This window comes from Solidesulfovibrio sp., from assembly GCF_029978005.1.
Classification (GTDB): Bacteria; Desulfobacterota; Desulfovibrionia; order Desulfovibrionales; family Desulfovibrionaceae; genus Solidesulfovibrio.
This window is the reverse complement of sequence record NZ_JARKOZ010000155.1, coordinates 1-57671: the sequence shown is the minus strand read 5'-3', so window position 1 is coordinate 57671 and position 57671 is coordinate 1. Positions and strand designations below refer to the sequence as shown.

The following is a 57671-nucleotide window of genomic DNA, read 5'->3' as shown; positions in this document are numbered from 1 at the left end:
TCCTCGACGAGGGCGATGAGCACGCAGTATTCGTCCGTGCCCCGGATGAACTCCTTGGTGCCGTCCAGGGGATCGACCAGGAAAAAGCGCCGCCAGGCGCGGCGCACGGCGTAGGGAACCTCTTCCGTCTCCTCGCAAACGACCGGCAGGCCCGGGAAGGTCTGTCCGAGGCCGGCCAGGATGACGTCGCTGGCCGCCTTGTCGGCGGCGGTCACGGGCGTGCGGTCGTCCTTTTCGGCCACGGCCAGGTCGCCGCGGGCCACGTCCAGGATGGCCCGGCCGGCCAGCCGGGCGATGCCGCACAGGGCGGCGATGTCGAGATCGCGCATGGGCACTCCCGGGGAGCGGATTGGCCGGCACTATGGAGCCGACCGGAAGCGGCGTCAACACGGGCGCGGTTGCTTTTCACGCGTCGCACGGCTATGAAACGGCAACGTCGGCATGTCCAAGCGGAGGGATTTTCGTGAGCGAGGCAGCAGCGGTGCGAGTGCTTCTGGTCGATGACGAGGAAAGCTACGTGGACACGCTGCGCAAGCGCCTGTCCCGCCGGGGGCTTTCGGTGCTGACGGCCAACAGCGGCGAACAGGCCCTGGAGACCCTGGCGGCCAACCCCATCGACGTAGTCCTGCTCGACGTCAAGATGCCGGGCATGGACGGCATGGAAACCCTCTCGCGCATCAAGCAGGCCCATCCCCGGGTGGAGGTCATCATGCTCACCGGCCACGCCAACGTGGACGTGGCCATTCGCGGCATGGAGCAGGGAGCCTTCGACTACCTCATGAAGCCGGCGGAAATGGACGACCTGTACTACAAAATCCAGGACGCCCACAAAAAAATCCAGCTCTCCGGCCAGGGCTGAGCCGGCCTTTCCCGGACGCCGCCATGGAGGACGCTCTCCGCCGCAAGGTGCTCATCGTCGAGGACGACCCGCTCTCGGCCCGGGTGGCGGTCAAGATCCTGGAACGCCTGGGCTACGGCGTATGCGGCGTGATCGAGACCGGCGAGGAGGCCGTGCCCGGCGCTGCGACGCACGCCCCGGACGTGGTGCTCATGGACATCAACCTGGCCGGGACCATGGACGGCGTGACGGCGGCCCGGGCCATCATCGAGTCGGTCGGCGCGCCGGTGATCTTCCTCACGGCGGCCGTGGACCGCGACATCATGGACCGCGTGGCCGCCACGGGCGCGGCGGGCTACATCCAAAAGCCGGTCAAGCTCCTGGACCTCAAGGCCAACCTGGAGATGGCCATCACCCGCAAGCGGCGCGAGCGGCCCTGCCCCACGGACGCGGCGGCCCAGCTCTACCGCGGCCTGCTCTTCGGCCTGGCCCGGGCCTGCGACAAGGCCCTGGTCGCGGTCGACCCCGAGGGCCGGGTGCTTTTTTCCCATCCCGACCACGACCTGGCCGGCGAACTCGCAAGCGAAGCCTTTCCCGGCCAGCCCCCCTTTCCCCAGCCGGGCGATACGCCCTGCGAGAACGCCGCCGGCCACCCTCTCGGCTGGGTCCGACTTTTGTCCTGATTTCTCCCCCCATCGGGGTCCAGGGGCACAGGCCCCTGGCGGGTCCAGGGCAGCGCCCTGGCCGCCGGAGGCGTCGCCCCCGCCGTTATTGCGGCGCGCTCCCCTCCGTCCCGTTCACCATGGCCAGCCGCCGGGCGGCCGGGGCGTCGGGCTGCCTGGGCGCGGGCCGGCCGGCCAGCTTCATGGCCGTGGCGGCGTGGCGGTCGATGTTGGCGGCGAAATAGGCCGTGACCGCCAATGCGCCGCCGGCCCGGGCCATGGTCACGAGGCCCCCGTCCCTGGCCCAGGCCGCGCCGCCCTGCCCCATGGGCTCGGGCGGCCCGAAACGCTCGCTCAAATGTTTCGTGAGCGCCACCTGGTAGCCTTCGATGTTGCCGGAAAAGCGCAGGCTGACGGTGAGCAGGCCGGCCCCGACCTCGGAAAAGACGGCCGCGCCGGCAATGGGCCCGGCCCTGTCCTTGCCGCCGGCCTCGGCCGGGCGGGAGAAGGCGTAGGTGACGAGCTGGCCGGGCAGGTTTCCGGCCAGGGCGCAGCAGTCGCGGCTGCGGGCGCGGATGAAGTCGGCCACGGCGGCCCGGCCGCCGGCCGGCACGGCCAGGGGCTGGGCGAAATCGCAGGCCTCGCCACGGCCCCGGGACACGGCGAAGCGCTTGCGGGAGAGCTTCTCGGCCAGGGAGGCCGGCGTCTCGCCGGTGGCGATGTCGTAGAAGGAGAAGCCGGCCGGGGCCTCGGGCGCGGCGGCGAAGCGCACGACCCGGGAGACCGCGGCCCGCAGCGCGAAGGCCGGGGCGGGCTCGGGCTCGGCCAGAAGCGCCGCCGGGGGCGTGGGCCGGCGCGGCGGCCGGCGGGAGAGCTCCTCGAGATAATAGGCCCCGAAAATCAGGAAGCAGGCCAAGCCGGTGAACAGCGTGGCCAGAAGGTATTTGAGCAGTCCCAACCGCTCCAGGGCCGCGACCCAGCTTGTGCGTTCGCCCGTCATGGCGTCCTCCCGCGGTCTCTCACCCGGCCTATCGGACGCTTGCCGAACATGCATTAGGTCTTTCCCTTTCGGGAGGTCCAGGAGGGGCCGTCGCCCCTCCTGGCCGCCGGAGGCGTTCCCTTCCTCTTCTCCCATCCTCCCCCTATTCCCCTCTCCGGTCCCGCTCGTGGCGGGCGGCGAGGCAGGCGGCGACCATGGCGGCGGCGGCTTCGTTCAGTTCGGGCAGGCTGGTGCGGTTGTTGAAGGCTCCCAGGTGCGGACCGGTTTCGAGCTCCACATCGGCCTCGCCCCGGCGGCGGCGGGCGGCGTCTTCCGGGGGCAGGCCGCGCGAGACGAGAAAGGTCGTGAAGTCGGCGTCGGTCATGGCCTCCTGGTCGGCCAGGCGCAACAGTTCGGTCATGTGGCGGTCCACGCCCATCTCCGCGACCATGCGCCGGACGAGAGTATCGGGGCAAAGCGGCATGGCCCGGGGCGGCGCGCCGGCGAAGCCCTCGTGGTAGCGGGCGAAGACCTCGGCCACGACCCGGGCGAGGAGCGCCTCGTCGAAGAGGTGGCGGGCGTCGGCCGGGCGGCCGTCCGGGCCGCGCCCGACCAGGCGCGGCTCACGCATGCGAAAGGCGCTGCCGGCCACGAGCAGCAGGCTCACCACATGGTCGCCCATGCGGCGGTAGAGCCGGCCCCCACCCGTGCCGCCGGGGGGCACGGCGGCCAGGTGCTCGAAATCGCGCAGCCCCGACGGGCCGAAATTGGGGTGCAGGGAGGAGTGCAGCCAGCGGTCCAGGCGGCCGGGCAAGCGCCAGTCGTAGACGCCGCCATCGTCGCGGCGGTCGCGCTGGACCCGGTTGTGAAAAAGGGGGATGGCCGCTTCATGGACGATGCCCCGGCCGGCCAGCCAGCCGAGGAGCAGCGCGGCCCGGCCCATGACCGTAACGAGCGCCTCGCCGCCCAGCGGCCGGCCGGCCTCGTTGGGGTAGCGAAAATAGTCCGCCTCGGCCAGGTAGGCCAGACAGCGGCCCGAGGGATCGAGGCCGGCCGCACCCGGCGGCAGGTCGGACACGGCGAAGAGCCGGGCCGCGCCGTGGCGACAGGGAGACGGCACATGGCAGAGGACAGGAAAGGGCAGGCCGGCGCAGCGTTCCATCCAGGCCGCCTCCAGGGCCAGGCCGCGCGGGTCCTCGTCCCGGCGCAGGCGCTTGACCACGACCAGCCGGCCCGGATCGCGGGCGGGGACGAGGAGACTGCGGCCGGCGGCGCGCGGCACGGCGGCGGGATCGGCCCCGGCCCGGTCGAGAAGGGCGGCGAAGGTGGATGGCGCGGCCTCGCCGTCGACCTCCGGGGGAACGGGACCGCGCAGGCCCGGCAAGGGCAGCGCGCCCACGGCCTCGGCCGCGGCCAGCCGGGGCTTTCCCGGCACGGCCAGGGCCGCGCCCAGGGCCTGTCGCGAGGCCTTGGCCAAAGGGGCCGGAGCGCTGGCGAGCAGGGTCACCAGCACGCCGGCGGCGTCGCGGTAGAGGATGCGGGCCTGGGTCTGGCGGGCGTGGTCGTTGCGGGAGAGCAGCCCGGCCAGGGCATCCACGGCGGCCAGGGACACGGCGGCCGGATCGCGCTCGGCCAGGTCGGCCACGCGGCGCGCGGCGAGAAAGGCGGCGGTGAAGTCGCCGTCCAGGCCGAAGGCCTCGAAGCCCGTGCCGGTCAAGGCGCGGCGGCTCCGAGCACGCGGTTCATCAGCGCGTGCAATTCGTATTCGTCCAGGGGTTTGGGCATGAAGGCGAAGGGTTTGGTCTCGTCGGCGCGGCTGCGGGTCGTCTCGTCCACGTAGGCCGAGACGAAGACCACCGGCACCTCGCTGTCGCGGCGGATGGCCTCGGCCGTTTCGATGCCGTCCAGGTCGCCGTCCAGGCGGATGTCCATGAGCACGAGGTCGGGCGCCTGGCGACGGAAAGCCTCGAGCGCAGCCTCGCCGGACGCGACCGAAGCCGTGACCACGTGGCCCAGGCGCTTGAGCATGGCCCCCGTGGCCATGGCGGTTATGGCTTCGTCCTCGACGATCATCACCCGTGCCGACGTCATGGTGCGCCTCCCGAAGCAGCACATGATACCTCGTTACAAGAAAATGGTCCGGCCGGGGTTTTTTGTCAATGCGCCCGTCACAAAAAACCGCCGCCCGGTCCATGCCGGGCGGCGGCGTTTCTTACGCGGGCGGGCGGCGCTATTTCGCCTCGCCGGCGGCGTCCTCGTCGATGAGGGCGTCTTCGGGATCGTCGGCGTATTCGTCGTCGCTGCCGGCGAGCACCGCGGCGAGCTTGCGCTCGTCCAGGGCGTTTTCCCACTTGGCCACGACGATGGTGGCGATGCCGTTGCCGATGAGGTTGGTAATGGCCCGGGCCTCGGACATGAAGCGGTCGACGCCCAAAAGCAGGGTCAGCGAGGCGACCGGAATGGTGCCCACGGTCTGGAGCGTGGCGGCCAGCGTGATGAAGCCGCCGCCCGTGACCGCGGCCGCGCCCTTGGAGGTGAGGAGCAGGATGAAGAGCAGGTAGAGCTGGTGGGAGATGTCGAGCGGCGTGTTGGTGGCCTGGGCCAGGAACACGGCGGCCATGGTGAGGTAGATGCAGGTGCCGTCCAGGTTGAAGGAATAGCCCATGGGCAGGCACAGGCCGACCACGGACTTGTCGGCCCCGGCGATCTCCAGCTTGGCCATCATGCGCGGCAGGGCCGCCTCGGAGGAGGAGGTGCCGAGCACGAGCAGGATCTCCTCCTTGATGTAGACCAGGTAGCGCCACAGGGAGAACTTGGCCATGCGGCAGACCAGGGCCAGGACCACGAAGATGAAGATGATGCAGGTCGTGTACACGCCGAGCATGAGGTACAGGAGTTTGAAGAGCGCCTCGGTCCCCTGGGAAGCCACGACGTAGGCCATGGCGCCGAAAGCGCCGAACGGCGCGAAATACATGATGTAGTGAACGACCTTGAAGAGCCCTCGCGAAAACTCGTCGATGATCTTGACGAAATTTTTCGCCTTTTCGCCCAGGTTGGCCAGGCCGACGCCGAAGAGGATGGAGAAGAAGAGCACCTGCAGGATCTCGCCCTTGGCGAAGGCGTCGACCACGGAAGTCGGCACGATGTTCATGAGGAAGTCCACGGTGGACATCTTCTTGGCCTTGCCGGCGAAGTCCTCGACCTTGGCGATCTCTTTCTGGTTGGACTGCATCTTGGCGGCGTAGTCGTCCATGCCCGCGCCGGGCTTGTAGAGATTGACGACCACGAGCCCGATGGCCAGGGCGAAAAGGGTCATGGTCCAGAAGTAGACCATGCATTTGATGCCCACGCGGCCGACCTTGCCCATGTCGCCCATCTTGGCGATGCCCGTGACCACGGTGCAGAAGATGATGGGGGCGATGATCATCTTCACCATGCGGATAAACGCCGTGCCGAATGGCTGCATGCTTTCGGCGAAAGATTTCGTGGCCGGGATGAGACCCAGGACGATACCCGCGACAATCCCGAAGATGACCCAGAAATAGAGCGACTTATAGATAGGTTTGCTGCCAATGGACATGCAATAGCTCCTCGTGCTTCCGTTCGTTCGACGCATCACTGGACAATCATGGTGCGCGGGCGACAAACCGTGCCGGCGACGTGCGCGTCAGGACCCAAACCACCCTTCAACCCTGGCAACGCGTATACTCCGATAAACCTCCTTACGGTCGCATCCCGTTTTTCCCGCCCGTTACTGGCCATGCCGGGCAGTCCTCTTAGTCTTATCTTGCTAGCATATTTTCGCTCCTTGTACACCTGCCCCTTTCGTGCTCAGGTCATCTGATGTTTTTCTTCAAACCCTGCTCCCTCGTTGCTTGACGCGGATGTCGCCTGCTTCGGACCAGTGCCTGCTCTGTACAAAAAATATTTCATTTTTGAAATGTTGGTCGCAATCCGCGACCATCGAAAAAAAAAGCCCGCCGCTGGCGCGACGGGCCATGGAGACGATGCGTCGTCCGGTTCAGGAGCCCATGTCGATGAGGGAATTCCAGTCGGCCGAGAACTTGGCCATGCCGGCGTCGGTCAAGGGATGACCGATGGCGTACGAGGCATAGGGTCCGTCCAGGCCGATGGCTTCGTAAGGGATGGGGGCGAGGCCGGAAGGGGCGTAGACGTAGCCGGGGCCGGGGATGGGCATGCCGGCCTCGGCCCAGGCGAGCAGAAGGGACCCCGGGGCGGTGATGATGTCGCTGCCGTAGGCCAGGGCGCACAGGAAATGCTCCATGGAACGCACGCTGGCCGTGAGCGTCTCCACGTGGCCGTCGCCGGCGGCGTACATCTTGAGGATGTTGGCGATGAGCTCCATGCCGTTTTCGCCCCGGTCGTCCAGGCGGCCGACGAAGGGCGAGAGGAACACGGCCCCGCGCGCCGCGCCTTTGGTGGCGGCGTAGACCGCGGCGGCCTGGGCCTGGGTGAAGACCAGGGTCATGTTGACGCGCCGGCCCTCGCCGGTGAGCACGTTCGCCGCCTCGAGGCCCGGGGCGGTGGTCGGCAGCTTGATGTGGGCGTTTTCGATCCAGGTGTCGAATTCCCGGGCCTGCTCGAGCATGGCCGCCACGGTCGTGGTCTCGTCGGCGTAGACCTCGATGGACACGGAGCCGTCCGGCAGCATGGCCGAGAGCTCCTGGCACAGTTCCTTGTAGAACTGGTAGATGGCCGTGGCCGAAAACTTGTTGCCGTCCACCTTGTGGGCCTGGGCCTCGGGGTTTTTGGCCAGAAGGCTCGGGTTGGTGGTCTGGCCGTCCAGAAAGCCCAGGGCCTTGATGACCCGTCGGGTCTCCTCGGGGTCGGCCCCGTCCAGGAAGATGCGCGTCTTGAGGATCTCGGGTCGCATGGTCGCCTCGCAGCTGGTTGGTTCGGTCGGTTTCGCGGCGAGCCGCGACGGGCTCGGGTCCGACGGGTCGCACGCTTTGAGACTAAACACCGTTTGCCGGCAAAAGGCAAACCGCGCGGCGAAAATTCCCGCGCCCGAAAGCGAAAACCTGCTGCCGAACGGCCCGGCCTGGGCTATCCTCGGGCCATGGACACCACACCTTCCCTGCGTCCCGAGGACATTGCCGCGTTCAAGCGCGCCGCCGCCGGCCGGGCCGCCACCCTGGTCGGGCCGGGCATGGCCGTGGGCCTGGGCCACGGCTCCACGGCCGTGGCCGTCGTGCCGTTTCTCGGCGAGCGCCACCGGCGCGGCGAGCTGGCCGGAACCGTGTTCGTGCCGGCGGCCCATTTCATGGCCGAGGCTTTGCGCCTGGAAGGGCTGCCCGTGGCCAGCCTCGACGACGCGCCGGAACTGGCCATCGCCATCGACGGGGCCGACGAGATCAACCCGGCCGGCGACTGCGTCAAGGGCGGCGGGGGCGCGCTGCTGTACGAAAAAATCGTGGCCCAGGCGGCCCGGCGGCTGGTCATCGTGGCCGACGCGGGCAAGCTCTCGCCGCGCCTTTGCGCCAGGCACCCCCTGCCGGTGGAGATCACGCCCTTCGCCCTGGCTTCGGAGCTGCGCTTCCTGGAAGGCCTGGGCGGCCGTCCGGCCCTGCGCCTACGCCCGGACGGCGATCCCATGCGCACCGAACGCGGCAACGTCGTCGCGGACTGCGCCTTCGGCCCCCTGGACGACCCGGCCGGGCTGGCCGCGATCCTGGACGCCCGGGCCGGCGTGGCCGGGCACGGGCTGTTCGTGGGACTGGCCGCGCTTATCGTCGTGGCCGGGCCGGACGGCGTGCGCGAGATCACGCCGCCGGGAAAGGCCTAATCGGCCGCCTCGAGGTTCTGCGGCAGCCCGGCCACGAAGGCGCGGATGGCGTCGCGCACCTCGCGGTAGCGGTCCAGGGCCTCCTCCTCGGAAGCCGCGCCGGCGGCCAGGGCCGGCGGATCCTCGAAGGGCACGTGGACCTTTTTGACCGGACCGGGAAAGAACGGGCACAGGTCATGGGCCGAGCCGCACAGGGTCACGACGTAGTCGAAGGCGACGTCCGGCAGCTCGGACACGAGCTTGGAAGCCTGGTCCGAGATGTCCACCCCGGCCTCGGCCATGACGACAACGGCCCGGGGATCGAGGCCGTGCTTCTCCACGCCGGCCGAAAAGGCCTCCACGGCCTCGCCCCGGTCGGCCCGGGCGAAGCCCTCGGCCATCTGGCTGCGGCAGGCGTTGCCCGTGCACAAAAAGAGAATTCTGGTCTTGGCGCTCATGCCAGCCTCCCCTCTTCCCGGCCGGACAGGATCTCCTCGGCCAGGTCGGCCATGCGCTCCCTGATCCGGTCGCGGATGTCCCGCACCTTTTCCAGCCGCTCCTCGTCCGTGCCGACCAGGCCGGCCGGGTCTGGAAAGGGCAGGTGCAGCCGGCGGGTCACGCCCGGGAAGACCGGGCACTGCTCCTCGATGGCTTCCTCGCACACCGTGACCACGTAGTCGAAAAGCCGCCCGTCCCTGTACAGGTCGAAGACCCGGCGGGTCCTTCTCGCCGAAAGATCGATCCCCTCCTCGGCCATGACCGCCACGACCAGGGGATTGAGGGCGGTGGGGTCGAGGCCGGCGCTCTCCACCACGGCCGCCTCGCCGCAGAACCGTTGCAGATAGGCCTCGGCCATCTGGCTTCTGGCGCTGTTGTGCACGCAGATGAAAAGCACCCGCTTCATGACTTGCCTCCCGGGGTCTCGCATTGCCTCACCCTATATGAACCGCCGTGACGGTCCGGTTACGCCCCGGGCGGGCAGGCCAGATGGCATACCCCGGCCGGCGTGGCCACGGCGTGGGGGAAATACCGGCGGCGTATCCACAAGGCCACGTTGACCAGGCCAATCAGCGCCGGCACCTCGACCAGGGGCCCGATGACCGCGGCGAAAGCCTGGCCGGAATCCAGGCCGAACACGGCCACGGCCACGGCGATGGCCAGCTCGAAGTTGTTGGAGGCGGCGGTGAAGGACAGGGTGGCCGACTGCTCGTAGCTGGCCCCGGCCCGGCGCGACAGCCAGAAGGACAGGACGAACATGGCCCCGAAATAGACGAGCAGGGGCAGGGCCACCCGCAGCACGTCCAGGGGCAGGGCCACGATGACCTCGCCCTTGAGGGAGAACATGACCAGGATGGTGAAAAGCAAAGCCACCAGGGTCACGGGGCTGATGCGCGGGATGAAGCGCTCCTCGTACCACTCCCGGCCCTTGAGCCGCAGACCGACGAACCGGGTGAGCAGGCCGGCGACGAAGGGCACGCCGAGGTAGAGGCACACGCTCTGGGCGATCTCGCCCATGCCCACCCGCACCGCCGTGCCGGCCAGCCCCAGCGCCGGCGGCAGCACGGACAGGAAAAACCAGGCGTACACAGCGAAAAAGAGCACCTGGAACACGGCGTTGAAGGCCACCAGCCCGGCGCAGTACTCCCGGTCGCCGCCGGCCAGGTCGTTCCAGACGATGACCATGGCGATGCATCGGGCCAGGCCGATGAGGATCAGCCCGGACATGTAGGCCGGCTTGTCGGGCAGGAAGACCACGGCCAAAAGGAACATGAGCACCGGGCCCACGGCCCAGTTCTGGACCAGGGACAGCCCCAGCACGCGGAAATCCCGGAACACCCGCCCCATCTCCTCGTAGCGCACCTTGGCCAGGGGCGGGTACATCATGAGGATGAGCCCCAAGGCGATGGGGAGGTTGGTGGTCCCGACCTGGAAGAAGTCCACCAGCCGTCGCACGCCCGGGGCCAGCCAGCCCAGGCCCACGCCGACCAGCATGGCCAGGAATATCCACAGGGTGAGATACCGATCCAGAAGAGCCAATCGCCCCAGCACGGACGCCTTCCTTTCCATGGTCGCCTCCCGGCTGCGCATCGGCGCAGTTTCATACGAAAATGATCCAGATTATTCCCGAGCCGCCGCGTTCCGGGCCGCGGGCCGCCGCCTCTTGCTTCACATTTGGCAAAATGACCAATCAGACGCCCTGCGTCAAGCCTTCTTGGTGACGCCATCGCGCCCGTGATCGCCAAGCCCGCCAAGGGTGGGAGGTTCGGGGCAACCGGTGCGGCCGCCCGTGTGCTTCGCCGGGGGGCGTGTCATCTCGCCTTCTCGGGCCTCCGGCGAAAACTTTTTCTAACATGGTATAATAACATAATTTATTTTTCTCCGTTCTTCTCGAATAGGGGTCAACTCGTCCCACGCGCCGCGCCTGTGACCTTTTTACCCAATCGAAGCACAAGCGTGGGGCAACTTGTCCACCCTGCTCCAACCCCCTGAATTGGCCGTTTTTTACCCACCGCGTTCGCGGCTGTGTCCCTATGGGACACCCCCGGCCCGGGGCGGCGCGGCCAGACTGCCCCGCCGGCCATCCAGGCGTGATCGCAACACATTGAAATAACTTACTGCAGAAACTGGCCCGGGAATTGCTTCACAGGGAGAAGCGTTTACCCAAAAGCCGCAAGGAAATCAGGTTTGGGGTCCGTTCGCAAAACCATAACCTTAACCCAAGTGAGGTTGGCACCATGGCAGTTCGCGAGCAAGTCTACGGTTTCTTCATTCCCAGCGTGACCCTCATCGGCATCGGCGCCGCCAAGGCCATCCCCGAGAAGATCAAGGCCCTGGGCGGCTCCAAGCCGCTGATCGTCACCGACAAGGGCGTGGTGAAAGTCGGCATCTGCAAACAGATCACCGACCTCCTCGACGCCGCCGGCATGAAGTACCACGTCTATGACGAGACTATCCCCAACCCCACCGACGCGAACGTCCACAAGGGCGTCGACGTCTATAAGAAAGAGGGTTGCGACAGCCTCATCACCCTGGGCGGCGGTTCTTCCCACGACTGCGGCAAGGGCATCGGCCTCGTCGTGTCCAACGGCGGCAAGATCCATGACTACGAAGGCGTGGACAAGTCCTCCAAGTCCTTCATGCCCTACCTGGCCGTCAACACCACGGCCGGCACCGCCTCGGAAATGACCCGCTTCTGCATCATCACCGACCTGTCCCGCCACGTGAAGATGGCCATCGTCGACTGGCGCGTCACCCCGCACATCGCCATCAACGACCCGGTCCTCATGGTCGGCATGCCCCCGGCGCTGACCGCCGCCACCGGCATGGACGCCCTGACCCACGCCGTCGAGGCCTTCGTGTCCACCATCGCCAACCCGATGACCGACGCCTGCGCCGAGGAAGCCTTCCGGCTGATCTTCAAGTACCTGCGCAAGGCCGTGGCCAACGGTCAGGACATGGAAGCCCGCGAAGGCATGTGCTTCGCCGAGTACCTGGCCGGCATGGCCTTCAACAACGCCAGCCTCGGTCACGTGCACGCCATGGCCCACCAGCTGGGCGGCTTCTATGACCTGCCGCACGGTGAGTGCAACGCCATCCTGCTGCCCCATGTCGAGAGCTTCAACCTGATCGCCAAGGTCGAGAAGTTCGCCCGCATGGCCGAACTGTTCGGCGAGAACATCGCCGGCCTGGCCCCGCGCGACGCCGCCGAACTGGCGCTCAAGGCCATCCGCAAGCTGTCTTCCGACATCGGCATTCCGTCCGGCCTCGTCGAGCTCGGCAAGCGCTATGGCAAGGAAGTCAAGGCTACCGACATCCCGACCATGACCGGCAACGCCCAGAAGGACGCCTGCGGTCTGACCAACCCCCGCTGCCCGACCGACAAGGACGTGGCTGCCATTTACACGTCCGCCCTGTAGGAAGGACGACTGACGCGTCAAGGGGGGCCTCCGGGCCCCCCTTCGAGCATCCGGCCGCCGCCCGCCGCCAGGGGGGCGGCTCTCCGGCCGAGACGGTGGCAGACGTCCCGGACCCGGAGGGATCTTGCGGCCGCGCGCCAAGTCCCGTCAGGGGCGCGCCGACGGGACGGCCATCGGGGAGGTCGGACGCGTTTTCCCGCCGCCCCAAGCCCCGGACAGACCAGAAACGCGTCCTGGCCGGGAGACTTTTTTACACAATTGTTCCGGTTCGTTACAAAGCAGTTTTCGATCAATACAGTGAAATAATAAGAATTTCTGTAAAATTTTTGAAAAATCATCCTCCAGGTGCGACACCCGGTCCGGGGTGGTCAAGCAATGACCGCCATGCTATCCACCTCGGACCGCGGTTGTCGTTTCTCCTGCCCTCGGGCGTCAGGGCGAACCGCTTGAGATAGACCCGTTTCTTTCACGTCAACCGGATAGGATCGTATGCAGACCATCAATCTCACCCGCGACTACGACGGCGATTTCGTTCACAGGGTGGAGGAAGAGTCCGGGCAGAACGTCAGCCTGTGCTACCAGTGCGGGAACTGCACGGCCGGCTGCCCGTACACCTTCGCCTACGACATCCCCGTCAGCCAGATCATGCGCCTGGTCCAGGCAGGACAGAAGAAGACCGTGCTGTCTTCCAAGTCCATCTGGCTGTGCGCCACGTGCGAGTCCTGCACGACCCGCTGCCCCAACCAGATCGACGTGGCCTGCGTCATGGACGTGCTGCGCCACATGGCCCGGCGCGAGGGACTGGCCGCCGTGCCGCAGGTCAAGACGTTCTGGGACAGCTTTCTGGACTCGGTCAAGGCCCACGGCCGCGTGTTCGAGCTCGGGCTCACCGTCAACTACGTCATGCGCACCGGCCGCTTCTGGACCGACCTTGACCTCGGACCCAAGATCTTCCCCAAGGGCAAGCTCTCCCTGAAGCCCCACGAGATCGCGGGCAAGGAGCACGTGGCCCGCATCTTCGAGCGTTTCGAGAGGGAGTCCAATTCATGAGCGAAGCCATCGCCTACTACCCGGGCTGCTCGGGCCTCGGCACCTCCAAGGAATACGACGCCTCCACCCGGGCCGTGTGCCGGACGCTGGGGCTCGACCTGGTGGACATCCCGGACTGGAGCTGCTGCGGCTCCACCCCGGCCCACACCAAGGACCACGTGCTGTCCGCCGCCCTGTCGGCCAGAAACCTCCAGCTCGTCTCCGGCATGGGCATCGCCTCCGCCGCCACCCCCTGCCCGAGCTGCCTGACCAACCTGCGCACGGCCAACCACCGGATGGAAGCGCCGGCCATGGCCGAGAAGGTCAACAAGCTCCTCGACGCCCCCTACGCCGGCGGCGTGGAAGCCATCTCCGTGCTCCAGGCCCTGGTGGAAAAAGTCGGCCTCGACGAGATCAAGGCCGCCGTGCGCACGCCGCTGACCGGCCTCAAGGTCGCCTGCTACTACGGCTGCATCATGAACCGGCCGCCCGAGCTCATGGCTTTCGACGACTGCGAGAACCCCATGGCCATGGACAACGTGCTGTCCGCCATGGGGGCCACCGTCGTGCCGTTCCCGCTCAAGGTCGAGTGCTGCGGCGCCTCCTACGGCATCCCGCGCCAGGACATCGTGGCCCGGCTCACGGGCAAGCTCCTGGACGTGGCGAAATCCGTCGGCGCGGACATGGTGGCCGTGGCCTGCCCGCTTTGCCAGATGAACCTGGACCTGCGCCAGGGACAGGTCAACCGGGCCCTTGGGACCAACTTCCGCATCCCCGTGCCCTATTTCACCCAGCTCATGGGCGTGGCCCTCAATGTCGCGGACGAGGAACTCGGTTTCGGACAGTTGTGCATCGACCCGAGGCCCGTACTGAACAAGGCCCTCTCGGGCGCGGACGCACAGGCGAAGGGAGCGTAGGCCATGCGAATCGGCGTTTTCATCTGCCACTGCGGCAGCAACATCGAAGGCACGGTGGACACCGCGACCGTGGCCAAGGCGTCCCTGGACTTTCCCGAGGTCGTCTACGCCACGGACACCATGTACGCCTGCTCGGAGCCCGGCCAGGACGGCATCATCCAGGCCATCAAGGACAAGAACCTCACCGGCGTGGTGGTGGCCTCCTGCACCCCGCGCATGCACGAGCCCACCTTCCGCCGGGCCGTGGAGCGCGCCGGACTCAACCGCTACATGTTCGAGATGGCCAACATCCGCGAGCACGTCTCCTGGATCGGTAAGGACCGCGAGGCCAACACCAACAAGTCCGTGGATCTGGTGCGCATCGCCATCGAGAAGCTGCGGCGCGACGCGCCGCTGTCTCCGAGCAAGTTCTCCATCAACAAGCGCGTGATGGTCATCGGCGGCGGCGTGGCCGGCATCCAGGCGGCGCTCGACTGCGCCGACGGCGGCCTCCAGGTCGTCCTGGTGGAGCGCGAATCCTCCATCGGCGGCAAGATGGCCAAGCTCGACAAGACCTTCCCCACGGTCGACTGCTCGAGCTGCATCCTCGGCCCCAAGATGGTGGACGTGGCCCAGCACGAAAACATCACCCTGCACGCCTACTCCGAGGTGGACGCCATCGGCGGCTACGTGGGCAACTTCCAGGTGCAGGTCAAGAAAAAGGCCACCTACGTCGACTGGACCCTGTGCACCGGCTGCGGGGCCTGCATGGAGAAGTGCCCGAGCAAGAAGAACCCTGACCGGTTCAACGAAAAGATCGGGCCCTGCACCTCCATCAACATCCCCTTCCCCCAGGCCATCCCGAAGAAGGCGGTCATCGACCCGACCACCTGCCGCCAGTTCGTCAAGGGCAAGTGCGGCGTGTGCGCGAAAGTCTGCCCCACCGGGGCTATCAAGTACGACATGGCCGACGAGATCGTGACCGAGGACGTGGGGGCCATCGTCGCCGCCACGGGCTACGACCTCTTCGACATCAGCAAGGTGACGGAATACGGCGGCGGGCGCTACCCCGACGTCATCACCGGCCTGCAGTACGAGCGCCTGCTCTCGGCCTCCGGCCCCACGGGCGGGCACATCAAACGGCCCTCCGACGGCAAGGAGCCGAAAAACGTCGTCTTCATCCAGTGCGTGGGCTCGCGCGACAAGTCCCTGGACCGGCCGTACTGCTCGGGCTTCTGCTGCATGTACACGGCCAAGCAGGCCATCCTGACCAAGGACCACATCCCGGATTCCCAGTCCTACGTCTTCTACATGGACATCCGCTCGCCCGGCAAAATGTACGACGAGTTCACCCGCCGGGCCATGGAGGAGTACGGGGCGCGCTACATCCGCGGCCGCGTGGCCATGGTCTACCCCAAGGACGGCAAGATGATCGTGCGCGGCGCGGACACCCTGGCCGGCACCCAGGTCGAGGTCGAAGCCGACCTGGTGGTCCTGGCCGCCGGCGCGGAAGCGGCCGTGGGCGCGCCCAAGCTCGCCGAGAAGCTGCGCATCTCCTACGACAAGTACGGCTTCTTCATGGAGAGCCATCCCAAGCTCAAGCCCGTGGAGACCAACACCGCCGGCGTCTACCTGGCCGGCTCCTGCCAGGGCCCCAAGGACATTCCCCAGTCCGTGGGCCAGGGCAGCGCCGCCGCCGCCAAGGTGCTGGCGCTGTTCTCCAAGGACATGCTGGAAAGCGACCCGCAGATCTCCCGCGTGGACATCAAGCGGTGCGTCGGCTGCGGCAAGTGCATCATCACCTGCCCGTTCAAGGCCATCAAGGAAGTGGAGTTCCGGGGCCAGAAGAAGGCCGAGGTCATCGAGACGGTCTGCCAGGGCTGCGGCCTTTGCACCTCGACCTGTCCCCAGGGCGCCATCCAGCTGTCCCACTTCACGGACAACCAAATCCTCGCGGAGGTCAACGCCTTATGCCAGTCCTGACCGGCAAGGAACTGCGTATCGTCGGATTTCTGTGCAACTGGTGCTCCTACGGCGGCGCGGACACGGCAGGCGTCGGGCGTTTCGGCCAACCCACGGACCTGCGCATCATCCGCGTCCCGTGCTCCGGGCGCATCGATCCGCTCTTTATCGCCAAGACGCTCATCAATGGGGCCGACGGCGTGCTCGTCTCCGGCTGCCATCCCCGCGACTGCCACTACGCCGAAGGCAACTTCTACGCCCGGCGTCGCCTGGAAGTGCTCAAGCGCTTCCTGCCCATCCTCGGCATCGACCCGGGCCGGTTCGACTACACCTGGGTCTCGGCCTCGGAAGGCCAGCGCTGGCAGAAGGTGGTGACGGTGTTCACCGAACAGATTCACGCCCTGGGCCCCGCGCCGCGTTTCGACGCCGTTTCCGCGGACATGCTGGCCAAGGCGGCGGCCGGGGCGCTCGGCCAAGGAGGCAACCGTGTCGCGGCTTGAGGAGCTCAAAACCCGCATCAAGGAGGCCCTGCCGGGCCTTGAATGCGTCATCGGCTGGCAGAAGGGCTACGACCCCCTCCACAACACGCCGCTTTTCATGCGCACGGACGCCGACGTGGACAAGCTCGAATGGGGCCCGCTCAACGTCCACAACCCCGCCGTGTACCTGCCCACCTTCACGGGCAAGAAGGTCGGCGTGGTGGTCAAGGGCTGCGACTCCCGCTCGGTGGTCGAGCTGCTCCAGGAAAACCTCATCAACCGCGACAACGTCGTCATCTTCGGCATGCCGTGTACGGGCGTGATCGACCTGTCCAAGGTCAAGGCCAGACTCGCCGGTGCCGGCGTCTCCGCCGGCACGGTCACGGCCGTGACCGACGACGGCAAGACGGTCTCCGTCACCGCCGGCGGCCAGACGACCGCCATGCCCCTGGCCGAGGTCCGGGCCGACAAGTGCGGCCGCTGCCAGTTCCCCAACGCGGTGCTGGCCGACGCCTACGTGGGCGACCCCATCGCCCCGGCCGCCCCGGCCGCGGCCGCGGACGCCGACCTGGCCGCGCTCGACGCCATGAGCGTGCCCGAGCGCATGGCCTTCTGGCGCTACCACATGGAGCGCTGCATCCGCTGCTACGCCTGCCGCAACGCCTGCCCCATGTGCGTGTGCCGCGACCACTGCATCGCCCAGAGCCGCGAGCCCCACTGGCTGACCCAGGACGACACGGCCACGGAAAAGCTCATGTTCCAGGTCGTCCACGCCCTGCACCTGGCCGGACGCTGCACGGAGTGCGGCGAGTGCCAGCGGGCCTGCCCCATGGACATCCCGGTGCTGGCCCTCAAAAAGCACCTGAACCGCACCATCCGCGACCTGTTCGACTACCAGGCCGGCGTGGACCCGCAGGCGATCCCGCCCTTGCTGCAGTTCAAGCTCGAGGAAGACAACATCAAGGAGCGTAGCTGGTAATGGCCGCTGTCAAATATATCGCGAGCGACAAGCTCCCCGATTGGCTCAAGTCCCTGGCCGCCAAGAGCCGGGTGCTCGTTCCCGTCGCGGAAGGCGGCGGCGTGGTGTTCCGGCCCTATGCGCCGGGCTGCCGGCCCGTCTTCGACAGCGACGCCACCGCCCCGCCCAAGGGCGCCGTCTTCCCGGCCTGCCAGGAACTGTTCCGCTACGAGCAGGGCAAGGACCCGGAAGATCCCGGCAAGCCCACCCTCAAGCTCATTGCCTCGACCGAAGCCGAGCCCACCGTGGTCTTCGGGGCCAAGCCCTGCGGGGCGCGGGGATTCCTCATCTTCGACCGCGTCTACATCGGCAAGAAGTTCCCGGACCCGTATTACATCGCCGCCCGCGAGGCCACGGTCTTCGTGACCATGGCCTGCGCCGCGGCCAACGTGGAAAACACCTGCTTCTGCCACTGGGTCGGCTCCGGCCCGGCGGACGGCTCGGGCTCGGACGTGCTGCTGACCCCCGTGGCCGGCGGCTACACGGCCGAGGCCGTCACGGACAAGGGCGCGGCCCTGCTCGAGGACCCGGCGCTGGCCGACGGCGCGGCCAAGGCCGACGAAGCCGCCGCGGTCAAGGCCGCCGCCCGGGAGGTCCTGGGCGAGGCCCCGGACATCGCCGCCTCTCCGGCGGCGCTTTTGGCCGCCTTCGACGACGCGGACTTCTGGCGCGACCAGTCGGACAAGTGCGTCAGCTGCGGGGCCTGCACCTACCTGTGCCCGACCTGCTACTGCTTCACCATCACCGACGAGCCCAAAGGGATGTCCGGCCGGCGCATGCGTTCCTGGGACGCCTGCATGCACTTCCAGTTCACCCTGGAGGCCTCGGGCCACAACCCCCGGCCGACCAAGGCCCATCGCCTCAAAAACCGCGTGGGCCACAAGTTCAGCTATTATCCCACCCTGCATGACGGGCTCGTCGCCTGCTGCGGCTGCGGCCGGTGCATCAAGAGCTGTCCGGTCTCGGTGGACATCCGCGAGATCGTGCAAAACGCCGTGGCCAGGGCCAAGGGCTAGAGGGGTGTTAAGACCATGACCGATCCGTTCAATCCCTATCTGCCGGAAGTGGCCACCATCCTGGAGACGGTCCAGGAGACCCACAACATCAAGACCTTCCGGGTGCGCTTCGACGACGAGGCCAAGATGGCCGCCTTCAAGTTCGAGCCCGGCCAGGTCGGCCAGCTGTCCGCCCCGGGCATCGGCGAATCCACCTTCGTCATCAATTCGCCCCCCACCCGCATGGACTACCTCCAGTTCTCGGTCATGCGGGCCGGCGAGGTGACCACCATGCTCCACGGCCTGAACGCCGGGGACAAGGTGGGCGTGCGCGCCCCGCTCGGCAACTGCTTCCCGTACGAGGCCATGAAGGGCAAGAACATCGTGTTCGTCGGCGGCGGCATCGGCATGGCCCCGCTGCGCACGCTGTTCCTCTACATGCTCGACAACCGGGCCGACTACGGCGACATCACGCTGCTCTACGGCGCGCGCTCCCCGGCGGACATGGCCTTCTCGGCCGAGTTGCCGGAGTGGACCTCGCGAGCCGACGTGAACACCACGCTCACGATCGACCGCGAGGCCGACGGCTGGGCGCACAAGGTGGGCCTCATTCCCAACGTGCTGCTGGAGCTCGCGCCCAAGCCCGAGAACACCGTGGCCGTGACCTGCGGCCCGCCCATCATGATCAAGTTCACCCTGGAGGCCCTCAAGAAGCTCGGCTTCGAGGACGACCAGATCGTGACCACGCTGGAAAAACGCATGAAGTGCGGCATCGGCATCTGCGGGCGCTGCAACATCGGCTCGAGCTACGTCTGCGTGGACGGCCCGGTGTACACCTACGCCCAGCTCAAGGCCCTGCCCAACGAACTGTAAACGGCGGATGCGACGCAGGCGACGCGAGTGACAGAAGCCATCGTCACCGCCCCGTCCGGGGGGTCCGGGGGGGATGATCCCCCCCGGCCGCCGGAGGCATCCTAACTTTCAAGGAGACGTACATGGCACGCTTTTTCAGCGCCAGCGATATCGTGGGCACGGCCGTGGAGATCGAACGGCGCGGCCGCAACGTCTACAGCAAGGCGGCGGCCGCCGCGACCAACCCGGACGTCAAGCGCTTCCTGGAGTTCTTCGCCGGCGAGGAGGCCCGCCACCAGGCCATCTTCGAGGCCATGGCCGGGCGGATCGCCAAGATCGAGATCCCGGCCGGCAGCGACGAAGAGGAATACATGGACTACGTCCAGGCCCTGCTCGATTCCCACGCCCTTTTCTGCGGGGGCGCGCCGGAAAAGGACCTGGCCGACGCGGCCGACGCCGTCGCGGCCATCGAGCTGGCCAGCCGGTTCGAGAAGGACACCATCCTCTACTTCCGCGAGATGATGGATCTCCTGCCGGCGGCCGAAGGCAGCATCGTGAAACAGTGCCTGGACGAGGAACGCGGCCACCTGCGGCAGCTTCGCGGCATGCTGGCCACCCTCAAACGCCAGGCGTAACGGCTCTCGCGACGGGCCGTCCCCCGCGGCCGGCCCGCCGCCATATTTTCGCCCGTCCGCGTCCGGCGCGGGCGGCCGCAGGCAAGGGGGAGCACCATGTATCACGACGAAATCGCTTTCGACGCCATGCCCCTGGCCAACCCTTTCGACGCCGAGGCGCGCCCGGGCCCGGCCGACGCCCTGGAACAGGGCTTTTCCGACCGCCTGGCCGGCCTGCTCCTGGCCTCGGACCTCTTCGCCGCCCGCAATCCCGGACCCCGCACCCGCTGCGACGGCGCGCCCCTGGCCGCCTGCTGGGACGGCGCGGACGTGCGCTACTGCGGCGAGCGCCTGGACCAGGACGACCTGGACGCCTTTCTCGGCTGTCTGCTGCTGGCTTTCCGCGAATCCGGCCGCTCGGGCGCGGCCCGGTTCCGGCTGCGCGACCTCACGCGGCTCATCCGGCCCAAGGGCCGGCGCTTCGACGCCAGGCGGCTGGAACGGTCGCTGTGGCGGCTGGCCGGGGCCCGCATCGAGATCGAGGAAGGGGCCGGCTGCGTGCGCATGCAGGTCAGGCTGCTGCACACCCTGCTGTGCGACCGCGAAGCCGGCATCTGCGCCCTGGACGTGAACCCCCGCCTCATGGCCGGCCTGCGCGCCGCCGCCGTGGTGGAACGGCTGCTGGCCGCCCGCGCGCCGCTCGGCGCCGCGCCCTTCCCCCGCTGGCTGGCGGCACTCCTTTCCCATGGTCCGTCCACACTGCGCCTGGACATGGCCGCCCTGCGCCGCCTGTCCGGGCTCACCCGCCAGCCCATGCCGGCCTTCAGGCTGCGGGCCATCGCCGCCTTGCAGGATTTCCTGGATCTCGGCTATGTTGCCGCCATAGAGCCGGTCGGACCGGACAGGCTCGTGGTCAGGCGTCCCGAGGCCCGAGGCGAGGAGCCGGCCTGCCTGCTCCTGTCCTGACCGCGGCGCGCGCATGGACGGGATCATGGCAGCCCAGGACAGCAAGGAGCACCCGGAGCGAGGCGCATCCGGAAAGGGCGTGCGCGGCGTCAGCCTCGGCGCGGCGGCCCTGCGCGCCATGCCCTTCCGCCGCCTGCCCCTGGACGTGGCCCGGGAGGGCCGGGAATCCTTCATGATGCCCTCACGGCTGCGTTCCTGCCCCTATCCCCTGTCCGGGCCCGAGATTCCTCCCGAGGCCCCGCCGCATCCGACGACCCTCGAGGACCTCATCGGCATCGAGCACAGCAAGCTCGGCTTCTACCAGGAGCTGCGCCAGAAGGTGCAGGAGCTGCGCGAGGCCCACGAGGAATCGGAGCTGCGCCGCCAGGAGATCGCGGCCATCCTCGACGGCATCACCGACATCATGATGGTGCTTACCAAGGATTTGCGCATCATCTCGGTCAACCACGTCTTTCACGAGCTCTTCAACGTGCCGCGCCCCGAGGGACAGCACTGCTACAAGCTCTTCCGCGACGCCGAGCGGCCCTGCCCGGAATGCCCGGCCCACCGGTCGTTCAAGTCCAACGCCGTGTGCCGCTGCATGGGCGTCTTCAAGATCGGGGGGCTCACGCGCCAGTTCGAAATGGTGGCCTCGCCCATCCACAACCCCGACAGCCCCGAGTCGCGCATCCTCATCTTCAAGCGCGACGTGACCATGGAGCAGGAATACCAGGCCAAGTACTACCAGGCCGAGAAGATGGCCACCATCGGCATGCTGGCCGCGGGCGTGGCCCACGAAATCAACAACCCCCTCACGGCGGTCTACGGCCTGGCCGAGGGCATCCGCCGCCGCCTGCCCGTGATCCGCTCCGCCGTGGACGACGCCCTTTTCACCGACGTGTCGGAGTACACCGAGACCATCCTCATGGAGTGCCGGCGCTGCCGCGACATCGTGCGCTCCATGCTGTCCTTCTCCAGGCCCCATACCCTGGCCTTCTCGCCGGTGTGCTTAAACGAAGTGGTCACCGACACCCTGAGCATCCTGCGCTCCCACCTGGAAGAGCGCGGCAAGCAGGGGCTTTCCCTCACGGTCAACCTCTTCGCCGGCCTGCCCACGGTGCCGGGCGACGAGGCCCAGCTCAAGCAGGTGCTGCTCAACATCCTCGTCAACTCCATGGACGCCATCCACGGCGAGGGCGAGATCACCATCACCACCCACCCGGAAAACGACAACACGGTCAACCTTTCCGTGGAGGACACCGGCTGCGGCATCCCGCCCGAGAACATGGACAAGCTCTTCAACCCCTTCTTCACGACCAAGCCCGTGGGCAAAGGCATCGGCATCGGCCTGGCCGCCTGCTACAGCATCGTGCGCGAACACCACGGCGTCATCGAGGTGGCCAGCGAAGTGGGCCTCGGCACGCATTTCACCGTGAAACTCCCCCTGGACAGCGGCGACACCCGTGAATAATCCCTATTGCGTCCTCGTCGTCGACGACGAACCCTCCATCGGCAAGCTCCTGCTCAAGGAGCTCACCACGCCCGCCCGCACCATCCACGTGGCCTCCTGCGCCCGCGAGGCCCGGGAACTCTTCGCGAAAAACGAATACGAGGTGGCGGTGCTCGACATCCGCCTGCCCGACGTCAACGGCATCGAGTTCATGGTGGAGCTGCGCACCAAGCAGGAGGACCTGGAGACGATCCTGGTCACCGGCCACGGGGCCATCGACACGGCCGTGGAGGCCATGAAGCTCGGGGCCTTCGACTACGTGACCAAGCCGTTCAACCTGGCCGAGCTGGAGCTTCTCATCGAGCGGGCCTACCAGCGCACCTTCCTGCGCCGGGAGAACCGGCGGCTGCGCCACTTCCAGGGCCAGACCCCGCCGGTCAAGCTCATCGGCAACTCCCCGGCCATCAAGCAGGTGCGCTACCTCATCGAAAAGGTGGCCCCCACCGAGGTGCCGGTGCTCATCACCGGCGAATCCGGCGCGGGCAAGGAGGTGGCGGCCCACCTCATCCAGTCGCTGTCCAAGCGCGCGGACAAGCCTTTCTTCATCAAGAACTGCGCGACGCTGCAAAAGGAACTGGCGAGAAGCGAGCTCTTCGGCCATTTGCGCGGATCGTTCACCGGCGCCGTGGAGAACAGCGACGGCTTCATGGCCTTCGCCAACAAGGGCACGCTTTTCCTCGACGAGATCGGCGAGTTGCCCATCGAGGTGCAGGCGGCGCTCCTTCGCGTGCTCGAGAACAAGACCTACCGTCGGGTGGGCGAGAAAGAGGAGCGCCGGGCGGACATCCGGCTGCTTTTCGCCACCAATCGCGAACTGGTCAAGGAAGTGGCCGAGGGGCGCTTCCACGAGGCGCTTTTCCACCGCATCAACGTCTTCAACATCGAGATGCCGGCCCTTCGCGAGCGTCGGGAGGACATTCCGCTCCTGGTGGAGTTCTTCCTGTCGCGCCTGACCGCCGGCCAGGCCCCCTACCGCATTTCCGACCGGGCCATGAAGTGCCTCACGGGCTACGACTGGCCGGGCAACGTGCGGGAGCTGCGAAACGTCATGGAGCGCTCCATCATCCTCTCGGAAAACAACCTCATCACCGAACACGCCCTGCCCCGCGAGTTTCTGGAACCGGCCCGGGCCGAGGAGGAGATCCTGACGCTGGAGGCCAAGGAGAAGGAGCACATCGCGAAAGTGCTCAACTTCTACGACAACAACCGGTCGCTCGCCGCCGAGGCGCTCGGCATCTGCCGCAAGACCCTTTACCGCAAGATCCGCCAGTACAGCCTGTTCTAGGCGTCGCGCCGCCGTCCCCTGTCCCGACCCGGCAACGGTCTGCGCAGCGGGGCCGTCACCCGGCGGCGCGGTCCGCGCCGCCGCTCCACCTGCCTTCACCGTCCGCCTTCCCTGCCCAGCCGCGCGGCCCTTTCCGTCCCGGAAGGCGGCCGGCCAGGCGAGCTTTCGACCCAAAAGGCGACAGCATATGTTCTATATAACATAGCTATTGCAGTGCTTTTTTCTATGTTTACATTAGCATTGCAGAATCAGCCATCGACTTTGCGTAGACGTTGTCGCCTTTTGACCCATTTTCCAGGCCCCGGTGGATCAAAATTACTTTACGCTTGATTCATAAAAATTATCAGCATGTTAAATCAACTGCCCCCCCTCCTGGGCAACTTCCGGAACTGTCAGCGTGTCACACTGGCAGACCTTCCAGCGTGATAGTTGTCCCCGATCACCGCCATTGGCGGGTTTTCCCGGCCCGAAGCCTTGGCCTGCTTCTTGCTGTTTCCATGTACCATATGCCAGAAGCGACCCGGCAAACCAGCAGTTTCGCCCATTCACGGCCAAGCCTCCCGCAAGATTCGGGATCGCCATGGTTCGCGGAACGCAGCAAAACTATGTTAGACTTAACACATCATTCGTCAGTCTTGGTCTTGCCCGTTCAGGAAAGACACAGGACCTTGGTCCAGACGCACGGCGGGAGCGTCGATCTGCGATCACGCTTTCAAAATAATCGTGACTCTAGTGCGTGCGCTTCCGGCCGGGCCGCCGAGTTGACAAGGAAGGAGTAGTCCATGCGCAGCGTTCCCGTCGAACAGGCCCAGGGCATGGTCCTTTGCCACGACATCACCCGCATCGTGCCGGGCGAGGGCAAGGGGCCGGCCTTCCGCAAGGGCCACGTCATCGCCCCCGAAGACATCCCCGCGCTGCTGCGCCTGGGCAAGGAGCACATCTACGTCTGGGACCTGGCCGAGGGTCTGGTGCACGAGGACGACGCGGCCGCGCGCATCGCCCAGGCCGTGGCCGGACCGGGCACGACGCTCACCCAGCCCTGCGAGGGCCGCATCAACCTGCTGGCCGACCGGCGCGGGCTGCTCAAGATCAACGTCGAGGCGCTTTTCCGGCTCAACTCCATCGAAGAGGTGACCATCGCCACCATCCACGGCGACGCGGTGGTCTCCCCGGGCCAGATGCTGGCCGGCACCCGGGTGGTGCCCCTGGTGGTGGCCGGGCAGCGCCTGGAGGCGGTGGAGGCGGTCACGGCCGAAACCGGCCCGGTGGTCACGGTGATGCCGTTTCGGCCGCTGCGCGTGGGCGTGGTGACCACGGGCGGCGAGGTCTACCACGGCCGCATCGAGGACAAGTTCGGCCCGGTGCTGCGCCGCAAGTTCGACGACCTGGGCTGCGCGGTCTTCCGCCAGGTCATCGTGCCCGACGACCGGGACATGACCGTGCGGGCCATCCGCCAGCTCCTGGCCGAGGGCGCGGAGATGATCGCGGTCACGGGCGGCATGTCCGTGGACCCCGACGACCTCTCCCCCTCGTCCATACGGGCCGCCGGCGGCGAGGTGGTCACCTACGGCTCGCCGACCTTCCCGGGAGCCATGTTCATGCTGGCCTACATCGGCGACGTGCCCGTGGTCGGGCTGCCCGGCTGCGTCATGTACCACAAGGCCAGCATCTTCGACCTGACGGTGCCGCGGCTCGTGGCCGGCGAAAAGCTGACCCGGTCCGACATCGTGTCCCTGGGCCATGGCGGGTTGTGCGCCATGTGTCCGGAGTGCCGTTACCCGCTGTGCGGGTTCGGCAAGAATTAGGCGTACCGCGGCCGATGGCCGTTGTCTGAGGTACATCCGCGCGAGGGCGATTGCAGGAGGCGCGCTGGGCCACGACCCGAAACCGCGTCCCGCGTCGGCGAAAACGGTAATCCTCTAACCAGAGCACGGAGAAAAGCATGGAAATTGCAAAAAAATTGGAAAAAATCTGGGTCGTGAACGGTATTGAGCGCAAGCTCATCGTCGATCCCGATGCCTTCCTGTCCGAAGTGCTGCGCGAACAAATGCATCTGGTCGGCACCAAGGTCGGTTGCGGCAAGGGCCAGTGCGGCGCCTGCTCCGTCATCCTCGACGGCAAGGTCGTTCGCGCCTGCATCACCAAGGTCCGTCGCATCGAAAATCACGCCAACATCACCACGATCGAAGGCTTGGGCAACCCCAAGAACCTGCACCCGCTGCAGGTGGCCTGGGTGGTCAACGGCGCGGCCCAATGCGGTTTCTGCACCCCGGGCTTCATCATGTCCGCCAAGGGCCTGCTGGACGAAAATCCCAAGCCCACCCGCGAGCAGGTGCGCGATTGGTTCCAGAAGCACAAGAACGTGTGCCGTTGCACCGGCTACATCCCGCTGGTCGACTCCGTCATGGACGCCGCCAAGGTGCTGCGCGGCGAAATGACCCTGGACATCAACCACAACTTCCCGGCCGACGGCAACATCTTCAATTCCCGTGCGCCGCGTCCCTCCGGCGTGGCCAAGGTCACCGGCCAGTGGGCCTTCGGCGACGACCAGAAGCTCCAGCTGCCCTCCGACACCCTGCACCTGGCCATCGTCGAGGCGCGGGTGTCCCACGCCAACATCAAGGGCATCGACTACTCCGAAGCCCTCAAGATGCCGGGCGTGCACAGCGTCATCACCGCCAAGGACGTCAAGGGCAAGAACCGCATCACGGGCCTGATCACCTTCCCCACCAACAAGGGTGACGGCTGGGATCGTCCCATCCTTTGCGACACCAAGGTGTTCCAGTACGGCGACGCCATCGCCCTGGTCGCGGCCGACAACGAAAAGAACGCCCGCGCCGCCGCCGAAAAGGTCAAGGTCGACCTGGAAGTCCTGCCGGCCTACATGAGCGCCCCGGCGGCCATGGCCGAGGACGCCATCGAGATCCACCCCGGCACCCCCAACGCCTACTACAAGCAGGGCCTGGAGAAGGGCGACGATCCCAGCCCGTTCTTCAGCAGCTCCGACTGCGTGGTGGCCGAAGGCAGCTACTACACCCAGCGCCAGCCGCACCTGCCCATCGAGCCCGACGTCGGCTACGCCATGTACGACGAGGACGGCATCCTGCGCATCTACTCCAAGTCCATCGGCCTGTACCTGCACCTGTACATGATCGCCCCGGGCCTGGGCGTCGAGCCGGACAAGATCGCCCTGATCCAGCTGCCCACCGGCGGCACCTTCGGCTACAAGTTCAGCCCGACCATGGAAGCCCTCGTCGGCGCCGCCACCATGGCCACCGGCCGCCCCTGCCACCTGCACTACAACTATGCGCAGCAGCAGTACTACACCGGCAAACGCTCCCCGTTCTGGACCACCGGCAAGGTCGCCGCCGACAAGAAGACCGGCAAGATCAAAGGCACCCAGCACGAGTGGATCGTCGACCACGGTCCCTACTCCGAGTTCGGCGATCTGCTGACCCTGCGCGGCGCCCAGTACTTCATGGCCGGTTACGGCATCCCGAACATGCGCGCCGTCGGCTACTGCGTAGCCACCAACCACGGTTGGGGTTCGGCCTTCCGCGGCTACGGTTCGCCGGAGATCATGTTCCCCTCCGAAGTGCTCATGGACGAGCTGGCCCTCAAGGGCGGCTGGGATCCGCTGGAACTGCGTTACGTCAACTGCTACCGTCCGGGCGACACCACCCCGACCGGGCAGGTGCCTGATTCCTTCATGTATCCCGAGATGATCGACATCCTCCGGCCCAAGTACAAGCAAGCCATGGCCAACGCCAAGCGGCACTCCACCGACACCCTCAAGAAGGGCGTGGGCGTGGCCTTCGGCATCTACGGCTCGGGCCTTGACGGCGCGGACTCCGCCGGCGCCGACGTCGAGCTCAATCCCGACGGCACCATCACGATCTTCAACACCTGGCAGGACCATGGCCAGGGTTCCGACCTCAGCACCCTGTGCATCGCCCACGAGGCCCTCAAACCCCTGGGCATCCCGGCCTCCAAGCTGAAGATCTTCCTCAACGACACCAGCAAGTGCCCGAACTCCGGCCCGGCCGGCGGTTCCCGCTCCAACGTCCTGGTCGGCAACGCCATCATCAACGGCTGCACGCAGCTCGTCGACGCCATGCGCAAGCCCGACGGCTCGTTCCGCACCTATGACGAGATGGTCAAGGGCGGCCTCAAGACCAAGTACAACGGCACCTGGACCCAGCCGGCCACCGATTGCGACCCGAACACCGGCCAGGGCAACCCGTTCGCCAACTACATGTACGGCCTGTTCATGGCCGAAGTCACCGTGGACACCACCACCGGCAAGACCCAGGTCGACAAGATGACCATGGTGGAAGACATCGGCACCCTGACCAACCGCCAGACCGTCGACGGCCAGAACTGGGGCGGCCTGGCCCAGGGCATCGGCCTGGCCCTGACCGAGGACTTCGAGGACATCAAGAAGCACTCCTCCCTGGCCGGCGCCGGCGTGCCCTACATCAAGGACATCCCGGACGTCATGGAGCTGATCTACGTCGATTCGCCGCGTGAACACGGCCCGTTCGGCGGTTCGGGCGTCGGCGAAGTGCCGCTGTGCGGTCCGCACCCGGCCATCATCAACGCCATCGCCAATGCCACCGGCGGCGCCTTCGTCCGTCACCTCCCGGCCTATCCCGAGAAGGTGCTGGCCGCCATCAAGGAGCTTGGCAAGTAACCTTCGGGGCTTTACACTCCGCTAAAAAGCAACAACGGGACGGGCGCGTCGCGCCCGTCCCGTTGTTGCCCACCGGAAGGCATCCATGAATCAGCAGGAACTGCGAGACATCGAGTACCGGTGCATCGAGGAAGAACAGCCCACTTGCCAGGCCGCCTGCCCCATCTCCGTGGACGTGCGCGCCTTCATGGGCAAAATGGCCGCCGGGGACGTCGCCGGCGCCCGCAAGATACTCGACCGCACCATGCCCTTGCCTGGCGTCCTCGGACGTATCTGCGACCACCCCTGCGAACTCGCCTGCATCCGGCAAAACGCCGGCGGCGCCCTGGCCGTCGGTGATCTCGAGCGCAGCTGCGTCATGGCTTCGCCATCCGGCGGCAAGCCCATGCTCATGCCGTCCAAGGGCAAGACCGTGGCCGCCCTCGGCGGCGACATGAGTTCCCTGACCTTGGCCTGGGATCTGGCCAAAAAGGGCTTCGCCGTAACCCTCTACGTCGCCGGCGACAAGCCCGGCGGCAAACTCAACGACATTTCCCCCGACGTCCTGCCGCCCGAGGCCTTGGCCGAGGGAATCGACATGCTCGGCCGCATGGGCGTCGCCATCAAGACCGGCCAGACCGTGGACGCAGCGCTGCTCGACACCCTCGCCGCCGCGTGCGACGCCGTCTACGTCGAATGCGCCGGCCGCGACCTCTGCGGCCTTTCCCGGGCCGATGTCGACGCCGTCACCCTGCAGGGCCCCAAGCCGAACATCTTTTGCGGCGGCTGGCCCCAGCCTGACGGCTCCCGGTCCATCATCTCCCTGGTCGCCGAAGGACGCCGGGCCGCCATGACCATCGACCGCCTCACCGCCGGCGCCAGCCTGACCACCAGCCGGGAAAAGGAAGGCGTCACCAAGACCCGGATATTCACCAGCCTGAAAGACGTGCCCGCCGTGCCCCGCACCGAACCGGCCGACCACCTCGCCGGATTCGCCCCGGACGCCGCCAAGGCCGAGGCCGCCCGCTGCCTCCAGTGCGACTGCATGGAATGCGTCAAGGTCTGCGAATTCCTCAAGCACTACAAAGGCTATCCCAAGCTCTACGCCCGTCAGATCTACAACAACCTCTCCATCGTCCTCGGCAACCACTACCTGAATCGCATGATCGACTCGTGCACGCTGTGCGGGCTGTGCACCGAGGTCTGCCCCGAAGATTTCTCCATGGCCCAGCTCTGCCTGGATTCGCGCCGCGACATGGTCACACGCGGCAAGATGCCGCCTTCGGCCCACGAATTCGCCCTGGAGGACATGGCCTTTTCCAACGGCCCGGACTTCGCCCTGATGCGCGACGAACCTGGCAAGGACAGCTGCACCCACCTCTTTTTCCCCGGCTGCCAGCTCGGCGGCGAACCCGACAGCCGCATCCCTGAGGCCTATGCCTTCCTGCGGCGAAAGCTCGCCGGCGGCGTGGCCCTCTCTCTCGGCTGCTGCGGCGCGCCGGCCCTGTGGGCCGGCCGGCAGGCGCTCTTCGAAGAAGTCGTGGCCGCGTTCAAGACCCAGTGGGAAGCCCGGGGCAAGCCGCGCCTGATCACCGCCTGCGCCTCCTGCCTGGCCGTGTTCCGCCAAGCCGCGCCGGACATCCCGGCCGTGTCCCTGTGGCAGGTCATGAACGAAGAAACCGGCCTGCCGGAGGCGGCCGGCTGCGTCCCGGCCGCGCCCGTCGCCGTGCACGACTCCTGCACCTCGCGCCACGACGCGCAGACCCAGGCCGCCGTGCGCGCGATCCTGAAAAAACGCGGCGTCCCCTTCGAGGAACTGCCCCTTTCCGGCCGCTATACCGAATGCTGCGGCTTCGGCGGCCTGGTCGGCAACGCCCATCCGGAACTGGCCAAGGCCATCACCACGCGCCGCGCCGCCGCCTCGGACAGGGATTTTCTGGCCACCTGCGCCATGTGCCGCGACCGGCTGGCCCACGTGGGCAAACGAGCCTACCACCTGCTCGACCTGCTCTTCCCGGGCAAGGACGGCGCCGATGCGGCCGCGCGGCCCGATCCCGGCTTCTCCATGCGTCACGAGACCCGGGCGCGACTGCGCCGGGAACTGCTCGCCACGGTCTGGAACGAACAGGTGGACGCCAAGGCCCCGGCCGGCCCGGACTTCGTGGTCAGCCCCGAGGTGCGCGCCGTCATGGAAGCGCGCCACATCCTCGACGACGACGTCAAACGCACCCTGGCCCATGCCGAAGGCACCGGGCGCAAGTTCCTCGACCGCGAGACCGGACATTTTCTGGCCAGCTTCACGCCGCATCGCGTGACCTACTGGGTGGAGTACGTGATGGAAGGCGGCACGGCCAGGGTGTTCACCGCCTACAGCCACCGCATGACCGTTGTCGGCGTGGGGAAATAAGAGGAAGAGGCCTCCGGCGACCGGAGGCACGGAGACACACCGATGGCTGAATCACTGGTTTATCTGCCCCAATCCGGCGACTGGATCTGCTGCTCCTGCGGGGATCCCCTGGAGCCTCGGGACGCCTCGGTCACTTATCTCGAAGGCGGCTTCACCATCCAGGTGCTCACCTGCCCCAGGTGCAACATGGCGCTTTTGCCCGAGTACGTCGCCATGGGCAAAATGCTGGAAGTGGAGCAGCTGCTGGAGGACAAGTAGTGGCCCTGGCCGCCGCGCCCTACGAACGCGAGGATTTCCGGCGCGTGGCCGGCGATGCCTTGCGGCCCGGCGGGCTGGCCCTGACCGAGAAGGCTCTGGCGGCCTGCCGGTTTTCGCCCGCGGACAGGGTGTTGGACCTCGGCTGCGGCCCGGGTCTGACGCTCGGCCGCCTGGCGAGGGAAGGGCTTTTCGCCCTGGGCCTCGACGCCTCCGAGGCGTTTTCGGCCCAGGCCGCCGCCCACGGTCCGGCGCTGCGGGGCCGCGCCCAGGCTCTTCCCCTTCGCGACGGCTGCCTGGACGGCGTCTTTTGCGAATGCGTGCTCTCGGCCACGGGCGATGCGCCGGCGAGTCTGTCCGAGATCGCCCGCGTGCTGCGCCCGGGCGGACTGCTCGCCCTTTCCGACCTCTACCTGCGCGCCGGCGGACCGCCGGGCGACGGCGCGGCCGGCTGCATCGCCGGGGCCGTCCCCCGCGAGGTCCTGATGGGCCAAATCGCCCATGCCGGCTTCAAACCCCTTTTCTTCGAGGACCACACCCGGCTTCTGACCGAACTGGCCTGTCGCCTGACCTTCGCCCTGGGCTCGGCCAAAAGCGTCGTCGCCATGATCACGGGCCGCGATCCGGCATGCGCCGGCGGACCGCGTCCGCGCCTGGGCTATTGTCTGCTCGTGGCCGCCAAGGAGACTTCATGAATCCCGTCATGCTCGAAATCATGCCCCTTGCGGCCAAGAACTACTGTTGCAGCCAGATCCTCATGCTGCTGGCCCTGCGCGCCCAGGGCGTCGAGAACTGGGAGCTGGTGCGCGCCACGTCGGGCGTGTGCCACGGCATGGGCGCCTCGGGACTCACCTGCGGCATCCTCACCGGCGGCTGCCTGGTGCTCGGCCTGTACGTCGGCCGGGGCCGGGAGGAGGAGATGCCCCATGAGCGGGCCGACCTCTTCGTCACCGAGTTCGTGGACTGGTTCCGCGACCGGGTGGTGCCGGATTTCGGCGACATCACCTGCCAGGCCGTGATGGGCGACGGCAAGCCGGACATGACCCGCTGCGGCGGCCTGCTGGCCGAGGCCTGGACGCAAATACTCACCATTCTGACCGAGGCCGGCATCGATCCGTCGCTGCCCCGGGAATGACATGACCGCGCCCACCGGTTCCTTTCCGACCACGAGCCTTTGCCCGGTGTGCCTGCGCCGGGTGGCCGCCCGGCGCGAGTGCGACGGCCCGGACGGCTACGTCGTCAAGACCTGCCCGGAGCACGGGGAGTTCCGTGTCCGGTTCTGGCACGGCCCTCCCGGGCTTTCCGGCTGGAACCGGCCAAAGGCCCCGGGCGAGCCGCCGCCGCGCCTGACCGAATCGCGCCTGGGCTGCCCCCACGATTGCGGCCTGTGCCCGGAACACGGCCAGCGCACCTGCACCGCCCTTTTCGAGGTCACCGGCCGGTGCAACCTGCGCTGCCCGGTCTGCTTCGCCGCCGCTGGCGAGGAACCCGGCCCGGACCCCTCCCTCGACGAGCTCGCGGCGCGTTTCACCAGCATTTTCGAGGTGGTCGGGCCGGTCAACGTGCAGCTTTCCGGCGGCGAGCCCACCGTGCGCGACGACCTGCCCGAGGTGGTGGCCGCCTGCCGCCGGGCCGGGTTTTCCTTCGTGCAGGTGAACACCAACGGCCTGCGCCTGGCCGACGACCCGACCCTGGCCGCGCGCCTGGCCGACGCCGGCCTGGCCTCGGTCTTTTTGCAGTTCGACGGCGACGACGACGCCTGCCGGACGCTTCGCGGCGCGCCGCTTCTGGACAAAAAGCTCAAGGCCATCGACGCCTGCGTGGCAACCGGCATCGGCGTGGTGCTCGTGCCGACCGTGGCCCCGGGGGTCAACGACGGCCAGCTCGGCGACCTCGTGCGCCTGGCCCGGGCCAAGGCCCCGGGCGTGCGCGGCGTGCATTTCCAGCCCGTGAGCTCCTTCGGCCGCTTTCCCTGGCAGTCCGGGGACGGCGCGCGCGTGACCCTGCCCGACCTCATGCGCGGCCTGGAGGAACAAACCGGCGGCATGATCCGGGCCGGGCACTTCCATCCCCCGGGCTGCGAGCATTCCCTGTGCTCCTTTTCCCAGCCCTATCTGCTGACAGGCGAGGACGGGCTTTCGCCGGCCGCCGCCACGGGCAAGACCTGCTGTTCCCCTGCCCCCATCGCCGCCGACGAGGGGGCGCGCCGGGCCAAGAGCTTCGTGGCCCGGCAATGGGCCGCGCCGACCTTTCCGCCGGAAAGCTCCGGCCCGGCCGACGACTTCGACCGCTTCCTGGCCGACGCCGCCACCTCCAAGCGGCTCACCATCTCGGCCATGGCCTTCCAGGACGCCTGGACGCTCGACCTCGAGCGCGTGCGCGGCTGCTGCATCCACGTGGCCACGCCCGACAACCGGCTGGTCCCCTTTTGCCTCTACAACCTCACGGCCGCGGACGGCCGCACGCTCCATCGGGGGAGGCAGCCGTGAGACCAAGCCCGGTGGACGCCCTCGTCGCCGCCGGCCTCGGCCGGCCGGGCGCGGCCCCCGATCCCGAGGCGCTCGCCCGCTGGCGGCTCCCCGCCCTCGGCCGGGCCGTGCGCCACGCGGCCAGGGCCCCTTTCTACCGCGAACGCCTGGGCGCGCTGCCGGCGGATTTCCCGCGCAGCCTGGCCGAGTTCCAGGCCCTGCCCTTCACAACCCCGGCCGACCTGACCGGGGGCCACGCCCGGTTCCTGGCCGTGTCCCAGGACGACGTGGCCCGGATGGTGACGCTTTCCACCTCCGGCACCACCGGCGCGCCCAAGCGCGTGGCCTTCACCGCCGCCGACGTGGAGGACATCCGCCGCTTTTTCCATGTCGGCATCGCCACGCTGGTCGAGCCCGGCGACACGGTGCTCATCCTCATGCCCGGGGAGCGGCCGGACAGCATCGGCGACCTGCTGTGCCGGACGCTGCCGCGCCTGTCCGCCCGGGGCCTGCTCGGCGACCCCACGGGCGACCCGGGAAACCTGCGCCGGGACCTCGAAACGCACCGGCCCGACGTGCTGGTGGCCGCGCCCTCCCAGATCAGGCGAGCCCTGGACGACGCGGCCGTGTGCGCCGCCGCCAGGGATACCCTGCGAAACGTCCTGCTCTCGGCCGAGGCCCTGCCCGAGGGCTGGAAGGAGCTCCTGGCCGACCGGTTCGGGGCCGTGGTCTTCGACCACTACGGGGCCACGGAGATGGGCTACGGCGGCGGGGTGGAATGCGAGGCCTTCGCCGGCTACCATCTGCGCGAAACGGAACTCTTTTTCGAGGTCGTGGACATGGCCACGGGTTCCCCCCTGCCGGACGGCCAGGCGGGCGAGGTGGTCTTCACGACGCTGACCGCGCGCGGCATGCCCTTCGTGCGCTACCGTACCGGCGACGCCGCGCGCTGGCTTCCCGGCCCCTGCCCCTGCGGCAGCGGGCTTCGCCGCCTGGGCCCCATCCTCGGCCGCATCGTGCGCGGCGAGCACGGCCCGAAACTCGTCAATCCAGCCAAGGGAGCGGCCAATCGCCCATGATCGAACTCATTCGCGCCATCAATTCCACCTTGGCCCAGGGACGGCCCGCGGTCGCGGCCACCATCGTGACAAGCGAAGGCTCCACGCCGCGCACCGCCGGCTCCAAGATGCTCGTCTTCGAGGGCGACGCCATCGCCGGCACGGTGGGCGGCGGCCTGGCCGAGGGCCAGGTCATCGCCGCCGGCAGACAGGTCCTCGACTCGGGAGCCTCCCGCCTCATGGACTTCGACATGACCGGCCAGGCCGAAAAGGGGGCGGACCTCATCTGCGGCGGCCGCATGCGCGTCTTCCTGGAGCGCCTGAACCCCGACGCGGCCACCACATCCCTGTACGCCGCCCTGGAGGACATCCTGGCCAAGGGTGGCCGGGCCCTCGTGCTCACGCCCCTGGACGGCCCGGGCGACCCGGGAAGCACGCTGCTGCCGCCAGGCGGCGGCTTCGCCGGACCCGATCCCGGCGAGGCGGCGCTCGCCGCCGCCAGGGAGCGGGGCAGGCGCGTCACGGCCCCGGTGGTCCTTGACTGCGCCGGCCGCAGCTTCTTCCTGGAGCCGGTAGCCTCGCCCACGCCGCTTCTCATCTGCGGCGGCGGCCACGTCAGCCGGCCCACGGCGCAGATCGCGGCCATGGTCGGCTTCCGGGTCACGGTCCTCGACGACCGGGCGGAATTCGCCGCCCCCGAGCGCTTCCCCTTCGCCGCCGAAACGGCCGTCATCGACCCGGCCGCGGGCTGGTTCGCCGGCCGGGCCATCGGCCCCGACGCCTTCCTGGTCATCGTCACGCGCGGCCACGCCCACGACGCCGAGGCCCTGGCCGAGGCCCTGCGCACCCCGGCCGCCTACATCGGCATGATCGGCTCGCTCCCCAAGCGCGACGCCATCTACGACAAGATGCTGGCCGCCGGCTTCACCAAGGCCGACATCGCCCGGGTGAAAAGCCCCATCGGCCTCGAGATCGAGGCCGAGACGCCCGAAGAGATCGCGGTGAGCATCGTGGCCGAGATGATCGCTTGCCGGGCCGGCGCGCGGCCATGACCGCGCGGCGCTCCTTTCCCCGGGCCTGCGCCGTGGTCCTGGCCGGCGGGCTCTCCTCGCGCATGGGGGCGCGCTTCAAGCCGCTCCTGCCCCTGACCGACGGGCGAAGCGCCCTGGCCTGCCTGGCCGGGGCCTTCCGCCGGGCCGGCGTCGGCGACATCCTGGTCGTCACCGGCCACCGCGCCCCGGAAGTGACCGATGAGGCGCGCCGCCTGAGCCTGCGCACCGTGCACAACCCGGACTACGAGACCGGCATGTTCTCCACGGTCAAGGCGGGACTGGCCGCCCTGCCCGGGGACTGCCGCGCCTTGTGCATCACCCCGGTGGATGTGCCGCTTTTCCGGCCGGCCACGGCGGCGCGGTTGCTTTCGCGCCTGGAAGAGGAAGACGCGCCTGACGTGGTCTATCCGGTCTTTTCCGGCGAACGCGGCCATCCGCCCTGCCTGCGCGCCGCCATCGTCCCGCGTCTTCTGGCCCACGTGGGCAACGGCGGCCTGCGCCAGGCCCTGGCCCCGTTCCCCTTCGAGGAGGTCGCCGTCCCGGACGCCAACATCCTGGCCGACATGGACACCCCGGACGACTACGCCGCCCTGCGCGCCCTGGCCCCCCGCCGGGGCATCCCCACCCCGGCCGAGGCCGAGGCCCTGCTCGCCATCGAGAAGGTCCCGCCCCAGGGGCTGGCCCACGCCCGAGGCGTGGCCGCCGTGGCCGAGGCCCTGGCCAAGGCGCTCAACGCCGCCGGAGCGAGCCTCGACGTGGCCCTGGTCAAATCCGCCGCCCTGCTCCACGACGTGGCCAAGGGCAACAAGCACCACGAGGCCGCCGGCGGAGCGCTGCTCGAATCCCTGGATTTCGACGCGGCCGCGCCCATCGTGGCCGCCCACCGCGACTGCCTGCTGGCCGACGACGCGCCCCTGACCGAAAAGGAAATCGTCTACCTGGCCGACAAGTTCGTCTTCGGCCGCTGGCTCGTGCCCGTGGCCTCCCGCTTCGGCCAGAAGCTCGACCTGTTCGCCCACGATCCCGAGGCCGCCGCCGCCATCGTCCGCCGCCGGGGCAACGCCCTGCGCGTCCTGGCCCGGGTCGAGGCCCAAATGGGGGCCAGGGCCGAGGACGTCATCAAGGCCGCCGGCTTCCGCCCCGGCCCGCCCCCGGCCGAGGCCTACGCGGCGGCCAAGGCCAGGGGCGCCGCCCCTGGACCTCGCCGGGGGGAATAATTCCCCCCGGACCCCCTTGATGGGGGGAAAGGGTTGGGTGATAATGGCTGACGGCCGAACGTCTCGGGCCGGAAGGGGGTTCGGTGAGCGTCGTCTACCTCATGCGCCACGGCGCGATCTTCCAGCAGCGGCCCCGGCGGTTCATCGGCCAGACGGATTTTCCCCTCGCCGCGGAGGGCCGGACGCAGGCGGCCCTTTGGCGCGAGCCCCTGGCCGACGTGCCCTTCGCCGCCGCCGTGTCCTCGGACCTGACCCGCTGCCTGGAGACCGCCGCCATCGTCCTGGCCGGCCGCGACATCCCGGTGCGCCCGGAACCGCGCCTTCGCGAAATCGACCTGGGCCAGTGGGAAGGCCTCACCGTGGAAGAGGTCAAGGAGCGCTTCCCCGGCGACTACGAACGCCGGGGCCACGACCTGGTCGGCTGCCGGCCCAGGGACGGCGAGGGCTTCGGCGACGTCCAGGCCCGGGCCGTGGCCGCCTTGCGCGAACTGGCCGACATCGACGGCAACGTGCTGGTTGTGGCCCACGGCGGCGTCAACCGCACCCTGCTCTGTCATGCCCTGGGCATCGACCTGAGCCATCTTTTCCGCCTGGGCCAGGACTACTGCCGCCTCAACGTGCTGCACCTCACCGAGGAAGTCTGGCGCGTGGAAGCCGTCAACTGCGCCCCGGTCGCCCCCTGGCGCTTCCCCGGCCCCTGACGGGGGATGGCACGGGAGAAAGCCTCCGGAGTCCAGAGGGCTGTCGCCCTCTGGACTCCCTCGTCGGGGTTGCAGGTTGCATTCCATATTGCATGCCTCTGCAATATACATGGGCATGCAACCCGCGCGAAGTGAGCGTCGGCGTACGTTGACAAACAGGGGATGGCGTGGAATCTCCTGGAACCATGCGCAAACACCTCCTCGCCCCACTGTGTCTTGCCGTCGCCCTGGCCGCCTGTTCCGGCGAAAAGCCGGCCAATGCCCCGAAAATCCGTACGGTCGAGGCTCCCGTAACGACCGTGGAGCGCCGTCCCGTGGTCGAATGCCGCTCGTTTCCGGCCGAAGTGGAGTCCGGGCAGAGCGTCACTCTGGCCAGCAAGCTCACAGGCACGGTGGAGGACGTCGCCGCCCGCGAGGGCGACGCCCTGCGCGCCGGCCAGCCCATCATGCGCATCGACGACCGGGACCTGACCAGCCAGGAGCAGGGCCTGACGGCCTCGCGCGAGCAGGTCGCCCGGGAGCGCCAGGCCCTTTCCGCCCGGGCCGCCCTGGCCAGGACCACCATGGAGCGCCTGGGCAGGCTCCTTGCCCAGCGGGCGGTGAGCCAGGAGGATTTCGACAAGGCCAAGGCCGAATACGACGCCCTGGCCAGACAGGTGGAGGCCGCCGACGCCCAGGAAAAGGCGGCCACGGCCAAGCTCGGCGAGCTGGCCGCCCTTCGCGCCTACACCCGCATCGCCGCGCCCTTCGACGGCATCCTGGCCCGGCGCTACGTGGACCAGGGGGCCTTCGTCACGGCCGGCTCCCCCCTGGCCCTGGTGGACCGCTCGGGCGGCGGCTACGAACTGACGGCGCAAGTGGACGAGTCGCTCCTTTCCGGCCTGCGCCAGGGGCAGACGCTCCTGGCCGCCGTGCCGTCCCTGGCCGGGGAGCCCTTCGCCGTGACCGTCTCGGCCGTGGTCGGCCGGGTGGACCCGGCCAGCCGCACCTTCAAGCTCAAGTGCGCCCTGCCCGAGGCCGTGCCGGAAAGCCTCGGCCCGCCCCGGGCCGGCATGTTCGGCCGGGTGTTCGTGCCGGCCCGCACCGCCGAGAAGCTCCTCGTGCGGGAAGCCTGCCTGGAGCGCCGGGGCGACCTGCCCACGGCCGTGGTGGCGGACGAGGGGGGCGTGCTGCGCTTCCGGGTGGTCAAGACCGGGGCGACCTTTCTCGCCGCCACGTTCGAGGGCAAGACCTACCTGACCGACTCCGAAGCCTTCGAGGGCGGGGGCCGGGAGCGTTTCGTCGATGTCCTGAGCGGCCTGTCCCCCGGCGAGCGCGTGGCCTGCGCCCCGGGCGGCGCCCTGCGCGAGGGCGACCGGCTCGCCGGAGCGGCGCAATGACCGATCCCGCCCACCACGGCCACCACGCCGACTGGCTGACCCGCGTCACCGCGGTCTTCGTCGACTCCAAGCTCGCGCCGCTTTTGATCCTCGCCGCCGTGCTCACGGGCGTGCTGGCCGTGTGGGCCACGCCCAGCGAGGAGGAACCGCAGATCGTCGTGCCCATGATCGACGTGCACGTGTCCATGCCCGGGGCCACGCCCAAGGAAATGGAAAACCGCGTCGTCACGCCCATGGAACGCATCCTCTGGGAGGCCCCGGGCGTGGAGTACGTCTATTCCACGGCCGGGGCGGGCGAGGCCATGACCGTGGTGCGCTTCAAGGTGGGGGAAAACGCCGAGAAAAGCCTGGTGGCCGCCTACGCCAAGCTCTACCAGCACCTGGACTGGATTCCGCCCGGCTGCTCGAGGCCCATCCTCAAGCCCCACTCCATCGACGACGTGCCCGTACTCGCCGTGGCCCTGTGGGGCGGACCCTACGATTCGCGGCAGCTGCGCACCATGGCCAATTCCGTCAACGAGGAGGTGCGCCGCATCCCGGGCGTGGCCGAGACGACCGTCACCGGCGGGCGCAGGCGCGCGGTCATGGTCGAGCCCGACCCGGACCGGCTGCGGGCCCAGGGACTCGACGCCGTGGACGTGCTGGACGCCATCGGCGAGCAAAACGCCGGCCAGACCATCGGCGACGCCTTCCAGTCCGGCCAGGCCGTGTCCATCCGCCTGGACAACTTCTTCCGCGACGAAAAGGAGCTGGCCCGGGCGGTGGTGGCCGTCAAAAACGGCCGCCCGGTCTACCTTGCCGACGTGGCCGCCGTGCGCGACGGCTTCGACGAGCCCGGGGACTACGTCTTCTACCTGCCGGGCAAGGGCGTGGCGGCAACACACGCCGCGCCCGGCGCGGCCTACCCGGCCGTGACCCTGTCCGTGGCCAAGCGCGCCGGGGAAAACGCCACGAAAATCGCCAATGAAGCCCTTTCACGCCTGCACGCCCTGCGCGGCTACCTGCTGCCGGCCGACGTCAACCTGACCGTCACCCGCGATTACGGCGAGACGGCCAAGGCCAAGGTGGACGAACTGCTCATGCACCTGATCCTGGCCGCCGTCACCGTGGGCGGCGTGGTGGCCCTGTTCCTCGGGCTTCGGGCCAGCCTCGTGGTCATGGTGGCCGTGCCGGTCACGCTGGCCGTTACGCTCGCCACCTACTGGCTCACGGGCTACACCCTCAACCGCGTCACGCTTTTCGCCCTGATCTTTTGCATCGGCATTCTCGTCGACGACCCCATCGTGGACGTGGAGAACATCGTGCGCCACCTGTCGCTGCCGGGCTCGCGCGGCAGGCCCCTTTCGGAGGTGATCGTGGCGGCCGTAGGCGAGGTGCGCGCGCCGCTGGTGCTGGCCACCTTCACGGTCATCGCCGCCATCGCGCCCATGGCCTATGTGGGCGGGCTCATGGGGCCGTACATGCGGCCCATGCCCATCGGCGCGTCCGTGGCCATGCTCCTTTCCATGGCCGTGGCCTTCTGCATCACCCCCTGGACGGCCAAGCGGACGCTGCGGCCCGAGCCCGCGGACAAAGAGGCCGGCCACGGCGAGATCCCGGACGACGTAGGCACCCGGGCCTATCTCTGGCTCATGGACCGGCTGCTCAAGCGCCCGGCCTGGCGCTGGGGCTTCCTTTCCTTCGTGGGCCTGCTCTTCGCCGGGGCCTGCGCCCTTTTTCCGGCCAAGGCCGTGCTGGTCAAGATGCTGCCCTTCGACAACAAGAGCGAGTTCTCCGTGGTGGTGGACATGCCGCGCGGCACGCCGCTGGAGGAGACCACGGCCGTGGCCCGGGAACTGGCCGACGCGGTGCTGGCCCGCAGCGACGTGGCCGGGGCCACGCTCTACGCCGGCGCGGCCGGGCCCATGACCTTCAACGGCCTCATCCGCCACTACTACCAGCGCACCGGCGCCAACGAAGCCGAGGTGAGCGTCAACCTGCGGCAAAAGGGCGAACGCGACCGGCAAAGCCATCCCATCGCCAAGGAGGTGCGCGAGACGCTGGCTCCCATCGCCGCCCGCCACGACGCCCGCGTCAAGGTGGTGGAACTGCCGCCAGGGCCGCCAGTGCTCCAGACGCTGGTGGCCGAGGTCTACGGCCCGACAGACGCCGGCCGCCTGGCCGTGGCCCGGCAGGTGCGCGACATCATGAAGAAAACGCCCGATGTCGTCGATGTGGACTGGTACGTGGACGATCCCCGGCCCGAGCGCGTCATCCGGGTGGAGCGCGACAAGGCGCAGGCAGCCGGCGTCGATCCCGACCGGGCCCTTCGGGACGTGACCGCGAGCGTGGCCGGGACCGTGGCCGGGCTCCTGCACGACGAGGCCGCCCGCGAGGACGCGCCCATCGTGGTGCGCCTGCCGCTTTCCCGCCGGGCCGACGCCCGGGACATGGAGGGCATCGGCGTGCGCGGCGAGGCCGGGGGCCTGGTCTCCCTCGGCCAGATCGCGACCATCCGCGAGCAGGAGGAGCCCACGCGGCTCTACCACAAGAACCTTTTGCCCGTGGTCTACGTCACCGGCGACGTGGCCGGCCGCGAGGAGAGCCCCATTTACGCCATGGGCAGGGTCAACGATGCCCTGGCCGAGCTCGGGGCCTCGGGCAAGGGGGCCTGGCAGACGGCGGACAAGGCCGCCCTGCCCGTGCTCTGGACGGCCATGCCGGCCCAGACCGCCGACTACAGCCTGAAATGGGACGGCGAGTGGCAGATCACCTACGAGGTCTTCCGCGACATGGGCATCGCCTTCGCCGTGGTCATGGTCCTCATCTACATCCTGACCGTGGGCTGGTTCGGCTCCTACACCACGCCGCTGGCCATCATGGCTCCCATCCCGCTGTCGCTCGTCGGCATCATCCCGGCCCATGCCCTGGCCGGGGCGTTTTTTACGGCCACGTCCATGATCGGCTTCATCGCCGGGGCGGGCATCGTGGTGCGCAACTCCATCATCCTGGTGGATTTCATCGAGATGCGCCGGGGCGAGGGCGTGCCCCTGGCGCGCGCCGTGGAGGAGGCCGGGGCGGTGCGCTTCCGGCCCATGCTGCTCACGGCCATCAGCGTCGTGGCCGGGGCCTTCGTGATCCTGTTCGACCCCATCTTCCAGGGCCTGGCCATCTCGCTCATGGCCGGCGAGGCGGCGGCCACGGTCTTTTCGCGCATGGTGGTGCCCGTGGCCTACTACCTCGACGCGCGCCGCGCGGAGAGTTGATCCCGGACGATCGGGGGCGCAAAAAAGCCGTGCCGGCGTTTGCCAACGCCCGCACGGCCGGATGTTTGTCTTCCCGGCGGATCCCCGACGGCGTTCCCTAAAAATACGGCCGTATTTTCAGGAGAAGCCCCCCAGCCGTTTCGCGGACGCGGCTCAGGCGGCGTCGCGCTGCGTGTCCGCGGCGGCGCGCTCCACCAGGCCGGCCAAACCCTGGACCTCGTCCGTGTCGAAGACACGGGCCGTGTCGAGGAGCACGATGAACCGGCCGTCATGGTGGCTGATGCCCTGGATGCAGGAGTTTTCCACCTCCATGCCCATGGACGGGGGTGGCGCGATGCCGGCCTCGTCAAGTTCCAGCACCTCCTTGACCGCCTCGGTCAGCGCGCCGATGAGCCGCACCTGGCCTTGCTCATCAGTCTGCTCCACGATGACGATGCGCGTGTGGATGGTCTGCTCCACCGGGCCGAAGCCCAGCTTGACGCCGAGGTCCACCACGGGCACGGCCTGGCCCCGCACGTCGACCACGCCGCGCATGTGCTCCGGCATCCGGGGCAGCCGGGTGATTTCGGTAAAGTCCAGGATCTCGCGCACCACGAAGATGTCGATGGCGAAACAGCCCGTTTCGCCGAGCGTCAGGGTCAGGACGCGCCGGACCCCGGAAACTGCCTTCTCTTCCATGGAAGCCTCCCGCAAGCGTCTCTCCGTCCCGCGCCGGCAGGCCGCCGGCGCGGGACGGGAGGGACTTAGAACTGTTCGAACTGCTCGTCGTCGTGCCCGGCGCCGTCGGCCGGCGGCAGAGAGACCAGGCGCTGGCGCTGGGGCGCCTGCTTGCGCTGGCCGGCCTTGGCTGCGGGCTGGGCGCGCATGGCCCGGCCCGCGTTCCTGGAGGCCGTCTGCCCGGCCACCTGGAAAAATCCCACCGTGCTGACGAGCTGGGCGGCCTGGGAGGAGAGTTCCTCGGCCGTGGAGGCCAGTTCCTCCGAGGCCGAGGCGTTCTGCTGCACGACCTGGTCGAGCTGCTGGAGCCCCCGGTTGACCTGCTCCGCACCGGCGCTCTGCTCGTGGGAGGCGGCGGCGATCTCCTGCACCAGGTCCGAGGTCTTGAGGATGTCCGGCACGAGCATTTCCAGGAGCCGGCCGGCCCTCTCGGCCACGTCGAGGCTCGATGCCGAGAGGCTGTTGATCTCGGCCGCGGCGGTCTGGCTGCGTTCGGCGAGCTTGCGCACCTCGGAGGCGACCACGGCGAAGCCCCGGCCGTGTTCGCCGGCCCGGGCCGCTTCCACGGCGGCGTTTAAGGCCAGCAGGTCGGTCTGGCGGGCGATTTCTTCGATGATGGAGATCTTGGCCGCGATCTGGCGCATGGCGGTCACGGTGTCGTTCATGGCCTGGCCGGATTCCTTGGCGTCGCTGCTGGCCTTTTTGGCCAGGGTCTCGGTCTGGCGGGCGTTGTCGGCGTTGCGCATGATGGAGCTGTTGATCTGCTCCATGGACGAGGAACTTTCCTCCACCGAGGCGGCCTGTTCGGAAGCGCCCTGGGACAGGGATTCTGAGGAGGCGCTGAGCTCCTCCGAGCCCGAGGCCATGTTCTCGGCCCCGCTTTTCACCTCTTCCACCACCTCGGTCAGGCGCTCAATCATGGCGGCCAGGGAGCGCATGAGGGAATCGGCCTCGCAGCGCGGCTCCACCTTGAGCCGCAGGTCGCCCTCGGCCATCTTGCCGGCCAGCTCCGTGACCTTGCCCTCGGCCGCGGCCACGTCGCGCAGGGCCTGGCAGACCTCGCCCACCTCGTCGGCCCGCACGATGTCGAGCTTGTGGCCGAGATCGCCCCGGGCCAGGGCCTTGGCGAACTCCACGCAGGCGGTCAGCGGCTTGGCGATGGCCCGGGAGATGGCCACCCCGAGCCCCAGGCCGAGCAGGATGCTCGCGCCAACGATGGTCAACATCGTCAGCCGGCTGGAATTGTAGATCGCCGTGGAATCCGTGTAATATTCCTTGGCGTTGTCTTCCTTTATGCGGACAAGGTCCGTCATGATGTCGTCGACGACCTTCACCTTCTCCCGGCCGGCTCCCATGGACAGTTCGATAGAAGCCCGATTGTTCTGGAGATCCTCTTTCTTACAGGTCTCGATGATCTGGTCCCAAACGGGCTGGAGGGCGTTCCAGGCCGTGTCGAGCTTGGCCATGGCCTCTTTGCCTTCCTTGGATACAAAAAGGGGTTTGGCCGTGGCCATCTGATTCATGTATTCTTTCTTATACTGCCCGAGACGCTCCTGCACCTGGTTACGTTCTTCGGCAGTTCTAGAAAGAATGAGATTTTTTATACCTCGGTCAATATATAAAAGATTTATATTTGCCTCTTTCATTGCGGAGATGCCTATCAGCTCTCTCGTATACATCACGTCGTTCATGTCGTTGATAACGCCCATATTCCGCAGTCCAAGGAAGCCTACTGCAGCAGTAATAAGCGCCATAAGGATAAATGACAGGACAAGTTTTTTACCGACACGCAAATTGTTGAACCATTGCATACGACTCCTCCACATTCCAGCGTTGCAGACACTACACTACACAGGCGGCCAACGTTCCGCCTGACCTGCAAGCGCTCCGCTCCCCCAAGGACATGAAGGGTCGTTCAGTAATAACCGCCGACGCATCCATACCCAGCCAACGATGACGCTTGTCGCCGATGCATCCTCGCCGTCATGCGCCCCCCCGAGAATCATTGCGCCTTATGTGAGGATGTTTATCCCAAGACCGAAACTCCGAATGCCCCCATGTCTTTCGCCATGACCCCTGTGCATTCTGTTTCGAGTCCATTGTCGTCAACTCTTCCGGCAACAACACCTCCTTCATTTTTTATATGAGCGGCTTATAAAAGTCATCGTTTTTTTGTTTTTCACAAAATATCGCAAAATAAATACCAATATCGCCTCAACATAGTTTCATTACACTCTCAAGCAGCAGCGGCACCCCCCGAGACATCCCCATCGCGATGTGCATGCATCCGCTCCACCACGAAGGACCCGGCGCACGCCAGTTCTCCACCGGCTCCCCTCTCCAGCGACCCGGCTCACGACCGGGCCGCGCCGCTCGCGACGCCTTCCCGCATGGTTTCGCATCGCTTTCGCATGGCGATTCAAGCATGGATATAACCCTGTAAATACCTGTGCAGAGACAACGCCTTCATAAAAATAACGCGGAATTCCGCCGCGCCCCCTGCCGCCCTATTTTCAAATCTCAAGAAATGTGTTCAGCGCCGTTCTGAGAAGGCAAAAGGCGCTTGCCGCCCAAAACAGCCTTGCGCCTTGCCGCCCATGCCGCTGGAAACAAGGAGGCCCTGCCTTTATGGTGCGCCTCGCCCCTTTGTCCCTGCCCGCAATTGTCGTCCTGAAACGGTGCCCCGCCTTTTCTTCAGCTTTCTGTTACGGAAAATATCCCCTTTTGGGATATTCCGCAACCCGATCTATTTACATGTTGTGAAGTTTCATAACTACTCCCGGCGCTACGAATCCCTGCGCGCCCTGCTGTTCGCGTTGCGCAAGGAGGCCGGCCTGCGTCAGGCCGAGCTGGCCGCGCGGCTGGGATGTCCGCAGTCCTTCGTGAGCAAGTACGAAAGCGGACAGCGCAGGCTCGACCTGATCGAGGTGGAAGCCATCTGCGAGGCCCTGGGGACGACGCTTGCGGAACTCGTCGAACGGTTCAGTCGGGAGTGAGGCGCGCCAGGGCCTCCGGCCGGGCCGGCTTGACCTTTTGCGCGGGCGCGGTATAGTTTACAGTCGAAATCATTGAAGTCTGGCCTTGCGGAAAACGCCGGGCCGGCCGTTGTCCTTTTCCGGGTAACGCCTGCCCGCGCCGGCGGGACCTCCGCCCGCCCCAGCCGCAAGGAGCGCCATGCGGATCAGCAAGTTCGCCATCCCCGAGATCATCTTCGGACGCGGCAGCATCGTCCATCTGGCCTCCTGCGCCAAGCGCCTGGGCGGACGGCGGGTGCTGCTCGTCAGCGACCAGGGCCTGGTCGCGGCCGGCTGGGTCGACCGCATCATGGAGATCCTGCGCGACAACGGCCTGGAGTGGATCTACTACGACGCCGTCAATTCCAACCCCCGCGACTATCAGGTCCACGAGGGCGCGGAAATCTACGTGCGCGAACGCGCCGACGTCCTCATCGCCGTGGGCGGCGGCAGCCCCATGGACGCGGCCAAGGGCATCGCCACCATCGTCGGCAACGGCGGCCGCATCAGCGACTACGAAGGGGCCAACCGCATCATGCGCCCCCTGCCCCCCATGATCTTTCTGCCCACCACGGCCGGCTCGGGCTCGGACATCTCCCAGTTCTGCATCATCACCGACGTGGAGCGCCAGCTCAAGATGTCCATCATCAGCCGGTCGCTGGTGCCCAACATCTCCATCATCGATCCCCTGGTGCTCCTGACCAAAAGCGAGAAGCTCATCATCTCCTCGGGCATCGACGCCTTCGCCCACGCCGTGGAGTCCTACCTTTCGCTGCTTTCCTCGCCGTTCACCGAGCACCAGGCCCTCAAGGCCATGCGGCTGATCTCCCAGAACCTCCGGCCGGCCCTGGAGGACCGCTCCATCGAGGCCCTGGAGAACCTGAGCATCGCCGCGACCTCGGCCGGCATGTCCTTCTCCAACGCGGGCCTGGGCGTCGGGCATTCCCTGGCCCATTCGCTGGGCGGCATGTTCGACGTGCTCCACGGCCTGGTCCACCCGATCCTCCTGCCCCACGTCATGCGCTTCAACCTGCCGGCCAGCGTGGACAAGCTGGCGGCCATCGGGCGCATCGTCTGCGGCCCGCGCATGTGCTCCTCCCAGTACATCGCCCAGGCCGGCATCAGCTGGCTGGAGCGCTTCTTCGCCGACCTCGGCGTGCCCGTGCGCCTGCGCGACATCCTGCCCGACCGCAGCTGCCTGGAGACCATCGCCAAAGCGGCGGTCAACGACGCCTGCACCCTGACCAATCCCAGGCCCGCCACATGGGAATCCCTGCTCGGCGTGTGCCAGGAGGCCTGGTGATGCCCTGGCGGGCGCCGTCCCTCGAGGACCTCATCGGCATCGAACACAGCAAGCTCGGCTTTTTCCAGGAGCTGCGCCAGACCATCGAAGCCCTCAAAGACGCCAACGCCCAGTCCTCCCAGCGCCGCCGCGAGATCGCCGCCATCCTCGACGGCATCACCGACATCATGATGGTGCTCTCGCCGGAGCTGCGCATCCTCTCGGTCAACCACGTCTTCCGCCAGACCTTCCCCGACCCGGCCCCGGAAGGGAAGTTCTGCCACCAGCTCTTCCGGGGTCAGGACCAGCCCTGCCCGGACTGCCCGGCCAGCCGGTCCCTGGCCACGGGCGACATCTGCCGCGAGACCGCCATCTTCAAGATCGGCGGCAAGAACGTGCAATACGAGATGGTGGCCTCGCCCATCCACCACCCCGACGACCCGGAGCAGCACATCCTGGTGTTCAAGCGCGACGTGACCCGGGAAAAGGAATACCAGGCCAAGTTCTACCAGGCCGAGAAGATGGCCACCATCGGCATGCTGGCCACGGGCGTGGCCCACGAGGTCAACAATCCCCTCACGGCCATCTTCGGCTTCGCCGAGGGCCTGCGCCGCCGTCTGCCGGCCCTGCGCGAAAAGGTCGATCCCCGGGTTGTGGACGACGTGGAGGACTACGTCAGCACCATCCTCCAGGAATGCCGGCGCTGCCAGGACATCGTCACCACCCTGCTCACCTTCAGCCGCCACAAGACCGTGAGCTTTTCGCCGGTGAGCCTAAACGCCGTGGTCGAGGACACCCTCAAGCTCCTGCGCAGCCACCTCAAGCAGCGCAGCCAGGCCAAGATCACCGTGCGCACGGAACTCAGCGAAGACCTGCCCCCGGTCTCCGGCGACGAACACCAGATCAAGCAGGTCATGCTCAACCTCCTCGTCAACGCCATGGACGCCATCGCCGGGCCGGGCCGCATCGTCATCACCACCTTCCAGTCCTCCTCCGGGGCGGTGTGCCTGTCCGTGGCCGACTCCGGCTGCGGCGTGAAGCCCGAGCACCTGGACAAGCTCTTCGAGCCGTTTTTCACCACCAAGCGGGCCGGCAAGGGCATCGGCATTGGCCTCTCCACCTGCATGTCCATCGTGGCCAAGCACCAAGGGGAGATCGCGGTGCAAAGCGAACCAGGCCAGGGCGCGACCTTCACCGTGAAATTTCCCTTAAACCCGGAAAAACTCCCATGACGAGCCCCTACAGCGTCCTTGTCGTCGACGACGAGCCCTCCATCGGCAAACTGCTCAAAAAGGAGCTCTCCTCCCCGGCCCGCGCCGTGGCCACGGCGGAAACCGCCCACCAGGCCCGGGAGATGCTGCGCCGCAACGCCTACGAGGTGGCGGTCCTGGACCTGCGCCTGCCCGACGCCGACGGCCTGGACCTGCTGGTGGAGATCCGCCAGCACTCCCCGGACGTGGAGGTCATCATCATCACCGGCCACGGCAACATCGACTCGGCCGTGGAGGCCATGAAGCTCGGAGCCTACGACTACATCACCAAGCCCTTCAACCTGGAGGAGCTGGAACTCATCGTGGAGCGGGCCTACCAGCGGGCCTGCCTGCGCTTCGAAAACCGCCAGCTGCGGCACGCCCAGACCCGCGACCAGCCCCAGCAGATCGTGGGCAACTCCGCCGCCATCAAACAGATTCGCTTCCTGATCGAGAAGGTCGCGCCCACCGACGTGCCCGTGCTCATCACCGGCGAGTCCGGGGCCGGCAAGGAGGTCGCGGCCACGGCCATCCAGGCCCGGTCCAGGCGGGCGGACAAGCCCTACGTCATCAAAAACTGCGCCACGCTCCAGAAGGAGTTGGCCCGCTCCGAGCTCTTCGGCTACGTCAAGGGCTCGTTCACCGGGGCCACGGAAAACCGCGAGGGCCTCATGACCTTCGCCAACAAGGGGACGCTGTTCCTCGACGAGATCGGCGAGCTCCCCATGGAGGTGCAGGCCTCGCTTTTGCGCACCCTGGAGAACAAGACCTACCGGCGCGTGGGCGACAAGGACGAGCGCACCACCGACATCCGCCTGGTCTTCGCCACCAACCGCAACCTGGCCAAGGAGGTGGAGGCCGGCCGCTTCCACGAGGCGCTCTACCACCGCATCAACGTCTTCAACATCGAGCTGCCGCCGCTGCGCGAGCGCAAGGAGGACATCCCGCTCCTGGTGGAATACTTCCTCGGCCGGGTGCAGGCCGCCGGCACCTACCGCGTGTCCGACCGGGCCATGGGGTGCCTCATCAACTACCAGTGGCCGGGCAACATCCGCGAGCTGAGAAACGTCATCGAGCGCGGGGTCATCCTGGCCGAGGGCGGGGTCATCACCGAGAACGCCCTGCCCCGGGAACTCTCCGTGCAGGTCGAGGGCGAAAGCGACTTCCTGTCGCTCGAGGCCGTGGAGCGCGAGCACATCGCCAAGGTTCTGGCCTGCTTCGGCAACAACCGCACCCTGGCCGCCACGGCGCTCGGCATCTCCCGCAAGACGCTCTACCGCAAGATCAGGGAGTACGACATCATGTGACCCCGTCCCGGGGCCTGCTCCTTGCCGGCTTCTGACACACCCTCGCCGCCGTTTTGAGGCAAAAGGCTCCAGGCCATCACGCGCCCGCCGCCGGCCGTTGCCGCACCCGCCTGCCCGACCCGGGGGCGGCCGCCTCACATATCTTGAAAATTATTATTATTTCAGCTTGTTGGCACCCTTCGACAACGTCTGCGCCAAGCCGCCTCCAACCACGCCCGCCTGCCCCGGATACCGTCTCCCCGGTATGCATCTTGCTCTTCTCATCACGAATCAGACCTTACCGCGTGTGCCCTTCCCTGCCCGGCGGGACGCGCGACGAGGCCACCGAGGCGACGCGTGGGCCGTCGTTCCCGTCCGCGACGGCCCCGCCTCGCCCTTCAAAGGGAGTACGCCCATGGCATGGCGAGCATGGCTGGTCCCGGCCCTGTGGGGCCTTGCGTTCCTGTGTCCCGGCCCGCGCGGGGCGGCCCTGGCCGAGGAGGCCCGCTATGTGGGCACGGCCGCCTGCGCCGGCTGCCACCCCGACCAGCACGCGGCCTTCGTCAAGCACTCCAAAAAGGCCCATGCTTCGGAAAACGTCCGGCGCATGGCCGTCAAGCTCACGCCCGAGGAACTGGCCGGCTGCTTCGCCTGCCACGTGACGGGCTACGGCCAGCCCGGGGGCTTCACGAGCTTCGCCGCCACCCCGGGACTGGCCGACGCCGGCTGCGAGGTCTGCCACGGCCCGGGCGCGGCCCACGCCGCCTCGGGCGATCCGGCCGCCATCAGGGGCAAGCCCACCGTGGCCGACTGCCAGGGCTGCCACAACGAATCCCGCGTCCGCGCCTTCGGCTACAAGCCGCTGCTCAAGGCCGGGGCGCATTAGGCGGCGCGCCGCCAGGTTCCGCATCCGCACCGCGACGCCAGGCGCGCCGCCACGGCCGCGCCCGGGAGGTTTCCCATGCGCAGAAGCTTCGGTTCCCTCTCCCTCGGTTCCAAGGCCCTGATCCTGGTGTGCCTGGTGGCCGCCGCCGTCCTGGCCGGACTGTTCACGGCGAGCGCCCTGTGGCAGCGCCACAACGCCCTGGCCCAGATCCAGGCCGCCTCCAGGCGCACGGCCGACCTCATCCAGCTCGTGGTCAGCGAACCCATGCTCCTCGGCGACAGCCAAGGCACCACGGCCCAGTTCACCCGGATCGCCGAGGCCGGCGGCAGGTCCAACGCCTTTCTCACCGATTTCCGCGGCGAGACCACCTACGCCACCCGTGCCGACGCCCTGCGCCGCCCCCTGTCCCACAGCCTGCCCGAACCGGACGTGGCCGCCCTGCTCGACGGGGCTCTGGCCAAGGGGCTCGACGGCGCTGCCCTGCTGCACGCCGGGGAGAGGCCCGCCTTCGTCACGGTGCGGGCCGTGAAGAACGCCCCGGACTGCCACCACTGCCACGGGGCCAGCCGCCCCGTGCTCGGGGCCCTGGTCACCGTGGAGGACGTCTCGCCGGAAATGGCCGCCCTGTCCGCGGCCCAGACCAAGACCGCCCTGCTCTCCCTGGGCGGCCTGCTGGCCCTGGTGGCGGCGCTGTGGCTTTTCATGAAGCGCACCATCATCGACCGGCTGGCCTTCCTGGCCAGCCACAGCCAGCGCATCGCCACGGGCGACATGGACGCCTGCCTGGAGATCCACGAACGCGTGGACAAGCGCATCCTCGGCGGACGCACCGACGAGATCACCTCCCTGGCCGACGCCCTGTGCACGCTCGTGGACAACCTCAAGCAGAAGATCATCGAGGCCGACCAGAAGACCCGCGAGGCGGCGGACGAGGCCGCCCGGGCCGGAACCTGCCTGGCCGAGGCCGAAACGGCCCGGGAGGCGGCCGTGGCCGCCCGGCGCGAAGGCGCGGCCGCCGCCGCCCGCACCCTCGAGGGCGTCATCATCCGCCTGGGCGGGGCCTGCGAGGCGCTCACCGGCAAGGTCGGCGAGGCCAGGGAGGGAGCGCAGGCCCAGCGGGCCTCGGCCGCCGAGACGTCCCTGGCCATCGGCGAAATGAACAGCGTGGTCATGGAAGTGGCCAAGAACGCCGGCGAAGCCGCCACCACCGCCGCCGAGGCCCGGGCCAAGGCCGACGAGGGATCGAAGACCGTGCTCGACCTCGTGTCCATGATCGGGGCCATCCGCGAGAAGGCGGCGGCGCTTCGCGAGGACATCACGGTGCTCGGCCGCGAGGCCCAGGGCATCGGCGCGGTCATCGGCGTGATTTCCGACATCGCGGACCAGACCAACCTGCTGGCGCTCAACGCCGCCATCGAGGCGGCCCGGGCCGGCGAGGCCGGGCGCGGCTTCGCCGTGGTGGCCGACGAGGTCCGAAAGCTGGCCGAAAAGACCATGGCCGCCACCAAGGAGGTCGAGCAGGCCGTCACCGCCATCCAGCACGGCACCGGCGAGCACGTCAAAAGCGTGGAGCAGGCGGCCACGGCCATCGAAGGGGCCGACGCCCTGGCCCGGCGCTCGGGCGACGCCCTTTCCGGCATCGTGGCCCTGGTGACGGCCTCGGCCGACCAGGTGCAGGCCATCGCCGCCGCCGCCGAGCAGCAGTCGGCCGTGAGCGAGGAGATCAGCCGCACCGTGGAGTCCATCAGCCGCGTCTCGGGCGACACGGCCGCGGCCATGGAGGATTCGGACGCCGCCGTGGCCGGCCTGTCCCGGGAGGCCGACAACCTCAAGGGCCTGGTGGACGAGATGCTGGCCTGACCGGCGGCCCGGGGCCGCATCGCCGGTCGCGGCCGCCGCTCCCGAACGCTTTTCGCCAAAGCCCGGCGCGGCGGCGATTTTTATTCCCCGCCGCGCCGGGCTTGTCCGCTCCCGGCCCAATAGTCCGAAAATACGGACATCCCTCCGCGATCCCGGACCGCGACGCCCCTCTGCCCGCCCCCGCCGACCCGGGCGAGACCCCAGGCCCATGGGGGAGGGGGGGATGCGCATGGAAACAAAACGTGCTACCGTAGTCCTGAAAATCATATCCCGCGAGTCCGGCAACCACAGAAGCCCAGAGGCGTCTGGGAGGGTGGCATTTTGACCCATTTTTTCCCGACGGCTAGCGCACTTTGTCTTGTGGCAGCCAACATCGTGGAATCAAAGCTTTTCTGGAAGTTTCTCCACCACTGCCACCGCCGCCCCGGGACACGATCACGCCTTGTCGCCCCTTCCGGCCCCGGCCTGCCTGGCACCGCTTTTCACAATAGGCTGATATTCCTGAGACAATGTCCTTGGTCCGGTTCTTGCTGCTCTGTGGCGAGAAAGCGGAACGTACGACGAACATCCTATTATTCCAGAGGGGTAGACGTCGTGAGCAGTAAGCCCCCCTAGTTTGTGATATTTTTCACAAAGTGACCAGGGGTCAGGAACACCGCGGAGCCCGGTCCGTCGCCGCCACCGTCCCGGCGCCGCCACCGTGCCTCGCCTTCCAGGAACATTAAAATGCCGTAAGGAGAGGTGCTTGGGTATGCAAAACTCAACTTGTCAAGCGGTCGGCGAATGCCGGGTGCCGGATCATGCCGTCCTGCCGCAGCCGCTCTACCGGGAAGTCGTCCAATTCATCGAAGCCCTGCCCCAGAAGGAAGGCCACCTCGTCACCGTGCTGCACAAGGCGCAAAGCGTCTTCGGCTACCTGCCCATCGAGGTGCAGCAGTTCGTGGCCGACTACATGGAAGTCCCCCTGGCGCAAGTCTACGGCGTAGTCAGCTTCTACACCTTCTTCACCATGGTGCCCAAGGGCAAGTTCCCCATCTCCATCTGCATGGGCACGGCCTGCTTCGTCAAAGGCGCGGACAAGGTGGTCCAGGCCTTCAAGGAGCAGCTCAAGGTGGACATCGGCGACGTCACTCCGGACGGCAAGTTCTCCATCGACACCCTGCGCTGCGTCGGCGGCTGCGCCCTGGCCCCCATCGTCATGGTCGGGGAGAAGGTCTACGGCAACGTCACTCCCGGCCAGGTGAAGAAGATCCTGGCCGACTACTAGCCCGTCCCACTGACCGGACGCCAAGGAGCGCTTCATGAGCACCATCAGGAACATCGACGAGCTCAAGGCCAAGCGCCAGGAGATCCTGGCCCGCAAGGCCGCCGGCAACGGCAAGACCATCATCAACGTGTCGCTGGCCACCTGCTCCATCGCCGCCGGCGGCAGGGCCGCCCTGGAAGCCATGCAGGACGAGGTGGCCCAAAACGGACTGACCGGCGTGGAATTCATGCAGTCCGGCTGCATGACCTACTGCTACGCCGAACCCACCGTGGAAATCACGCTGCCCGGCAAGGCCCCCGTGGTCTTCGGCGGCGTGGACGAGGGCAGGGCCCGGGAACTGGTGACCGAGTACGTCATGAAGGGCGAACCGGTCGAGGGAATCATCCCCGTCAACTACGAACGGGTAGTCCTGTAATCAAACCAACCGGGAGACGACGACATGCCAGCGACGACCACGGATAAAAAGCAAATTCGGATCGCGACCCGCAACTGCGGCTTCATCGATCCCGAAAGCATCGACGACTACATCGCCATCCGCGGCTACGAGGCCCTGGCCAAGGCCCTGACCATGACCCCGGCCGAGGTGGTGGAACTCATCAAGACCTCGGGGCTTCGCGGCCGCGGCGGCGGCGGCTTCCCCACCGGCGTCAAGTGGGGCATCGCGCTGGGCAACCAGGCCGACCAGAAATACATCGTGTGCAACGCCGACGAAGGCGACCCGGGCGCGTTCATGGACCGCGCCGTGCTCGAGGGCGACCCCCACTCGGTGGTCGAGGCCATGGCCATCGGCGGCTACGCCATCGGCGCCACCATCGGCACGGTCTACATCCGGGCCGAGTATCCCCTGGCCATCAAGCGCCTGCGCAAGGCCATCGACGACGCCCGCACCTACGGCCTGCTCGGCAAGAACATCTTCGGCTCGGGCTTCGACTTCGACATCGAGCTCAAGTACGGCGCCGGCGCGTTCGTGTGCGGCGAGGAAACGGCGCTGATCCGCTCCATGGAAGGCAAGCGCGGCGAGCCCGTGACCAAGCCGCCCTTCCCGGCCCAGTCCGGCTATTGGGAAAAGCCCACCATCGTCAACAACGTCGAGACCTTCGCCAACGTTCCGGCCATCGTGCTCAAGGGCGCGGACTGGTTCTCGTCCATCGGCACCGCCACCTCCAAGGGCACCAAGGTCTTCGCCCTGGCCGGCAAGATCGTCAACGTGGGCCTCATTGAAGTGCCCATGGGCATCACGCTTCGCGAGGTCATCTTCGAGATCGGCGGCGGCTGCCCCGACGGCAAGAAGTTCAAGGCCGTGCAGACCGGCGGCCCCTCGGGTGGCGCGCTCTCCTACAAGGACCTCGACGTGGCCATCGACTACGAGTCGCTCATCGCCCGCAAGTCCATGATGGGCTCCGGCGGCATGGTCGTCATGGACGAGGACGACTGCATGGTGTCCGTGGCCAAGTTCTTCCTGGACTTCACCATGGACGAGACCTGCGGCAAGTGCACGCCCTGCCGCATCGGCTCCAAGCGCCTCTACGAGATCCTCGACAAGATCACCAAGGGCAAGGGCACCAAGGCCGACCTGCCGCGCCTCAAGTCGCTGTGCGACAACATCAAGGACACGGCGCTGTGCGGCCTGGGCCAGACCATGCCCAACCCGATCCTGTCCACCATGGACACCTTCGCCAACGAATACGAAGCCCACATCAACGAGAAGAAGTGCCCGGCCCACGTCTGCACGGCCATGCTGACCTACACCATCGATCCCGCCAAGTGCACCGGCTGTACGCTGTGCACCAAGGTCTGCCCGGTGGAGTGCATAACCGGCACGAAGAAGCAGCCGCATACCATCGATGCCACGAAGTGCATCAAGTGCGGCGCCTGCTACGACAAGTGCAAGTTCGACTCCATCATCAAGCAATAAGGATCCAAGGAGGTCCGCAATGTCCATGCTGACAATAACCATAGACGGCAAGACGACGTCCGTGCCAGCGGGCAGCACCATCCTGGATGCCGCCAAAAAGCTCGACATCGACATCCCGACCCTGTGCTACTTCAACCTGGAAGAGCTCAAGGTCAACAACCAGGTCGCCTCCTGCCGCGTCTGCGTGGTCGAGGTCGAGGGCCGGCGCAACCTCGCCCCGGCCTGCGCCACCCCGATCTCGGACAACATGGTGGTCAAGACCAACACCCTGCGCGTTTTAAACGCCCGCAAGACCGTGCTCGAGCTCATGCTGTCCGACCACCCCAAGGACTGCCTGGTCTGCGCCAAGTCCGGCGAGTGCGAGCTGCAGGCCCTGGCCGAGCGCTTCGGCATCCGCGAGTCGCCTTATGACGGCGGCGAGATGTCCCACTACCGCAAGGACATCTCCCCCTCCATCATCCGCGACATGGACAAGTGCATCATGTGCCGCCGTTGCGAGTCCGTCTGCAACCAGGTCCAGACCTGCGGCGTGCTCTCCGGCGTCAACCGCGGCTTCACCGCCGTGGTCGCCCCGGCCTTCGAGATGAACCTGGCCGACACCGTGTGCACCAACTGCGGCCAGTGCGTGGCCGTGTGCCCGGTGGGCGCGCTGGTCGAGCACGACCACAGCTGGGAAGTGGTCGAGGCCCTGGCCGATCCCGAAAAGGTCGTCATCGTCCAGACCGCCCCGGCCGTGCGCGCCGCCCTGGGCGAGGACCTGGGCATCGCCCCGGGCACCTCGGTCACCGGCAAGATGGCCGCGGCGCTTCGTCGCCTGGGCTTCGACCACGTCTTCGACACCGACTTCGCCGCCGACCTGACCATCATGGAGGAAGGCTCGGAGTTCCTCGACCGCCTGACCCGGTTCCTGGGCGGCGACCAGACGGCCAAGCTGCCCATCCTCACCTCCTGCTGCCCGGGCTGGGTCAAGTTCTTCGAACACCAGTTCCCGGACATGCTCGACGTGCCGTCGACGGCCAAGTCGCCCCAGCAGATGTTCGGCGCCATCGCCAAGACCTACTACGCCGACATGCTGGGCATCCCCCGCGAAAAGCTGGTGGTGGTCTCGGTCATGCCCTGCCTGGCGAAAAAGTACGAGCGCGCCCGTCCCGAGTTCGCCGTGGACGGCAACCCGGACGTGGACATCGTCATCTCCACCCGTGAGCTGGCGCGCCTGATCAAGCGCATGAACATCGACTTCGCCGGACTTCCCGACGAGGACTTCGACGCGCCGCTCGGCGCGTCCACCGGCGCGGCCCCGATCTTCGGCGTCACCGGCGGCGTCATCGAGGCGGCGCTGCGCACCGCCTACGAGCTGGCCACCGGCGAGACCCTGACCAAGGTCGAGTTCGAGGACGTGCGCGGCATGGAAGGCGTCAAGCGCGCCGTGGTCAAGGTCGGCCCCCACGAGCTGGTCATCGGCATCGCCCATGGCCTGGGCAACGCCCGCAAGCTCCTTGAGCGCGTGCGCGCCGGCGAGACCTTCCACGCCATCGAGGTCATGGCCTGCCCCGGCGGCTGCATCGGCGGCGGCGGACAGCCCTACCACCACGGCGACATCGAGCTGCTCAAGCTCCGTACCAAGGTCCTGTACGACGAGGACGAGGGCAAGCCCCTGCGCAAGTCGCACCAGAACCCGTACATCATCGAACTCTACGAGAAGTTCCTGGGCAAGCCGCTGTCCGAGAAGTCGCACCACCTGCTGCACACCCACTCCTACAAACGCCAGCGCCTCTAAGAGAAGACCAGGAGAGGCGCTGCCTCTCCTGGACCTCTCCGCCGGGGGGGATTATCCCCCCCGGCCCCCCCTGATGGGGTTTTATAGACGACCGTTCATTGACTCCTCCTCCTTCCCCCTCGCCGCAGGCGACGGCCTTGTGGGGGCGGCATTCACGGGGGCGTCGGCTCGCGCAGCGAGGCGTGCCGCCCCCGTGA

General features: G+C 67.7%; 49 protein-coding genes (1 of these 49 running past the window's edge). 38 read left to right on the top strand and 11 right to left on the bottom strand.

Translation table 11 applies throughout. The features are described from left to right. Positions 1–329: the 5' portion of a 3'(2'),5'-bisphosphate nucleotidase CysQ gene (cysQ, locus tag Q1K70_RS17815; protein ID WP_300162497.1), read on the bottom strand. The gene continues 469 nt to the left of window position 1, outside the view; only the first 329 of its 798 coding nucleotides appear in the window; the start codon lies at positions 327–329; its stop codon lies beyond the left edge, outside the window. A gap of 128 nt (positions 330–457) precedes the next feature. On the opposite strand from cysQ, the gene Q1K70_RS17810 reads away from it, so the two are divergent. Continuing rightward, positions 458–859, top strand: coding sequence for a response regulator (locus Q1K70_RS17810; protein ID WP_300162512.1), 402 nt, complete (start codon positions 458–460; stop codon positions 857–859). Between the two features lie 23 nt (positions 860–882). After that, positions 883–1521, top strand: coding sequence for a response regulator (locus Q1K70_RS17805; protein WP_300162494.1), 639 nt, complete (start codon positions 883–885; stop codon positions 1519–1521). 85 nt (positions 1522–1606) lie between these two features. On the opposite strand, the gene Q1K70_RS17800 is transcribed toward Q1K70_RS17805, so the two are convergent. From Q1K70_RS17800 to Q1K70_RS17780, 5 genes are all read right to left on the bottom strand, one after another. Beyond that, positions 1607–2500, bottom strand: coding sequence for a hypothetical protein (locus Q1K70_RS17800; protein ID WP_300162491.1), 894 nt, complete (start codon positions 2498–2500; stop codon positions 1607–1609). Positions 2501–2642: 142 nt separating this feature from the next. Further along, the gene (locus Q1K70_RS17795; RefSeq protein WP_300162488.1) at positions 2643–4196 is read right to left on the bottom strand and encodes a SidJ-related pseudokinase; all 1554 of its coding nucleotides are present in this window, start codon (positions 4194–4196) and stop codon (positions 2643–2645) included. Further along, entirely contained in the window at positions 4193–4570 is a 378-nt protein-coding gene (locus Q1K70_RS17790; protein ID WP_300162486.1) for a response regulator, read from the bottom strand. The genes Q1K70_RS17795 and Q1K70_RS17790 overlap by 4 nt, the downstream gene beginning before the upstream one ends. Positions 4571–4709: 139 nt before the next feature. After that, the gene (gene dctA / locus Q1K70_RS17785) at positions 4710–6059 is read right to left on the bottom strand and encodes a C4-dicarboxylate transporter DctA (protein ID WP_300162483.1); all 1350 of its coding nucleotides are present in this window, start codon (positions 6057–6059) and stop codon (positions 4710–4712) included. A 441-nt stretch (positions 6060–6500) separates the two neighbouring features. Next, complete coding sequence (locus tag Q1K70_RS17780; protein WP_300162480.1) at positions 6501–7373, bottom strand: transaldolase family protein; 873 nt, start codon at positions 7371–7373, stop codon at positions 6501–6503. A 186-nt stretch (positions 7374–7559) separates the two neighbouring features. Here Q1K70_RS17780 and rpiA point away from each other — a divergent pair, with 186 nt between their 5' ends. After that, positions 7560–8285 carry a ribose-5-phosphate isomerase RpiA gene (rpiA, locus tag Q1K70_RS17775; protein ID WP_300162477.1) on the top strand — a complete coding sequence of 242 codons (726 nt, stop codon included), beginning with the start codon at positions 7560–7562 and terminating at the stop codon, positions 8283–8285. Here the strand turns inward: rpiA and Q1K70_RS17770 are convergent. Genes Q1K70_RS17770 through arsB form a run of 3 tightly spaced genes read right to left on the bottom strand, consistent with a single transcriptional unit; the run spans position 8282 to position 10331 of the window. Further along, entirely contained in the window at positions 8282–8722 is a 441-nt protein-coding gene (locus tag Q1K70_RS17770) for an arsenate reductase ArsC (RefSeq protein ID WP_300162474.1), read from the bottom strand. The two genes, rpiA and Q1K70_RS17770, sit on opposite strands and share 4 nt — an antisense overlap. Further along, positions 8719–9168 carry an arsenate reductase ArsC gene (locus Q1K70_RS17765; RefSeq protein ID WP_300162471.1) on the bottom strand — a complete coding sequence of 150 codons (450 nt, stop codon included), beginning with the start codon at positions 9166–9168 and terminating at the stop codon, positions 8719–8721. The genes Q1K70_RS17770 and Q1K70_RS17765 overlap by 4 nt, the downstream gene beginning before the upstream one ends. 59 nt (positions 9169–9227) lie before the next feature. After that, positions 9228–10331 carry an ACR3 family arsenite efflux transporter gene (arsB, locus tag Q1K70_RS17760; RefSeq protein ID WP_300162467.1) on the bottom strand — a complete coding sequence of 368 codons (1104 nt, stop codon included), beginning with the start codon at positions 10329–10331 and terminating at the stop codon, positions 9228–9230. A 668-nt stretch (positions 10332–10999) separates the two neighbouring features. Here arsB and Q1K70_RS17755 point away from each other — a divergent pair. The 25 genes from Q1K70_RS17755 (at position 11000) to Q1K70_RS17635 (ending at position 42220) form a co-directional block, all read left to right on the top strand. Beyond that, a complete protein-coding gene (locus Q1K70_RS17755; RefSeq protein ID WP_300162464.1) occupies positions 11000–12181 on the top strand; it encodes an iron-containing alcohol dehydrogenase in 1182 nt (393 codons plus the stop codon). 489 nt (positions 12182–12670) lie between these two features. Continuing rightward, entirely contained in the window at positions 12671–13231 is a 561-nt protein-coding gene (locus Q1K70_RS17750) for a 4Fe-4S dicluster domain-containing protein (RefSeq protein ID WP_300162461.1), read from the top strand. Then, a complete protein-coding gene (locus Q1K70_RS17745) occupies positions 13228–14127 on the top strand; it encodes a CoB--CoM heterodisulfide reductase iron-sulfur subunit B family protein (RefSeq protein ID WP_300162459.1) in 900 nt (299 codons plus the stop codon). The genes Q1K70_RS17750 and Q1K70_RS17745 overlap by 4 nt, the downstream gene beginning before the upstream one ends. A gap of 3 nt (positions 14128–14130) precedes the next feature. After that, positions 14131–16089 (top strand): CoB--CoM heterodisulfide reductase iron-sulfur subunit A family protein, encoded by a 1959-nt coding sequence (locus Q1K70_RS17740; RefSeq protein WP_300162455.1) that lies wholly within the window; start codon positions 14131–14133, stop codon positions 16087–16089. Beyond that, positions 16077–16568 (top strand): hydrogenase iron-sulfur subunit, encoded by a 492-nt coding sequence (locus Q1K70_RS17735; RefSeq protein WP_300162452.1) that lies wholly within the window; start codon positions 16077–16079, stop codon positions 16566–16568. Before Q1K70_RS17740 ends, Q1K70_RS17735 begins: the two co-directional genes overlap by 13 nt. Continuing rightward, the gene (locus Q1K70_RS17730) at positions 16555–17526 is read left to right on the top strand and encodes a 4Fe-4S dicluster domain-containing protein (protein ID WP_300162449.1); all 972 of its coding nucleotides are present in this window, start codon (positions 16555–16557) and stop codon (positions 17524–17526) included. Before Q1K70_RS17735 ends, Q1K70_RS17730 begins: the two co-directional genes overlap by 14 nt. Then, on the top strand, positions 17526–18581 hold the full coding sequence (locus Q1K70_RS17725; RefSeq protein ID WP_300162446.1) for a 4Fe-4S dicluster domain-containing protein: 1056 nt from the start codon (positions 17526–17528) through the stop codon (positions 18579–18581). The genes Q1K70_RS17730 and Q1K70_RS17725 overlap by 1 nt, the downstream gene beginning before the upstream one ends. Before the next feature lie 15 nt (positions 18582–18596). Continuing rightward, a complete protein-coding gene (locus Q1K70_RS17720; RefSeq protein ID WP_300162443.1) occupies positions 18597–19433 on the top strand; it encodes an FAD/NAD(P)-binding protein in 837 nt (278 codons plus the stop codon). Positions 19434–19555: 122 nt separating this feature from the next. Further along, positions 19556–20047: a ferritin family protein gene (locus Q1K70_RS17715; RefSeq protein ID WP_300162441.1), complete on the top strand. Its 492-nt coding sequence runs from the start codon at positions 19556–19558 to the stop codon at positions 20045–20047. Between the two features lie 96 nt (positions 20048–20143). Then, entirely contained in the window at positions 20144–20992 is an 849-nt protein-coding gene (locus tag Q1K70_RS17710; RefSeq protein ID WP_300162438.1) for a hypothetical protein, read from the top strand. A 118-nt stretch (positions 20993–21110) separates the two neighbouring features. After that, positions 21111–22442 (top strand): ATP-binding protein, encoded by a 1332-nt coding sequence (locus Q1K70_RS17705; RefSeq protein WP_300162509.1) that lies wholly within the window; start codon positions 21111–21113, stop codon positions 22440–22442. Then, positions 22435–23766: a sigma-54 dependent transcriptional regulator gene (locus tag Q1K70_RS17700; RefSeq protein ID WP_300162435.1), complete on the top strand. Its 1332-nt coding sequence runs from the start codon at positions 22435–22437 to the stop codon at positions 23764–23766. The genes Q1K70_RS17705 and Q1K70_RS17700 overlap by 8 nt, the downstream gene beginning before the upstream one ends. A 782-nt stretch (positions 23767–24548) precedes the next feature. Beyond that, complete coding sequence (locus Q1K70_RS17695) at positions 24549–25571, top strand: molybdopterin-binding protein (protein ID WP_300162432.1); 1023 nt, start codon at positions 24549–24551, stop codon at positions 25569–25571. A 137-nt stretch (positions 25572–25708) separates the two neighbouring features. After that, positions 25709–28459 (top strand): molybdopterin-dependent aldehyde oxidoreductase, encoded by a 2751-nt coding sequence (locus tag Q1K70_RS17690; protein WP_300162429.1) that lies wholly within the window; start codon positions 25709–25711, stop codon positions 28457–28459. Positions 28460–28544: 85 nt separating this feature from the next. Further along, positions 28545–30845: a pyridine nucleotide-disulfide oxidoreductase/dicluster-binding protein gene (locus tag Q1K70_RS17685; protein WP_300162426.1), complete on the top strand. Its 2301-nt coding sequence runs from the start codon at positions 28545–28547 to the stop codon at positions 30843–30845. Between the two features lie 42 nt (positions 30846–30887). Next, positions 30888–31103 carry a DVU_1557 family redox protein gene (locus Q1K70_RS17680; protein WP_300162423.1) on the top strand — a complete coding sequence of 72 codons (216 nt, stop codon included), beginning with the start codon at positions 30888–30890 and terminating at the stop codon, positions 31101–31103. After that, positions 31103–31795, top strand: coding sequence for a DVU_1556 family methyltransferase (trsM, locus tag Q1K70_RS17675; protein WP_300162420.1), 693 nt, complete (start codon positions 31103–31105; stop codon positions 31793–31795). The genes Q1K70_RS17680 and trsM overlap by 1 nt, the downstream gene beginning before the upstream one ends. Then, positions 31792–32235, top strand: coding sequence for a DVU_1555 family C-GCAxxG-C-C protein (locus tag Q1K70_RS17670; protein ID WP_300162417.1), 444 nt, complete (start codon positions 31792–31794; stop codon positions 32233–32235). Before trsM ends, Q1K70_RS17670 begins: the two co-directional genes overlap by 4 nt. Position 32236: 1 nt before the next feature. Then, positions 32237–33589, top strand: coding sequence for a radical SAM (seleno)protein TrsS (gene trsS / locus Q1K70_RS17665; RefSeq protein WP_300162414.1), 1353 nt, complete (start codon positions 32237–32239; stop codon positions 33587–33589). Beyond that, positions 33586–34647: a DVU_1553 family AMP-dependent CoA ligase gene (locus Q1K70_RS17660; protein ID WP_300162411.1), complete on the top strand. Its 1062-nt coding sequence runs from the start codon at positions 33586–33588 to the stop codon at positions 34645–34647. The genes trsS and Q1K70_RS17660 overlap by 4 nt, the downstream gene beginning before the upstream one ends. After that, the gene (locus Q1K70_RS17655) at positions 34644–35678 is read left to right on the top strand and encodes an XdhC family aldehyde oxidoreductase maturation factor (protein WP_300162408.1); all 1035 of its coding nucleotides are present in this window, start codon (positions 34644–34646) and stop codon (positions 35676–35678) included. Before Q1K70_RS17660 ends, Q1K70_RS17655 begins: the two co-directional genes overlap by 4 nt. After that, positions 35675–36895, top strand: coding sequence for a DVU_1551 family NTP transferase (locus Q1K70_RS17650; RefSeq protein ID WP_300162404.1), 1221 nt, complete (start codon positions 35675–35677; stop codon positions 36893–36895). Before Q1K70_RS17655 ends, Q1K70_RS17650 begins: the two co-directional genes overlap by 4 nt. 83 nt (positions 36896–36978) lie before the next feature. Next, on the top strand, positions 36979–37596 hold the full coding sequence (locus Q1K70_RS17645; protein WP_300162400.1) for a histidine phosphatase family protein: 618 nt from the start codon (positions 36979–36981) through the stop codon (positions 37594–37596). Positions 37597–37781: 185 nt separating this feature from the next. Then, positions 37782–38975 (top strand): efflux RND transporter periplasmic adaptor subunit, encoded by a 1194-nt coding sequence (locus tag Q1K70_RS17640; RefSeq protein ID WP_300162397.1) that lies wholly within the window; start codon positions 37782–37784, stop codon positions 38973–38975. Next, positions 38972–42220: an efflux RND transporter permease subunit gene (locus Q1K70_RS17635; RefSeq protein WP_300162394.1), complete on the top strand. Its 3249-nt coding sequence runs from the start codon at positions 38972–38974 to the stop codon at positions 42218–42220. The genes Q1K70_RS17640 and Q1K70_RS17635 overlap by 4 nt, the downstream gene beginning before the upstream one ends. Positions 42221–42373: 153 nt before the next feature. On the opposite strand, the gene Q1K70_RS17630 is transcribed toward Q1K70_RS17635, so the two are convergent. Together Q1K70_RS17630 and Q1K70_RS17625 are read right to left on the bottom strand one after the other, a co-directional pair. Further along, complete coding sequence (locus Q1K70_RS17630; RefSeq protein ID WP_300162392.1) at positions 42374–42898, bottom strand: chemotaxis protein CheW; 525 nt, start codon at positions 42896–42898, stop codon at positions 42374–42376. Between the two features lie 65 nt (positions 42899–42963). Further along, positions 42964–44748 (bottom strand): methyl-accepting chemotaxis protein, encoded by a 1785-nt coding sequence (locus tag Q1K70_RS17625; RefSeq protein WP_300162389.1) that lies wholly within the window; start codon positions 44746–44748, stop codon positions 42964–42966. Positions 44749–45696: 948 nt separating this feature from the next. On the opposite strand from Q1K70_RS17625, the gene Q1K70_RS17620 reads away from it, so the two are divergent. From Q1K70_RS17620 to Q1K70_RS17575, 10 genes are all read left to right on the top strand, one after another. Then, positions 45697–45933, top strand: a complete 237-nt coding sequence (locus Q1K70_RS17620) for a helix-turn-helix transcriptional regulator (RefSeq protein ID WP_300162387.1) — start codon at positions 45697–45699, stop codon at positions 45931–45933. Between the two features lie 178 nt (positions 45934–46111). After that, entirely contained in the window at positions 46112–47254 is a 1143-nt protein-coding gene (locus Q1K70_RS17615; protein ID WP_300162385.1) for an iron-containing alcohol dehydrogenase, read from the top strand. Further along, positions 47254–48465 (top strand): ATP-binding protein, encoded by a 1212-nt coding sequence (locus tag Q1K70_RS17610; protein WP_300162506.1) that lies wholly within the window; start codon positions 47254–47256, stop codon positions 48463–48465. The genes Q1K70_RS17615 and Q1K70_RS17610 overlap by 1 nt, the downstream gene beginning before the upstream one ends. After that, entirely contained in the window at positions 48462–49790 is a 1329-nt protein-coding gene (locus tag Q1K70_RS17605; protein WP_300162383.1) for a sigma-54 dependent transcriptional regulator, read from the top strand. The genes Q1K70_RS17610 and Q1K70_RS17605 overlap by 4 nt, the downstream gene beginning before the upstream one ends. Positions 49791–50184: 394 nt before the next feature. Next, entirely contained in the window at positions 50185–50655 is a 471-nt protein-coding gene (locus Q1K70_RS17600; protein ID WP_300162380.1) for a cytochrome c family protein, read from the top strand. Between the two features lie 75 nt (positions 50656–50730). Next, entirely contained in the window at positions 50731–52515 is a 1785-nt protein-coding gene (locus Q1K70_RS17595) for a methyl-accepting chemotaxis protein (protein ID WP_300162377.1), read from the top strand. Between the two features lie 751 nt (positions 52516–53266). Then, the gene (gene hndA, locus Q1K70_RS17590; protein ID WP_300162375.1) at positions 53267–53782 is read left to right on the top strand and encodes an NADP-reducing hydrogenase subunit HndA; all 516 of its coding nucleotides are present in this window, start codon (positions 53267–53269) and stop codon (positions 53780–53782) included. Between the two features lie 34 nt (positions 53783–53816). Then, the gene (locus Q1K70_RS17585; RefSeq protein WP_300162372.1) at positions 53817–54197 is read left to right on the top strand and encodes a (2Fe-2S) ferredoxin domain-containing protein; all 381 of its coding nucleotides are present in this window, start codon (positions 53817–53819) and stop codon (positions 54195–54197) included. A gap of 24 nt (positions 54198–54221) precedes the next feature. Then, the gene (locus Q1K70_RS17580) at positions 54222–55697 is read left to right on the top strand and encodes an NADH-ubiquinone oxidoreductase-F iron-sulfur binding region domain-containing protein (RefSeq protein ID WP_300162369.1); all 1476 of its coding nucleotides are present in this window, start codon (positions 54222–54224) and stop codon (positions 55695–55697) included. 19 nt (positions 55698–55716) lie between these two features. Continuing rightward, on the top strand, positions 55717–57474 hold the full coding sequence (locus tag Q1K70_RS17575) for an NADH-dependent [FeFe] hydrogenase, group A6 (protein WP_300162366.1): 1758 nt from the start codon (positions 55717–55719) through the stop codon (positions 57472–57474). Positions 57475–57671 lie beyond the last annotated feature (197 nt).

Excerpts from the sequence above, each read along its gene's own strand:
- Q1K70_RS17685 (WP_300162426.1), top strand. The coding sequence starts at position 28,545 with ATGAATCAGCAGGAACTGCGAGACATCGAGTACCGGTGCATCGAGGAA.
- Q1K70_RS17720 (WP_300162443.1), top strand. The coding sequence starts at position 18,597 with ATGACCGATCCGTTCAATCCCTATCTGCCGGAAGTGGCCACCATCCTG.
- Q1K70_RS17655 (WP_300162408.1), top strand. The coding sequence starts at position 34,644 with ATGATCGAACTCATTCGCGCCATCAATTCCACCTTGGCCCAGGGACGG.
- Q1K70_RS17690 (WP_300162429.1), top strand. The coding sequence starts at position 25,709 with ATGGAAATTGCAAAAAAATTGGAAAAAATCTGGGTCGTGAACGGTATT.
- Q1K70_RS17635 (WP_300162394.1), top strand. The coding sequence starts at position 38,972 with ATGACCGATCCCGCCCACCACGGCCACCACGCCGACTGGCTGACCCGC.
- Q1K70_RS17740 (WP_300162455.1), top strand. The coding sequence starts at position 14,131 with ATGCGAATCGGCGTTTTCATCTGCCACTGCGGCAGCAACATCGAAGGC.
- Q1K70_RS17610 (WP_300162506.1), top strand. The coding sequence starts at position 47,254 with ATGCCCTGGCGGGCGCCGTCCCTCGAGGACCTCATCGGCATCGAACAC.
- Q1K70_RS17650 (WP_300162404.1), top strand. The coding sequence starts at position 35,675 with ATGACCGCGCGGCGCTCCTTTCCCCGGGCCTGCGCCGTGGTCCTGGCC.
- Q1K70_RS17615 (WP_300162385.1), top strand. The coding sequence starts at position 46,112 with ATGCGGATCAGCAAGTTCGCCATCCCCGAGATCATCTTCGGACGCGGC.
- Q1K70_RS17735 (WP_300162452.1), top strand. The coding sequence starts at position 16,077 with ATGCCAGTCCTGACCGGCAAGGAACTGCGTATCGTCGGATTTCTGTGC.
- Q1K70_RS17630 (WP_300162392.1), bottom strand. The coding sequence starts at position 42,898 with ATGGAAGAGAAGGCAGTTTCCGGGGTCCGGCGCGTCCTGACCCTGACG.
- trsS (WP_300162414.1), top strand. The coding sequence starts at position 32,237 with ATGACCGCGCCCACCGGTTCCTTTCCGACCACGAGCCTTTGCCCGGTG.
- Q1K70_RS17695 (WP_300162432.1), top strand. The coding sequence starts at position 24,549 with ATGCGCAGCGTTCCCGTCGAACAGGCCCAGGGCATGGTCCTTTGCCAC.
- Q1K70_RS17805 (WP_300162494.1), top strand. The coding sequence starts at position 883 with ATGGAGGACGCTCTCCGCCGCAAGGTGCTCATCGTCGAGGACGACCCG.
- Q1K70_RS17585 (WP_300162372.1), top strand. The coding sequence starts at position 53,817 with ATGAGCACCATCAGGAACATCGACGAGCTCAAGGCCAAGCGCCAGGAG.
- Q1K70_RS17755 (WP_300162464.1), top strand. The coding sequence starts at position 11,000 with ATGGCAGTTCGCGAGCAAGTCTACGGTTTCTTCATTCCCAGCGTGACC.
- Q1K70_RS17575 (WP_300162366.1), top strand. The coding sequence starts at position 55,717 with ATGTCCATGCTGACAATAACCATAGACGGCAAGACGACGTCCGTGCCA.
- Q1K70_RS17600 (WP_300162380.1), top strand. The coding sequence starts at position 50,185 with ATGGCATGGCGAGCATGGCTGGTCCCGGCCCTGTGGGGCCTTGCGTTC.
- Q1K70_RS17715 (WP_300162441.1), top strand. The coding sequence starts at position 19,556 with ATGGCACGCTTTTTCAGCGCCAGCGATATCGTGGGCACGGCCGTGGAG.
- dctA (WP_300162483.1), bottom strand. The coding sequence starts at position 6,059 with ATGTCCATTGGCAGCAAACCTATCTATAAGTCGCTCTATTTCTGGGTC.
- arsB (WP_300162467.1), bottom strand. The coding sequence starts at position 10,331 with ATGGAAAGGAAGGCGTCCGTGCTGGGGCGATTGGCTCTTCTGGATCGG.
- Q1K70_RS17770 (WP_300162474.1), bottom strand. The coding sequence starts at position 8,722 with ATGAGCGCCAAGACCAGAATTCTCTTTTTGTGCACGGGCAACGCCTGC.
- hndA (WP_300162375.1), top strand. The coding sequence starts at position 53,267 with ATGCAAAACTCAACTTGTCAAGCGGTCGGCGAATGCCGGGTGCCGGAT.
- Q1K70_RS17670 (WP_300162417.1), top strand. The coding sequence starts at position 31,792 with ATGAATCCCGTCATGCTCGAAATCATGCCCCTTGCGGCCAAGAACTAC.
- Q1K70_RS17780 (WP_300162480.1), bottom strand. The coding sequence starts at position 7,373 with ATGCGACCCGAGATCCTCAAGACGCGCATCTTCCTGGACGGGGCCGAC.
- Q1K70_RS17765 (WP_300162471.1), bottom strand. The coding sequence starts at position 9,168 with ATGAAGCGGGTGCTTTTCATCTGCGTGCACAACAGCGCCAGAAGCCAG.
- Q1K70_RS17640 (WP_300162397.1), top strand. The coding sequence starts at position 37,782 with ATGCGCAAACACCTCCTCGCCCCACTGTGTCTTGCCGTCGCCCTGGCC.
- Q1K70_RS17745 (WP_300162459.1), top strand. The coding sequence starts at position 13,228 with ATGAGCGAAGCCATCGCCTACTACCCGGGCTGCTCGGGCCTCGGCACC.
- Q1K70_RS17705 (WP_300162509.1), top strand. The coding sequence starts at position 21,111 with ATGCCCTTCCGCCGCCTGCCCCTGGACGTGGCCCGGGAGGGCCGGGAA.
- Q1K70_RS17725 (WP_300162446.1), top strand. The coding sequence starts at position 17,526 with ATGGCCGCTGTCAAATATATCGCGAGCGACAAGCTCCCCGATTGGCTC.
- Q1K70_RS17605 (WP_300162383.1), top strand. The coding sequence starts at position 48,462 with ATGACGAGCCCCTACAGCGTCCTTGTCGTCGACGACGAGCCCTCCATC.
- Q1K70_RS17625 (WP_300162389.1), bottom strand. The coding sequence starts at position 44,748 with ATGCAATGGTTCAACAATTTGCGTGTCGGTAAAAAACTTGTCCTGTCA.
- Q1K70_RS17680 (WP_300162423.1), top strand. The coding sequence starts at position 30,888 with ATGGCTGAATCACTGGTTTATCTGCCCCAATCCGGCGACTGGATCTGC.
- Q1K70_RS17750 (WP_300162461.1), top strand. The coding sequence starts at position 12,671 with ATGCAGACCATCAATCTCACCCGCGACTACGACGGCGATTTCGTTCAC.
- Q1K70_RS17580 (WP_300162369.1), top strand. The coding sequence starts at position 54,222 with ATGCCAGCGACGACCACGGATAAAAAGCAAATTCGGATCGCGACCCGC.
- Q1K70_RS17710 (WP_300162438.1), top strand. The coding sequence starts at position 20,144 with ATGTATCACGACGAAATCGCTTTCGACGCCATGCCCCTGGCCAACCCT.
- Q1K70_RS17800 (WP_300162491.1), bottom strand. The coding sequence starts at position 2,500 with ATGACGGGCGAACGCACAAGCTGGGTCGCGGCCCTGGAGCGGTTGGGA.
- Q1K70_RS17790 (WP_300162486.1), bottom strand. The coding sequence starts at position 4,570 with ATGACGTCGGCACGGGTGATGATCGTCGAGGACGAAGCCATAACCGCC.
- Q1K70_RS17595 (WP_300162377.1), top strand. The coding sequence starts at position 50,731 with ATGCGCAGAAGCTTCGGTTCCCTCTCCCTCGGTTCCAAGGCCCTGATC.
- rpiA (WP_300162477.1), top strand. The coding sequence starts at position 7,560 with ATGGACACCACACCTTCCCTGCGTCCCGAGGACATTGCCGCGTTCAAG.